Genomic DNA, 57,671 nt, shown 5'->3' with positions numbered 1-57,671 from the left:
ATAGAAACCTTTTTCTTTTTTATCGTATGCCCCTTCATGAATTACCAAAGTATCTGCGATAAAATCATGAATTGCTTGATTTCTCGGTGTAAAAGCAACTACGAGATATGGAATATTGAATGGAATGACAGAAATTATTCGACCAATCCACTCTCTAAATAGAACTGTACTCCATTTTAATTTTGCACCATCTTTTGAAATAACACGAATCCCAAATATCATTTTCCCAACTGTTTGATTACATAATTTTGTCATGACAATAAAATAACCGTAGAAAATAGTTGCAGTTATCACCGCAAATGGAGCATACCAAGATGGATTATTTATGTCTAATGAAAACAAACGAAATATTGGTTTGATCAAGAGCATACCAATGGAAGCTAAAACTAACAAATCTACTGTATATGCCCAAAAGCGTATCCAAAACCCTGCCGCCTTGGATACATATTGCTCTGTGTGATTTACAAGGATTTGTTGGGATTCAGATTGATTCGACAGCACATTATTTTCTGGCGATTGTACATATTCGCTCATCATATTCCCCTCCTTATTTATTTCCATATAAATACATCATACTTGGAGCACTATTATCTGCGATCAATTTCGCAATTAGCTTAGATTCCATATCAACACCTAAAAATGATTGTGCTTTCATCGCAAATAAGGAAGATATATTTTGTGAATATCCATACTCAAATACTTCTGCATCTTCCAAATTATAATCGGTCTTAATAGCTTGAACAACATCTTCTAAAAACCCGTAATCATCCGCGAGTCCTGCTTCAATTGCTTGTCGGCCATTTAAAATACGGCCATCAGCCACAGCTTTCACTTCAGCTTCTGTCATATCTCTGCCTTCTTCAATAATATCAACAAAATCTTCATAAGAATCATTTAACATTTCTTGTAACATATTACGCTCAACTTCTGTCATTTCTCTAGTCGGACTCATAATATCTTTATATGGACCTGATTTAATCGTTACAAACTCCACTCCATACTCTTCTGCTAATTTTCCGTAGTTAATAGACTGCATGATTACACCAATAGATCCTGTCATCGTCTCTTTATTTACAAAAATTTTCTCTGCCGGTGCAGAAATATAATATCCACCTGAAGCTGCCATACTACCCATTGATATATAAATAGGTTTAGATGTATCATTTTGAATTTCTTTGATTTCTTTATATATCTCTGCTGATTCTACGACACCACCACCAGGTGAGTTCACTTCAAGCACAATTGCCTTAACAGATTCATCCATTTTTGCTTGTTCTAATTGCTGTAAAAATAGCTGATGATTATATCCTTGTGTTCCAAAAAGTGTACTAGCACTACCTGTATCTTGGATAGTACCATCTACTTTTAAGAGCACCACACGTTCATTTAAACTACCTTCCTCTATAGTTGTTTCAAAAAGATTCGAACTCGATACAGAAGCAAATTCATCCATTAGCGCCGTCCAATCCGTTGAAAACACACTAGAAAGTGTATTCACAAAAATGGAAACTCCCAATAATATGCTTGCTCCTAAAATTGCAAACCAACGTTTCATATTCATATTTCTTTTCCTCCTTTGATGTCTACTTTACTTACGAAAAAAATTACTAAATGTTTCATTTTATGGTAAAATAAATATATTAAAGAAAAAGGAGCAACCCTATGACCTCCCGAAATAAAATTTATCTTCACACTAAGAATGACACAAATACTATACAAAAAAAAGGATTATTAAAAGAAGTAATTGAACAATATGATTTTGAAGTGGTAGAAGATCATCAAAATGCTTCCATCATTGTTAGTGTTGGAACTGATGGCTCTTTTTTACAGGCAGTTAGAAAAACTGGATTTAGGCAGGATTGCCTCTACGCCGGAATATCTACAACAGGCTCTTTGAGCATGTATTGTGATTTTCTGATAGATGATTTAGATGCAATGGCGGAAGCAGTTCTTCAAGACAATATTGCAGTACGTAAATATCCCGTCATGGAAATTTCAGTAAATCAAAATCCATCATTTTATTGTTTAAATGAATTTACGATTCGTTCGAATATCATTAAAGCGTTTGAGCTTGAGGTATTAATCGATCAATTGCATTTTGAAACTTTCCGTGGTGATGGAATGGTTATTTCCACACCAACAGGTAGTTCAGCCTATAACAAGTCTTTAAACGGCGCTGTAGTGGACCCATTTCTCCCTTGTATTCAAGTAGCCGAGATTGCATCAGTTAACAGCAATGACTTTAGAACATTAGGATCCTCGTTCATCTTGAGCGGTAGTAGAGAGCTTGAGCTTAAATTGCATAAAGACTGGAATGAATACCCATCGATGAGTACCGACAACGAGGCACTTAGTATTCAACATGTCCAAACGGTTAATATCACTTTAAGTGACAAAGTTGTCAAAACGGTTAAGTTAAAAAATAACAGCTACTGGGAAAAACTAAGACGTTTATTTTTATGAATTGAAACAGGTAATCTCTTGTTAAATAGAGATTACCTGTTTTTTTCTTACTTCTACTATTTTGGAACCAGTAAATAATAATAATGCTCCCCAAATGAATGAAAAAGAAATAAATTCCATTCTGCTAAATTGTTCATTGTAAATAAATATCCCAACAAGCAACATGATCGTAGGGGCTATGTATTGAATAAAACCTGACATATAAAGAGGCATTGTTTTAGTACCCTTTGCAAATAAAATAAGAGGGATAGCCGTTGCAACACCTGTCAAAGCAAGTAACACAATAGTAGAAATATCTGATTTGAAAAAGACTGCTTGATCAGAAACAACTAAATAACCAAAATATACGATAGCAATTGGTAAGACAAAAAATGTTTCAATCGCTAATCCTCTTATAGGATCAATTGTTAAGCTTTTCTTAATTAATCCATAAAAGGCGAATGAGAAAGCTAAAGTAAAAGCAATCCATGGAATCTCACCGTACGACAAGGTTAAGGTTAAAACTCCCATTGCTGCAATGAGGACTGATATTTTTTGAGCAACAGATAATTTTTCTTTTAAAAAAATGATGCCTAGAAGTACAGATATTAAAGGATTAATATAGTAACCTAAACTCGCTTGTACTATGTACCCTGCATTTACTGCATATATATATGTAAACCAATTCCCTGTGATTAAGTAGGAAGCTACTAAAAGACTCCAGAATGCTGTTTTATTTCTCCAAAGTTCCTTCACATCAGCCATTAGCAGTTTGAAATTTCTCCCAATTATAACTAACAACAATGTAAATACAAATGCCCAAATAATCCTACTTGATAGTATTTCATCACTTTCAACATGTTCTAATAACTTCCAATATATTGGCATAAATCCCCATAATATATACGCCACTGCTACAATAATAATTCCTTGCCTTTCTTCGGCTTGCATAACTACACCTCATGACATTATCTTCGTAAAACCTTACCATTATTCTATTGTTTTCACTTTTAACATGGATAAACACGAAGAAATAACATCCCCGTGTTTATTCAACTTATTTTTTTTGTTGTTCTAATTGTCTTAGTTCAATTCTACGTATTTTTCCAGAAGCTGTTTTTGGTAACTCCTGGATAAATTCTATTTCTCTAGGATACTTATATGGAGCTGTTATAGCTTTTACATAATCTTGTAATTCTTTAATTAATTCTTCTGTACCTTGTTGTGATTTATCACGCAAGATAACAAATGCTTTTACAATAGATCCTCGAAGCTCATGAGGACAACCTATAACTGCACATTCTTGTACTGCAGGATGCTTCGTTAGTGCGTCTTCTACTTCGAATGGTCCGATTGTATAGCCAGAACTAATAATAATATCGTCACTCCTACCTTCAAACCAGAAATAACCATCCTCATCTTTTTTCGCTTGGTCACCCGTAATATAGTAATCTCCTCTGAACTGCATAGAAGTTCTTTCTGGATCCTTCAAATATTCTTTGAATAGTGCAGGTGTATCAAGATGAACAGCAATATCCCCTAATTCTCCAGGTGCACAAATTTCTCCAAGTTCATTAATAATCTCCACGGTATTACCTGGAGTTGGTTTTCCCATAGAACCTGGACGAGCTAGCATACCTTTCATTGTACCGACTAATAGGGTATTTTCTGTTTGTCCATAGCCATCACGAACCTCTAATCCAAATAGTTTATCAAATGTTTCGATAACTTCACTATTTAGTGGCTCTCCTGCTGATACCGCACTATGCAAGGTAGATAGGTCATAGCTTGCTAGTTCTTCTACTTTCGCCATAATGCGATATTCAGTTGGTGTACAACAAAGAACATTTACTTTTTTCTCTTGAATATTTTTTAAATACGTATGAGGTTCAAACTTCCCATTGTAGACGTATCCTATTGCTCCACTCCCTAGCGTTGCGAGAAAAGGACTCCAAATCCATTTTTGCCAACCCGGGCTTGCAGTTGCCCAAACAACATCACCTTCTTGAATTCCAAGCCAGTTAGGAGCAGATGTACGTAAATGTGCATATGCCCACCCGTGCGTATGTACTGCTCCTTTTGGATTCCCAGTAGTTCCACTAGTATAAGATAAAAATGCCATATCATCTTTTTTTGTATTCACCATTTCAAATTGATCTGATTCCGCTTCTAATTCATTCGATAGTGATTGCCAGTTATCTCTACTATCTCCAATGACAAGCAATAATTGGTCTTCTAATTTTTTTACACCATCAAATTGACTTAAAAATGGTTCATAAGCAATAATTGCTTTTGCATCACTATGCACTAATCGATATTCAATATCTTTTGCACGTAACATTTCCGAACTTGGTATAACAACTAATCCAGCTTTCAATGCTGCGATATAAACTTCATACGCCTCTATCAAGCGAGGTACCATTACTAGTACTACATCTCCTTTTCGAAGACCTTTCTTTGTAAATACATTTGCAATTTTATTTGCTCGTTGAATTAGTTGCTTGTATGTGCTTGTTTTATGTTCACCTTGGTCCGATTCCCAAATGAGTGCTAACTTCTCTTCATCTTTACTATACTTCTCAAATTCAGTAACTAAATTATAATCAGTTGGTGCAATTAAGTCTTGTTTATTCATCTTAATTCCTCCTTCAGTCATATAAGTATATGACTATGAAAGTAGGTTTACAAATTATACTTGTCATTTTTTCTATTTTTTCTAATATTCTAATATATTATATAGATTATTACTATGGTTCATACAAAATTTATCACAAAAAGGCAACTCAAATATGAGCTGCCTTTTTGTTTAACTTGATTATTTCTTATTTATCCTGTAAATCTTCCACTGAATCAATATCTACATAAGCAGGTACAACTAGTCCATTTTTTGTTCCTTGAAGATTTGGTCCAAGGTCAACTAAATCATTCTTATACGTTTCATAGTATTCGACATGTGTCCCTGGTAGCCATGCACCAACCATAGCATCCGCACTATTGTTAGCGACACCGGCAAACATGGGTCCAACTTCAACCTGAACATATGACACATCGTAGCCATTTTGTTCAAGCACTTTACCAACAACATTTGTACTGGCAATCTCCGTGTCCCAAGCGACAAATACAAGGTCAATACTTTCTTCATTTCCTGCCCTTGCACCATTCGTCCACTCTGCCACTTTATCCGGATTAGCATCAATCCATTTTTCAGCAGCTTCAGCTGGACTAGATCCATTTGACACTTCAACCATGACACTTTCCATATCACTTGGTTCCCAGAAGAATTGGTCTAAGATCTTATATGCACCAGGGGCATCTTGTTCAAGCCCTTTTCTTACAAGTGTATTTATATCTTCAGCTCCACCAAATGAACCCTTAGGATCGTCTAGATATTTCAAATCGTATGCGGAGAACATCCAATGTGGTGTCCATCCTGTCACGATAATCGGCTCTTCCGCATCATAGGCTTTTTTCAATTCTGCAGCCATAGCTGCAGAAGAACCTTCCACTAGAGTCCAATTATTAAGTTCATAATCAGATATAGCAGTTTTCGCTAGCCCCATAAGTCCTGCACCAGGCTCAATCCCGATTACTTCATAATCGGTTTCGACACCAATCTTATTAGAATTCGCGTTTGTATTTATTTTTTCATTTAACTCTTCAATGGAATCAATATCTACATAAGCAGGTACAACTAATCCACTTTTTGTTCCTTGGAGGTTTGGTCCAAGGTCAACTAAATCATTCTTATATGTTTCATAATATTCCATATGTGTACTTGGTAACCAAGCACCGACCATAGCATCTGCACTATTGTTAGCAACACCAGCAAACATTGGTCCAACTTCAACCTGAACATATGACACATCGTAGCCATTTTGTTCAAGCACTTTACCAACAGTATTTGTACTGGCAATCTCTGAATCCCAAGCGACAAACACAAGATCTATACTTTCGCCATTTCCTGCAGCTGCACCCTTCGTCCATTCTGCCACTTTGTCCGGATTATTTTCAATCCACTGTTCAGCAGCTTCTGCTGCACTCGATCCATTTGATACTTCAACCATGACACTTTCCATATCACTTGGTTCCCAGATGAATTGGTCTAGGATCTTATATGCACCTGGGGCATCTTGTTCGAGTCCTTTTCTTACAAGTGTATTTATATCTTCAGCTCCCCCAAATGAACCCATAGGATCATCCAGATATTTCAAATCAAAAGCAGAGAACATCCAATGTGGAGTCCAACCTGTGACAATAATCGGCTCTTCTGCATTATAAGCTTTTTTCAATTCTGCAATCATAGCAGCTGAAGAACCTTCCACTAGTGTCCAATTTTCTAGACCGTAGTCAGTGATAGCAGTTTTAGCTTGTCCCATGAGTCCTGCACCAGGTTCAATGCCAATAATTTCATATTCAGTCTGAGTACCAATTACATTAACATTTTCATTTATTGCTTTATCTTCAGGAATTGCTAAAACAACCGCGGTTACTACTACTAGTAAAGCAAAAATTAATAAGACAATTTTTGGTTTAATAACTTGTTCATAAGCTGGCTTACGCAAGTTTTGTGTAATGCGATCGAGAATGATTGCGATAATAACAATTGACAACCCAGCTTCAAAGCCTTGTCCTACATTAATTTGACTCACAGCTCTGTATACGTCTGCTCCTAGTCCAGGTGCACCTACTAAAGAAGCTGTTACTACCATCGAAAGAGCAAGCATGATACTTTGATTTACTCCTGCCAAAATCGTTGGCATGGCTAATGGTAATTGAACTTTAAATAATTTCTGGTTAGTCGTTGATCCGAAAGCATTTGACGCTTCGATAAGATCTTCCGGTACTTCTCGAATACCAAGATTCGTCATACGGATAGTTGGCGCAATCGCGAAAATAAATGACGCAACTATCCCTGGTACTACTCCAATTCCAAAAAATAAAATAGATGGAATTAAGTAAACAAATGCAGGCATTGTTTGCATAAAGTCTAAAATAGGAGTAACGATTTTTTGAACCGTTTTATTTTGTGCACACCATATTCCGACAGGTATCCCTATTAGTATAGTGAGAAACCCTGATACTAAAACAATCGCAAGTGTTTGTATTGTCGACTCCCAATAACCTAGATTATCTATCAACAATAAGCTTATTATAGTAAATACCCCTAATGGCCATTTACTCGTATAGGTAACTAAAAGTGCTAAAACGATAATTAATACGATAGGTGGTCCTACACTTAAAACTTCAATTATTAAGTCTAAACCCCAATCAATTGTATCTGTAAAAATTTCAAAAAATCTAGCAAATGCAATGGTTACCCATGCAACTAGGGAATCAACCCATTCTCCAAGTGGTATTTTTGATATATTCATTTAATTAATCACTCTCCAAATCGTTCAAAGAATTTTTATTCCCAGCAAGAGCACCAATTAATGCACCACGAATAACAATTCCTTTAATTCTATTCTCTTCATCTAAAACTGATATTGGAAGATTTGATGTAGCCATCATTTCCATAATATCTACTAGTAAGGCACTCTCTTTTACAGTTGGGATGTCAGTAGTCATCATTTCAGCAATTTGTTTACCTTGATCAATTGCAAGTCGGGCATTCTCAGCAGAAAGTGCACCTAATAACTTTTGCTTACGATCCACAATGAATATACTGGAATAACCTTGTTTTCTCATGATTTCTAGCGCGACCCTTGGACCTCTGTCTATACTAATTTTCTCTGGACGTTTCATAATATGTGATGCAGTTAGTATTTTAGATAAATCGACATCTTCCACGAACTTCTCGACAAATTCATTTGCCGGCTCTATCATTATTTGTTCAGGTGTTCCAAGTTGAATAATACTTCCATCTTTCATTAAAGCTATTCGATCTCCGATACGTAGCGCTTCATCTAAATCATGTGTGATAAAAATAATAGTTTTCTTGAAATTCTCTTGAATTTCAATCAATTCATCTTGCATATCTTTTCGAATTAATGGATCAAGAGCACTAAATGCTTCATCCATCAAGATGATATCTGTATCACTAGCAAGTGCACGAGCAAGTCCAACCCTTTGTTGCATCCCACCACTTAATTGTGAAGGAAATTGGCTCTCGTACCCCTTCAATCCTACAACAGCTAACGCATTCATCGCTTTTTCATGGCGCTCCTTATCGGATATTTTTTGAATTTCAAGCCCAAATCCTGCATTTTCTAAAATTGTTTTATGTGGAAAAAGGGCGAAATTTTGAAATACCATGCTGATTTTTTTCTGTCTCATATTCCTTAAGCGTGTAGCATCCATTTTTACAATATCTTCATTATTGATCAAAATTTCCCCTAGTGTTGGCGTAATAAGACGATTGAACATGCGAATTAACGTAGACTTACCACTTCCTGATAATCCCATTATTACAAAAATCTCGCCTGGGTATATGCTAAAACTCACATCTTTGACACCGACAGTATGCCCAGTTTCTTTTAATATGTCTTTTTTTGAACTGCCTTTTTTTAATAACTCCACTGCAGCTTTTGGAGATTTACCAAAAATCTTCGTTACATTCTTTACTTCTACAATTGGTTCCATTTACACACCTCAGTCATCATTCTCTTCATAAAATTATACATACATTTCTTTTTCATGAAGGCAGATATTTGGATATTAATATTCAATTTTGGTCATCGTACTACATGAAAATGAAGAATTACTTTCTTGGTGTTTCTCCAATTACACTTGTTCATACCAACTTTAGATTTTAATTTGAGAGGAATTAATAAAATAAAAGGGGAGAACTGCATTCATTTCATATTTTAGGGAAATACTAGATGCTTACTATCTAACTATATCGTTATTTACTCTCCACTTCAAATTATCTAGGTATCACACAATTAAAAATATAGTTATTTTTACCTATATTTTAAGAATAGTTAGAACAATCCTTAAACCCTTATATCACTTACTTTAAAAGACTTTTTACAAGCTAATTTTAACCCAGAAATTGGTGTTTTAGACTGAATTCACAAATGATTAGTTTGACCTATTGAATATTATTTGAATTCACAACAAAACAAAAGAAATTTTAGACATTATTTATGTATGAAAATAATGATTACCATTTTTTAAAGATCATGCTTTTTTACTCGAAAGACTACTAACAACAGTACGTTCGCATTGTATTATAAAAACCGGTAGCTAAGCTACCGGTTTCACTCATTCTTTATTTACTATAACCATTCATTTGTGATTGAGCCTGCGCAACTAATCGCTTTGTAATTTCTCCGCCGACGGATCCGTTGGCACGCGATGATGCATCTGGTCCAAGCTGTACTCCAAACTCAGAAGCGATTTCATATTTCATTTGATCGATAGCTTGTTTTACACCTGGGACTAATAATTGATTTGATGAGTTATTATTATTTGTCATGTTCCTCACCTCCTTGTGAAATTAGAATGGTCTTTTTCATTCAAATCATGCACAAGAAGATAGTGGTATATTTTGTTATTTTTTTCTGTTTAGTTCTTCGCGGTCAAATGGGTAATTGCTGCCTTACGCAGAGATAGGTGCTTACGCTTTTCTTTACAATAAATTTTCAAATTCATTTGTCTTTTTAATTGGGAAAGACATGACTTCTCTATTTTCTACCGCTTCTTTTATGAGTTCATCAAAATCCTTAAAGCTTTCATAGAATTCCACTTTTTCAAGTTTTGGTTTTGTTTTCGGACAAGATGGCATGAATATCGTACAACAATCTTCATATGGTAGAATGGATGTTTCGTACGTATCAATTTCCTGCGCAATATCAATAATATCTAGCTTGTCCATTGAAATAAGTGGTCTAAAAATCGGTGTTGAGGTAACAGCATTAATAGCTGTTAAGCTTTCTAAAGTCTGACTAGCAACTTGACCTAAGCTTTCTCCGGTTACAATACCAAGTGCTCCAATTTCTTCTCTTACTAGGTCTGAAATTTTCATCATCATTCTTCTCGTAGTTGTCATCGAGACATTTTCAGGAATTTGCGCTTGTATACTTTGTTGAATATCAGTAAAAGGAATTACATGCAAACGAACTGTTGCTCCGAAATGGCTAAGTCTATTGGCTAAATCCATTACTTTTTCTTTTGAGCGTTCACTTGTAAATGGTGGACTATGAAAATGAATTGCGTCTATTCTAACACCACGTTTCATCAACATATAACCAGCGACAGGACTGTCAATTCCTCCTGAAAGCATCAACAATGAACGACCATTTGACCCTAGCGGCATTCCAGCTGCTCCTGGAATTACTTCTGCCATCATATAAACAGCATCATTTAATACTTCAATACGCAAATCAATTTCCGGCTTTTTCATTTGGACGATTAAGCCAGGACATTGTTGAAGAACATAACTCGCAATATAGGATTGCATTTCATAAGTGTCCATTGGAAATCTTTTGTCTGTTCGTTTTACGGTTACTCTAAATGTTTTTCCTTCATATTCTAGGCCATCCATTATTTTTAGAGCAGTTGCTTTAATATCATCTAAATCCTGCGAACAAGAAGCCACCGGGCTAAACGACTGGATACCAAAAATTTTCGGTAGACGTTTAACCAATTGTTGCATTTCCTCATCATTTGTTGTTGTAAGGAACATTCTATCTCTTTCAGCATTTACTTTCACATTGGGTATATCATTAAATGAAAACTTTATATTGTTTTTTAAATGTGTAATAAATTGCTTTTTATTTTTACCCTTTGTTGATAATTCACCATATCTTACTAATATTTTTTCCCATTTCATGCTATTTACTCTCCTTTTATCACATTCATCACGTGTCTAAATACTTTTTTAAATTGCTGAATTTCATCCAATGTATTCATGGTTGAAAGACTTAATCGAATAACACCTTTTATATAGTCATCTTCAATATGCATCGCTTTTAACACATGGCTAGTTTTAATTTGCCTTGAAGAACAAGCACTGCTTGTAGAGACTAACACACCTTCCTTTTGCAATGCATTAATTAACACTTCTCCTTTTAGTTTGCGAACAGAAAAAGTAAGAATATGTGGCGCTCTATTCTCAGGAGAAATTAGTTTAACTATCGAAAAAGTTTGCAAAAATGAAGCTAAATCATTCGTCATCTTTTGGAGCTTTTCTACATGATCCTCTATATTTTGACTAGCCATTCTAACTGCTTTTGCTGTACTTACAGCTAATGGAACAGGAGTTGTACCACTTCGTATTCCTAACTCTTGTCCTCCTCCGAAGAGAATTGGTTCTACTTCTATGAATTTTTTTAGCGCGAGTAATCCTGATCCCTTAAGACCATGAATTTTATGTGAGGAAATAGTAATTGCATCCACATCTAATTCATCAAAATTTACTTTCATCTTACCAAAGCTTTGCACAGCGTCTATATGGATGAGTGCTCTACTATTACCTCTAACTATGCTAGATAACTCCTTAATTGGTTGAATAGCCCCTGTTTCATTATTCACATGCATGACACTTACTAAAACAGTATCATCTCTCAATAGTTTTTCTACTTCTTCTAAAGAAATAACTCCATCTTTATTTACCGGAATATATTCTACCTTAAATCCTTGGGTACTTAATCTTTTGCCTGCTTCTAGTACAGAAGGATGTTCTATTGCGGAAATAAGAACATGATTTCCTCTATATTTGTATTTATTTGCTAAGCCAAAAATGGCTAAGTTATTAGATTCTGTTCCACCAGATGTGAAATAAACTTTATCACTTGGTGTTTGAAGAATTTCTGCTATTTGTTCTCTTGCAGTTTCTAATAATTCATTTGTATGATGTCCAAATTCATGAATGGAAGCAGGATTCGCCCAAAACTTTTCATTGACTGCTACAAATGTATTAATAATTTCTGAGTGCGCTTTTGTTGTGGCACTATTATCAAAATAAATCATTTTAATTGCCTCTCTTTCTCGGAAAAAAACCACCTTCACATTTATAGTGAGGTGGTTCACATTTATATGCAAAATGTTAGATTACAAAATCACCAAATTGTCTAGTTATGTACGCCTGGCATCTTCTTTTATAAGTATATCAATTTTCTTTAAAGCACCTGGTTCTACTTCTTCCACTGCAGTAGCAGCATCTTCTAAAGCTTTTGCATATCTTAGTTGTCTAAATGCTTCTTCTGCTTCAAGTAGTCGTAAATGAACATTTGGATGACTTCCACGATACCTATTTCCATACTGAATAATCTTTTCTGTTAATAATACACTTTCAAGCATTTCTTTCGCTTTTTTATGTACTTCTTCCATACACGCCTCGGCTTTTGCTAAATAGTTCTCTACTAACCCCATGTTTAACGGAACTTCTTCTAGACTTTGCATCGCAATATAAATATGTTCTTCTGCTTCTTCCAAACGAACATCCATTTCTTCTGGAATACCGGGAATATTGGCTTTTTGAAGCATACGATCTGTATCATGTAAAATATCTTTCAACTCTTCTAGTTTCTCACGGGCTTTGTTTTCATCTATGCGAAGATTTTCCAAGCGATTTGCAAAGCGATCTTGTTCTTCATATAGTCGATCTATTTCTTCTGAAATCTCGTTTAGTTCGTCTTGTAAGCTAGAGTAAGCTGATTTTTCCCCGTCTACTCGCATTGTAAGCAGTTCAAACTTTTTCTTTAATTCTTCTAACTCTTTTAAACAACTTTGAGGAATTTCTGCCTCTTTTTCAGGCAAACGATAGCTTTGTTGGACAAATGCTGCTTCTTCACTTGTAGCACGTGTCACTGAAGTAACTTCTATTAATCGAGATCCAGTTTCATCTTTGTATTGATCTACATACTTTTTGGCTAATACTTCTTTTTCTAACAAGTCATAAAACGTCTCAATTTCATCTTTTATTTCTTCCACTCTAATAATTGGATTTGCAACTTTCAAATCAACAATTTCTACTTTTAACTCTTTTAGTTCTTGCTCTATACTATCAAGATTTTTTGCCATTTCAAGATGTTGTAAGTAATAAGACTGTTCTTCCATTTCTCTTATTCCTCCACGTAATTCATGGATACTAGCAGGAATTTTATGTTGAATTTCCTGTAAAAGTGTAGGAATGTCTCGTAGTTTATGGAAAAAAGATTGTCCTTCGTTTTGTAATGAAATAACGATTTCTCTTGCTTTTAAATAATTTCCTGTTTCTGTTAATTGATCAAATTCCTCAAAATGTGGATTAAATGATTCTAGTTTCTCTTCAAGAGCAGGCAATGCTTCACCGAAAGAATATTGATGAGCAAGAACTGTTTTTCTAGCAGCGCGATGCTGTTCTATAAACTGTTCCATTTCAATTCGGTTCTTTTCTTCACTTCCAATTAACTCCTCAAGTTCCTTCAAGATTTTCGTCATTTTTTCATCACAAGAATCAATCAATACTTGAATATCTTTTTCAATTTTCGAAGCTTGGAAAAACAGTAACTTATCTAAATGCTCTTCAGCATCAAATAAAAGAACATCGACCTTTGGCATATGAACATCCATCACTTCTGTCCAAGTATTTCTCCAACTTTCAAACATTTCTTCTGTTTGACCATTCATGTTTAGTTGTTTAACTTTCGTCATTTCTTCTAAAATTGGTTTATTTTGAATTTGGTGTTTTTCACGTTCTAAGCGTGCAATTTCAGCATTATGTTTTCGTCTTATAATAAAAGCTATAACTGCTATAACCGCTATAACTAAAAGTATTATGACCGCTGGGATGATATACTTCATCGTAAGCCCCCTGTTCAAAATCAAAAAATTCTTCCTCTATATATTACCATGGTTTTTATGTTATTGTTTCATAAAACAATAGAAAAGTAATGAAATCTTTAAAAAAAAGTAATTAAATCATTAGGAGGCAAATTTATATGAAAAAAGATGGTCATATTCATACTCCATATTGTCCGCATGGAACACTTGATCCATTTCACGCTTATATTGAAAAGGCAATTCAAAACAATTTTCAAGAAATATCTTTTACAGAGCACGCCCCACTTCCTGAAAATTTTGTAGATCCTACACCTGATCAAGACAGCGGCATGGATATCAAGCAACTCGAACAATATATAAACGATATTCAGTTACTAAAAAAACAATATAAAAAAGATATCGTTATTTCAACAGGATTAGAAGTCGATTACATTGTTAATTTCGAACAAGAAACTGCCTCATTTTTAAATACATATGGTAATTTATTAGATGACTCTATCCTATCAGTCCATTTTTTGCTATATGAAAATAAATACACATGCATCGATTTTTCTAAAATAGTTTACTTAGATTTCATTAAACAAATAGGAAGTCCACAAGCCATGTATAAATTGTATTATAAAACGCTATTGGATTCAATAAGGAGTGACTTAGGTATTTTTAAACCTAAAAGAATTGGTCACATTACACTTATCCATAAATTCCAGCATGCATTATTAAATAAAGTAAATGACCATGAAAATATTATAGCAGTATTAAATGAATTAAAAATCCAACAGCTAGAATTAGATGTAAATAGCGCAGGTTTAGCTAAACTTTTTTGCAAAGAGAGTTATCCACCTCCTCGCTATATTCAATTGGCCAAAGATTTAAGTATACCCATTGTTTTTGGGTCAGATGCTCATCAAAAGGACGATTTGCTTCAATTTTATAACGAATTTAGTACATTTTTTGAGAAAGGAAAATAATTATGTTTACAAAATCAGCTTATTCAGAAGACTTATCAGCAAGTTACACGATGCTTTCTAAGCAACTAGATGCACTTTTAACCGGAGAAACAAATACTATTGCCAATTTAAGTAATGCATCTGCATTATTAAATCAATTTTACGATCAAATCAATTGGGTTGGCTTTTATTTAATAGATGAGGGTGAATTAGTTCTCGGTCCTTTCCAAGGCTTACCTGCTTGTGTCAGAATCCCATTGAGTAGAGGCGTTTGTGGAAAAGTCGCATCGTTGGAAGAAACGATTATTGTTCCAGATGTACATGCTTTCCCTGGTCATATCGCATGTGATGCGGCAACTCAATCAGAAATTGTTTTGCCAATACTAAAAGATGGTCAACTTCTAGGAGTGTTAGATATTGATAGCCCCATGATCAATAGGTTTACAGAACAAGATGGGAAAGGTTTAGAACTTTTTGTACAAGTTTTAGTTAAACATTTATAAGAAAACGCTAAAGTGTCCTTTTTTCACATGGACGTTGTTGGGTCACTTTGGACGGAACTTATGGTAAATGGTTAAACGAGAAAGACAATATATGAGCTACGTGACTGCGTCACGTAGCTCATATATTGTCTTCGGTCATCCTATTACGATTGTTTGTCCGTTCCTCCGCTAAAACATCAAAGAAAATAGGGCAATTGCTTTTGGGAATAAAAGAAGAGATTCTTTTCTACGTAATAAAATGCGCCTGAAGATACAATTTCAGGCGCCATCCTCTTTTCTACAATATAATTTTTGCTTATTTTTAAGAAAGTGCTACTTGTCTACATGATGAGATACTAGAAAAAATAGACCCGCTATTTTGAAGTGGCTCTAAAATAGAGAAGAAGTTTTAAGTCTTTCTTCTCTTTTATATTTTTGCTAGTGCTTGTTGTAAGTCATGAATAATATCATTCGCGTTCTCTAAGCCTACGGAAAGTCTTAGTAATCCATCTGAAATACCCATTTCAAGTCTTTCTTTTTCTGGCACACCAGAGTGAGTCATTGTTGAGGGATGCTGGATTAGTGTTTCAGCATCTCCCAAACTCACAGCAATTTTGATCAATTTTAATTCATTTAATAGCTTCTGTGCATTTTGCAATCCACCTTTAACCGTAAATGAAATAAGACCTCCTCCAGCACTCATCTGCTTTTTGGCAATTTCATATTGTGGATTCTCTTTATCAAACGGATAATATATATGCTCAATTATGGAAGAGGATTTTAAAAAGATTAATATCTGTTCTGCATTTTTTGAATGACGATCCATTCGAATATGCATCGTTTTTATTCCGCGAATAATGAGCCATGCATCAAAAGGAGAAATTATACCGCCATAATCCTTCTGCATCGTTTTCCGAATTTGATTTACCTCATCTTTATTTTTGCCAACAAGTAATCCCGCAATAACATCCCCATGCCCATTAATATACTTGGTTGCACTATGAACGACAAAGTCCACGCCCAGATCTAAAGGTGTCTGTAAATATGGAGATGAAAAAGTATTATCAACTACAACTTTGATGCCATGCTTTTTCGCTACTCTAACGACTAATTCAATATCCACTATTTCCATTGTCGGATTAATTGGAGTTTCAATATAAATACAAACTGTATTTGGTTTTATACTAGCTTCAATTTCTTCTTCTGTAGTTAGTTTTTTCAAGTCATGCTCTATCGCATATTTTTCCTTTAAGATAGTTAATAACCCAAATGTGCAGCCATATATTCCTCTTGTACAAAGGATATGATCTCCCGATTTAGTTAAGTGAACTAATATTGCGCTTACTGCAGCCATTCCAGAACCAAATGCAAGTGCACCGCCGCCGTGCTCAAGTACTGCAATTTGTTCTTCTAATACTGCTACAGTCGGATTTCCTAATCGTGAATAAATCCCGCCCTCTTCTTCTCCTGCAAATCGCCTTGCTCCCTGCTCCGCAGATTCAAATGTGAAAGTAGAAGTTTGATACAAAGGTACCGCTAAGCTATCTTTATGATCTACAGATTGATAGCTGCTATGAACACACATCGTTTCTTTTTGATAATCACCCTTATTCATATATTTGCCCCCTTTTATTGTAAACGCTTACATTTAGTTTATTCGTTCTAGAATAAAAAGAAAAGGCACTTCCTTATTAACTAGGAAATACCTCAAACACTTGTAATTGATTTTTACCATTATTTTTTGAACTATATAAAGCAGTATCTGCATAATGAAACAACTTTTTAAAATCTATGGTACATTTTTCACCCCACTCACACAATCCAACAGAGACAGTCACACTTGGATTCGTTTCCTTCGGTATAGAGTCAATTAATTCTTTTGCAAGATCTATCCCAATCAACTTTGTAGTATTAGGCAAATATAGGGCCATCTCTTCCCCACCCCATCTTGCTCCGATACCAATACCATCAACCATTCTCGTAATAATAGACGATATCTTTTTTAAAATCTCATCTCCAATTTGATGGCCATACGTATCATTTACATTTTTAAAATTATCAATATCTAATAATATAAAAACGCCACTTTGATCTTTCTCCATAGAATTTCCGACGTACTTATCCAAATATTTACGTGCAAATAAATTAGTTAAATGATCTCGATTGACCATTTCTTGTAACTTATTTCGCAAAGTCGAATTACTTATAGCAAGCGATGAATGCTGTATTAAAGACTGCATCAATTTAAAACTATCAAACGAAAAGAAATATGGCTCTTTATGTAACACAATGCTAAAACCAACTATTTCATTTTGCTCTTTCAATGGAATAGCAATCATAGAGCGATATTCTTTTTTTAATTCACTTAAGCGATTGAGATCTGCCATAAACAACGTGTCCTTCATTCTCTCAAAATAATTAGCCACATATTTAATGTAAACTTGGCCTTCATCAGTATGGAAAAACTCTGTACTTGCAGGTGCAATTTCATATTCATTCTTTATCTTCATAACAAAGCAAGTTTGTTCTGGTTGAAATGATTTTATCAGTTGATTTTTCAAAAATACTAACATATCGTCTAAACTTAAGTTGGAATTCAATTTATGAGAAGTTTCGTTAATCAATTGTAAATCGGTTACTAGACGATGAGATTGAATATATAATTTTGCATTTTCTAATGCATTTCCTGTCGCTGAAGTTAGTAATAAAGAGAATTCCTTCTGTCTAGCAGAAAATAAATAATCAATTGGTGCAGCAACTTGAACAATTCCATATATTCCTTGTTTCCCTTTAATCGGGATATTAAATAATTGAATATTCAAGTCTTTATCTATATCTATTGTAAATTCTCCAGAAACGTAAGCTTCGACTGTAGTCTGTCTTTCAGATGTATAATCGAATAACTTAAATGGAACAGAGGGTTTGCGATCTTGATCATTTGCTAAGATTAAGATTGTTTCAAAATCTGGCAACTCTTTTTGCATGGCTTCTAACGTGCCTTCGAGAATATGGTTTAAATCGAGCGATGAATTAAACATCTCCGTAACTTTAAATAAATTCCGATATTGTTTTTCCTGTTGAGTAAGAATAATCGATTTATTAATCGTTTGGATTAATTTACTCATCACGGAGTAAATTACAGATACATCATCAGTCTGAGAGAACTCCTTCCTTTTATCGGAAGATTCCATCTTTAACATACCTAAAGGTAAACCATCAGAATCTCTAAAAAGCAAAAAGACTTCACCATTTGCAAAATCGTTTTCTTGCAAATGAGGAATAACCGCATAATCTTTTTCATAAAAATAAGGCTCAATGTCCAACCATTTAATTGGTTTTTGTTTTTGCAAATTTGACTCATTCCACTCTGTTTTTAAAAATAGATTCGTATCAAAAACAAAATATGTAATTAAATCAACCTCAAAAAAGTCTGATAAAACAATCGACAATTCGTCAAACCACTTTCCACTAGAGTCAAACGTAAATATATTATCATTTAAAATTTCCAAAATTTCACTTTTGAAAATTATCATCTTTCTTTCGTGTATCATCGTTACACCTCTCAACTTTCTAACAGGACCCTCGTTACTTTTATCACAAATATTATATATATGTATATTTCACTATACTTCTAAGAGACTGTCAATCTTTTACTACTTAAAAGTAAAATGCAATATAGATGTAATCTACAAAGAATTTCAATAGAGAACTTTTCGTTTTCATTGACTTTCTATGGAAATAAAGTTACAATGGGATTTGTGTAAAATAAATGCAGCAGTTGTATGGATTAGATTGTTTATTTTGTTCCTCTATTTTTAATAATAGATGGTGTATCCCGTAACCCTTGGCTGCTAGGGCGATGCTACATGAAAACAAAATGTCTACTAGTCTGAATACATCTGGTCTTATTTTACAACAAAATAAAACCAATAAGAGGAGGAGACTTATATGTCTCGTTATACAGGTCCAGCATGGAAATTATCACGTCGTCTAGGTATTTCACTAAGCGGTACTGGTAAAGAATTAGAAAAACGCCCTTACGCACCAGGACAACACGGTCCTAACCAACGTAAAAAATTAACTGAATACGGTCTTCAATTACAAGAAAAACAAAAACTTCGTCACACTTATGGTGTTAACGAACGTCAATTCCGTAATTTATTCGATAAAGCTGGAAAATTACCTGGTAAATCTGGTGAAAACTTCATGATTCTTCTTGAAACTCGCCTTGATAATATTGTTTACCGTTTAGGTCTTGCTCGCACTCGTCGTGGAGCTCGTCAGTTAGTAAACCATGGCCATGTTATGGTTGATGGAAAACGCGTTGATATTCCTTCATACAGCCTAAAAGCTGGTCAAGTAATCTCACTTCGTGAAAAATCTCAAAACTTAGATGTTGTAAATGAATCAATGGAAGTTAATAACTTCGTTCCTGAATACTTAACTTTTGATACAGACAACAAAGTTGGTACTTTCGTACGCGTTCCAGAACGTAGCGAATTATCTGCTGAAATTAACGAAGCTCTAATTGTAGAATACTACTCTCGTTAATTGAATAAAAAAAACCCTAGAAGTTGAATTTTTCAATCTTCTAGGGATTTTTTTATTTTCTATTCATTTCATTAATTAATTGTAGTACTCTTTCTCTTGCATCATCTGTTACTTCATTCAAAATTTTAAAGTCATAACCCGACTTTTCTTTATTAATATTAACTTCTAGTAAATCTCCTTCTTTTGCATCTATTGTAAACTTGTCTTTTAATATGACCAATTTGTTTGCTTTATTGTTTTTTTCAAAAAACACAACAAAAAAGTCATCAAAATGATCTAATACATATTTAGTTGAATCCATGCTAACAACCCCTCGAACAAAATAATTATTTAAAAATTAATACTAGAATTTAATTCAAACCCCGTACTTAATATTCTTTACTATTATACACTTAATTTTCATATAGTTTTAGTAAATTTTATATTTTTTATTATTTAACTGACTAAATTTTCTGGGAACTGTAAAAAATAAGGAATAAGTAGGACTAATTGGAGTGTATACAATGAATTTAATATGAAAAAGAAATATGCTAGTTATAAACAAAAGGGGAAGAATTTAGTCGGCTATAATTTATTTATTTGTCACGGGACTGTCCAGAAAGTCAGGAAACCTGATTTTTTGCGGCAGTCTTGTTTTAGTTTTTCAAGTCTTGTTTTATATATATATTTGAGACTTGTATTTCCTATATTTCCTTACTGATTTTCGTTCCGAGCGGCGACTCCAGTGGGATTAGCGTGACAGGTGAGACCCCACAGGAGCGCGGTTTTCGCGACGAGGAGGCTCACCGCACGCCCCACGGAAAGCGCCCGCTCGGAACGAAAATCAGCGCGGATCAGGATTTTCTTATTTCACCAACGTCATATATTGTACAAACGAAATAGCTTAAGAAAGTGACATAGTCGCTTTCTTAAGCTATTGTTTTCCTTTTAAGTTAAAGTGAATCGCTTACATACTGCATTCCATTTGGATGAAATTATTATACTCTCTTATAGAAACTTAATCATTTTATAATTTTTCTTACCACGACGAATGATCATAAACTCGTCTTCTAAGCGATCAGCTTCCCCTACTTCATACGCTACGTCTGTCACTTTTTCACCATTTATCGAAATAGCACCATTTGTCACATCTTCACGAGCTTGTCTTTTAGATGCCGATATCCCAGATTCAACAATAAAATCAACAATATTTTTTGTTTCTTTTGTCATCTCTACTGATGGAACATCTTTAAAGGCATCTTTCATTTCTCCTGCAGTTAACTCTTTCAAATTCCCACTAAATAACGCTTGCGAAATTCGAACTGCTTGTTCCAAAGCATCTTGACCATGAATAAGACGCGTCATTTCTTCTCCAAGTGCAATTTGTGCTTTTCTCAAATGTGGTTCATTTTCTACTGATACTTGGAAATCTTCAATTACAACACGGTCTAAGAATGTGAAGATTTTCATGTATTTAATCACATCGGCATCTGCTGTATTAATCCAGAATTGGTAGAACTCGTAAGGAGATGTCTTTTTCGCATCTAACCATACAGCACCAGTAGATGATTTACCAAACTTGGTTCCATCTGCTTTCGTTACTAATGGAATAGTTATCCCGAATGCTTTTGTTTCTTCCTCATGCGTTTTTCGAATCATTTCAAGACCCGTTGTAATATTTCCCCACTGATCAGAGCCACCTATTTGTATACGGCAATTATAGTGATTAAATAAGTGATTGAAATCGATTCCTTGAATCAGGGTGTATGTAAATTCAGTAAAGGATAGACCGGAATCTAAACGAGAATTTATAGAGTCCTTTCCTAACATATAATTTATGTTAATCAATTTACCAAAATCTCTTAAAAATTCAATTACATTCATAGCACCAATCCACTCACTATTATTCACCATTTGTGCGCCATTTTCAGATTGGAAATCAAATATTTGTTCCATTTGCTTTTTAATACCTAATACATTTTTATCAATTTGTTCTGTTGTTTGAAGTTGGCGCTCCTCTGATCTACCAGATGGATCCCCTATCATTCCTGTTGCTCCACCTACTAATAATATTGGACGATGACCATGAAGTTGGAAACGTCTTAATGTTAATAGTGGCACGATATGCCCGATATGCATGCTGTCCGCTGTTGGATCAACACCACAGTATAAAGAAATTTTCTCATCTGTTATTAATTTCTCTATTCCCTCTGCATCCGTTTGTTGATATAAAAGCCCTCTCCAAGCTAAATCTTCTAATAATGAATTTGTCATATGAATTCCTCCTTAATAATAAAAGCGCAAGAGCAAAGCTTGTCGAGACAAATACGAACAAGAAATCTTTGTACTTTCTTATCCGTAAAAAAAAATCCCTACATGAAATAAATCATGCAGGGACGCTTTGTCAATTAGCGCGGTACCACCCAGCTTGAAGGAAAAACCCTTCCGCTTCAGTCACAATATCGCTGTGAAAACGTTTAACTCCAAGCCTGTAATTCGCTCACTGAGCACTGACTAACTTTCACCAACCGCTAGCTCTCTAAACAGTAGACTCAATAACTACTTCGGACTCTTCTTTGTTAAAATATATATTCATTTTACCCAATATAAAACGTATGTCAATAACTATCGTACTCTGATAATCGATTATGGTATAATAACAGTTGATTTGGAGGTCGAATTATATATGAAGAAATGGTTGGAAAAAATCCAATTGTATAAAGAAAAATTTAAAGCTTGGCAAACTACTAAATGGGCTGAAAAACTACGTATATCATCTAGTGTTCTATGGAATTTATCATTAATATTCATAGTATTAGGCCTCACTTCGGGAATATTTGCAGCTTCTGTTGGTGCAGGATATTTCGCTGCTCTAGTAAAAGACGAGCCTCTTCGAAAACAAGAAGAAATGAGATCTGCCATATTTAACTATGAGGAAACTTCAGAAGTTTACTTTAGTGGAGATGTATACATTGGAAAGCTAAGAACCGACTTAGAACGAACAGAAACAAAATTAGACTCTGTTTCGCCTTATGTACTGAATGCAGTTTTTGCAACGGAAGATGAATATTTTAAAGTACATGATGGGATTGTTCCAAAAGCAATATTTCGTGGATTACTTCAAGATATATCTAACTCCGATAGTCAAACTGGCGGATCTACCCTTACTCAACAGTTAATAAAAAATCAAATATTAACAAACGAAGTATCTTATGAACGTAAAGCAAAAGAAATTCTTTTAGCGATGCGACTAGAGCACTTTATGAATAAGGAAGAGATATTAGAAGCCTACTTAAATATTATTCCATATGGTCGGAATGCTAATGGTCGGAATATCGCAGGAATTGAAACTGCAGCTGAAGGAATATTTAATATAACCGCAAATGAATTGACCTTGCCACAAGCAGCATATATTGCCGGGATTCCACAAGCTCCTTTTTCCTACACACCGTTCAAACAAGGTGGAGGAATTAAAGAAATTGAAGGATTACAACCAGGAATCGATCGGATGAAAACTGTTTTATTCCGCATGAAAGAAACTGGCTATATTACAGATGCAGAATATAACACTTCCATCAATTACGATATTACACAAGATTTTAGAGAGAAAGAACAAATGCCAGAAGAAAAATATCCCTGGCTTACTCATGAAATTGAAAATAGAGCGAAAGACATATTACGTGAACAGTTTGCAGTAAAAGATGGAATTGATCCAGAACGATTAGAAATTGAAGAAGAACTTTTTAATAAGTATGACATCTTAGCAGCACGTGCTGTCAGTACAGGCGGCTATCGAATTCATACTACCATTGATAAAGGAATGTACGAAGGCATGCTAAAAGTTGAAGAAGAATTTAAAAATTATGGGTTAACTCTAAGCAAAAATGTTACCGACCCCGAAACTGGGCAGACAATCGAACAAGATTATCCAGTTCAAGCAGCTAGTATGCTTATTGAAAATAAAACCGGAAAGATCTTATCCTTCTTAGGTGGACGTGATTTTGAATTAGAACAATTAAATCATGCTACTCAAGCTAAAAGACCAATTGGTTCTACAATAAAACCACTAGTTGTATATGCACCAGCAATTGAATACGGTGTAATAGGTGCGGGTAGCCCTGTTGTTGATGTCAAATTACAAAATTTACGAGGAACTTCATGGAAGAAATCACCAACGAACTATACTTCAGCTCAGGAAAAAGGGATTATTTCAGCCCGTGAAGCGCTTATGACATCTCAAAACTTAGCTACTGTTCGATTATATGATTTAATCATGGATAAAAAACCAACTGAATTCTTAACTAAAATGGGATTTGAGAATATAGAAGACGGTGAATATGCCCATCACGCATTATCTTTAGGTGGTATGACAAATGGAGCCACTGTAGAAGAAAATACAAATGCATTTGGAACTTTTGCAAACAACGGTCAATTTATAGATGCATACATGATTGACAAAATTATGGATAGCGATGGAAATATTATTTTTGAACATAAAGTGGAACCTGTAGAAGTTTTTAGTCCTGCAACTGCTTATATTATTACAGACATGCTTCGTGATGTAATGTCTAACGGAACAGCAACATTAGCAAAATCAAGGTTAAAATTCCAATCCGACTTTGCTGCAAAAACAGGAACAACTCAAGATCATAATGACTCTTGGTTGGTTGGCTACAATCCAAATGTTTCCCTTGGCGTATGGCTAGGATACGATTATAATGAGTCACTTTACTCTTCAGTAGCCAATAGTCGATATGGGCACCCAAGTGCGCGTATAAATCAATTTTGGTCAACTATGATGAATGCTATGTACGATGTAAATCCTGAAGTTGTGGATGCACCAAATCCATTTAAAGCTCCAGAAGGCGTTGTAACACGTTCTTTCTGCGGTATTTCAGGTCTTGCCTCATCCGCTGCTTGTTCACAAGCAGGACTAGTAAAATCAGACTTATTTAATGCGGCAGCAATGCTTCCATCCAAAGCAGACGATAGTTTAACCTCTTCCTCTTATGTTGTTATAAACGGCAATAGATACAGAGCTTTAGATTCTACTCCAAGTGAGTTTATTATAAGAGGTGGAGTAGGGGTTAACCAAGAATTCATCAACCGAATGCTTGGTCGATTTGGAGGAAACGCAAGTAAACTATTACCTAAAAACTCTGCATTTTCTGGAAATGTAGTGTCCGAGGATACTTTTAATGCTGACGGTAATTCTCCTGCTCCCGTAACTGCATCGGTATCTGGAAATACACTTTCATGGTCTAATTCGAGTTCGAATGACGTAGTTGGTTATTTCATCTATAAAGGAGGGACTAGAATTGGATCTAAATCCGGAGCTTCTAGTAATAGTTATTCCATCAGTAGTCCTGGTCAATATACGGTAGTCGCAGTAGATATTACCGGTAGACAATCCGGAGCTTCAAATGCTGCTGCCATTAAGGCAGAAAAGCCAGTTGAACCGGTTACTACGCCTAAACCTATTGAGACTGTAACACCTTCTGTAGAAGAAGAACCGGCTCCTCCTGCAAAAGCGGAACCAACAGCACCACCTGTCGCTCCTCCAGTAGAAGTAGAGCCAACTCCTTCTACCGAAGCAGTACCAACAGCTCCACCTGCTCCGTAAAGTACAAGTTAAAGCCGTAGCACCTGTTTTTCAGGTGCTACGGCTTTTTAAGGTTGTACAAACTACATAAAAAAGACTGGCGCAAAAAATCAGGTTTCCTGACTTTCTGGACAGTCCCGCGACAAATAAATTAATTATAGCCGACTAAAATTCTTCCACAACGTCATTTGACAAAGAACCCTTTTTTATTACTAACATTTAGTCTTCCATCGTCGATAGATCACCCGGAGGCAACTTTAACTCCCAAGCTTTTAATACACGACGCATTATTTTACCACTGCGCGTTTTTGGAAGCTTTTCTTTAAATTCAATTTCCCTTGGAGCAGCATGTGCCGATAATCCTTTTTTAATAAATTGTTGAATTTCAACTTTTAGTTCATCTGAAGGTGCATACCCTTCATTCAACGCTATAAACGCCTTAATAATTTCTCCACGAATTGGATCAGGTTTACCTATTACCCCAGCTTCTAAAATAGCCGGATGCTCAAGTAATTTACTTTCTACCTCGAATGGTCCAACTCGCTCCCCACTCGTCATAATAACGTCATCTACACGACCTTGGAACCAAAAGTACCCGTCTTCATCCATAGAAGCCGAATCTCCTGAAAAGTACCAATCGTCATTCATAAAGCTCGCCTCATACTTTTCCTTATTATTCCAAATTTGACGCATCATAGATGGCCAACCCTTTTTAATCACTAAGTTCCCCATTGTATAAGGTGCTACAACATTCCCTTGATTGTCGATAATAGCTGCAGTTATTCCAGGAAGTGGTTTTCCCATAGAACCTGGTTTAATAGGCATACATCCATAATTACAAATCATCTGAGCACCAGTTTCAGTCATCCACCAAGTGTCATGAATTCGTTTGTTGAATACTTGCATTCCCCATTTAATAACTTCTGGATTTAGTGGTTCCCCTACGGATAATACATGACGAAGCGAAGATAAATCATGCTGATTTACAATTGAATCTCCCGCTCCCATTAACATTCTATATGCAGTTGGTGCACTATACCAAACACTTACTTTATATTCCTCAATTGCACTATACCAAGCATCTGGTGAAAATCTCCCTCCTAAAACTAGGGAAGTTGCTCCGGCCAACAATGGGCCAAATATCCCGTACGATGTACCTGTAACCCATCCAGGATCCGCCGTACACCAGTAGATGTCCTCATCTCGAATATCCATTACCCATTTCATCGATTGATAATGTTGTACCATTGCATAATGGACATGAAGAATTCCTTTTGGTTTACCAGTAGAACCGGAAGTATAGTGTAAAATTAGCCCGTCTTCTTTATCCACCCATTCGATATCAAAAGAAGTAGATGCGCTTTCTAGTGCCTTTTTAAAATCAATATATTTATCCGTTTCTTCAACGCTATCTCCAACTAAAAATACAGTTTCTAAGTTAGGTAATTTATCTATTGGTATTCTATTAAGTAATTCTGGTGTCGTGACAATCGCTTTTGCTTCACTATCTAGAAGACGATCGTAAACTGCTCCCTCCATAAATGCTTCAAAAAGAGGACCTACAATTACCCCCATTTTCACGGCTCCTAGTAATCCGAAATATAATTCAGGTGATTTAGGCATAAATATGAATAGACGGTCTCCTTTTAAAAGGTTAGAATATTGCTTGAATACATTAGCCGCTTTGTTACTTTGGTTTTTCATATCCGTGTAACTATACGATTCTTTTCGAACTGCATCTTGATAGAATAAAGCTACTTTATCCTTTCTATCCGTTTCAACATGCCTATCAATTGCTTCATATGCCATGTTAACCTTTCCAGTTTCAAACCAAGAAAAATTCTTTTCAGCATCTTTCCATTGAAACGTTTTTGCTGTTTCAGCATAATCCTTTAGCATATAATCCCCTTGAATAACTTCTAATGTTTCAACTTTCATCCCAATCACCCCTTCATAAACAATACTCTTATATTCTACCATTATTTTTTGGTAACCCCTCCAATATTTCGATTTTTTTGAATGTTCCATTTTATATATTTTTTGAGTATTGTATTTCCTCACAAATAATGATGTATAATATTTTTAATAAATGATTTATTTTAAAGGCGGTGAAGTTATGATACATAGGAAAGAATACAATTCGGTGGATTTAGAAACGAAGTATGGCACCGTGATCATCGAAGGTCCAGTACCTTCTGAAGTAATTGCTAATTTAGCATTTCATGAAGATTTAATTGCTTTCCGCGCTCCAAAGCAACAGCATAAGGCGATTACAGAAATTGCGGATTTACCTGAAGGAAGAATAATAATTGTACGAGATGATCAGACGATTGTTGGCTATAGTACAATTCTGTATCCGGATCCAATGGAAAGATGGTCTGAAGGTAAAATGAAAAATTTAATCGAACTCGGTGCTATTGAAGTTATTCCAAAGTTTCGTGGAACAGGAGCAGGAAAGTCTTTACTCAGAGTTTCTATGATGGATGATGCAATGAATGATTATATTATCATTACAACGGAATATTATTGGCACTGGGATTTAAAAGGAACTGGTTTGAATGTTTGGGAATATCGCAAAATGATGGAAAAAATGATGCAGGCTGGTGGTCTCGAATATTATGCTACTGACGATCCTGAGATTAGCTCTCATCCTGCAAATTGTCTGATGGCCAAAATCGGATCTAGAGTAGATGCTAAATCAATTCAACAATTTGATCAGCTACGTTTTATGAATCGATTTATGTATTAATTTTTCATAAAGGAGCCCATATAAATGATAATAGAATCAATTATGAATACGTCCGTTCCAACATTAACACCTACTAATTCGATTAAAGATGCTCTGCAATTATTAAAAGAAAAAAGAATTCGCCATATTCCGATTGTGAATTCCGAACAAGAAGTGTTAGGAGTAGTCACAGACCGCGATTTAAAAGAAGCCACTCCTTCCTCTCTAGCAAGTATAGAAAATCTTGAAGTATTAGATCTACCATTAGAACAAATTATGACTAAAAATCCAATGACAGGTCATCCGCTAGATTTCGTTGAAGAAGCAGCTAGTATTTTTTATGATAACCGAATTGGGTGTCTTCCAATTGTTAGTCAAGGAAAACTAGTTGGCATGATAACGGAATCAGATTTACTCTATAAATTCATCGAATTAACTGGCGTACATCAACCTGGCTCTCATATAGAAATTCGTGTTCCAAATAGAACTGGAATATTATATGAAGTGGCAAAAGTTTTTTATGAGCAAAATATAAATGTTCTAAGCGTACTCGTTTATCCAGATAAAGTAGATAGTAATTCTAAAATATTAGTACTTCGCGTAGAAACGATAAATCCTCTAAAGTTAATAGAAGCTATTAGAGCAGCTGGATTTGAAGTTCTATGGCCAAGTCTTCCAGGAACCCGCCTATGAAAAAGAACGCTGTATTTGTTTTTTCAGAAAATCAGCTGGGTTATAAATTTTCTGATACTCATCCTTTTAATCAGAAACGCCTAAGCTTGACTGTAGATTTGTTAAAAGAAATGAAGGCGCTTTCTTTATCGGATATTGTGGAACCAAGAATTGCCACAGATGAAGAACTAAGCTTAGTACATGATTCTAGTTATATTGAAATAGTCAAAAAGGCAAGTATAGATTCAGGTGATTCTAGTATTTATGAACCTTACGGAATTGGAACCGAAGACACCCCTACTTTCCCAAACATGCATGAAGCAAGTGCTAGTCTTGTAGGTGGAACTTTAACTGCAGTTGATTATGTAATGGAGGGTAAAGCCACACACGCGATTAATCTCGGTGGTGGTCTTCATCATGGATTTAGAGGACGGGCTTCCGGATTCTGTATTTATAATGATAGCTCCGTTGCGATTAAATACATGCAAGAAAAATATAATGCACGCGTACTTTATATTGATACAGACGCTCACCATGGGGATGGTGTTCAGTGGAGCTTTTATGATGATCCAAATGTATGCACAATTTCTATTCATGAAACTGGAAGATATTTATTCCCAGGGACTGGTAATATAACAGAGAGAGGAACGGGCGAAGGATTTGGTACATCTTTTAACTTTCCAGTTGATGCATTTACTGAGGATGAATCTTTTTTAGAAATCTATCGAACTGCTTTTAGAGAAATAGTCGAACATTTTAAACCAGATGTCATTTTAAGTCAAAATGGTGCAGATGCTCATTATTTTGATCCTTTAACTCATCTTTATGGCACGATGAACATTTACAAAGAAATACCGAAACTTGCACATGAGCTGGCACATGAGTTCTGTGATGGAAAGTGGATTGCAGTTGGTGGAGGTGGATATGACATTTGGAGGGTAGTTCCACGCGCTTGGTCATTACTCTGGATGGAAATGAATGATTTCAAAACTCCAGAAGGCAGATTACCAAAAGCATGGCTCGATCGATGGTCAAAAGAGTCACCTGTTCCATTTATTCCGACATGGATGGATCCAAATCCGTTATATGAAACAATACCCAGAAAATTGGAAATAACCGAAAAGAACAAACAAATGCTAGATAAAGCTTTATATATGATAAGAAATCACCAGTAACCTTTGGCTACTGGTGATTTCTTATTTTACTGAGTCTCTTTCCTCAATTCGATAAGGTAAATTAACATTTTCTTCTTCTATCTTTTCGTTATTCATGAACTTTGTTAGTAATCGCATAGCGACAGCACCGATATCATATAATGGTAAGACAATACTAGTAAGTTGCGGGCGAACCATTCGAGCAAGTTTTGAATTTTCAAATCCAATTACTTCCAAATCCTCCGGTACTTTAAAACCATTATCTTGAGCTCCATGAATAATGCCTATTGAAAGTTCATCATTTCCACCGAAATATGCTGTTGGTGGATCATCTAGTTTATGAAGCACATTCCAGGCTTCTATACCATCATCATACTTATTGTCTACGCCGTATACTAAAGCAATGTCAAATTTGATACCAGCTCCCTCTAGAGCGCGCTCATATCCCTTTAACTTTTGTTGTTGAATAACTGGAGCAGCTAATGAACCTGACACGAACGCTATACGTTTATGACCGTTTTGAAGCAAACGTTCTACAGCCTCTTTAGCAGCTTCTTCATATTTAATATTAACGGAAGGAATAGTATGTGAGTTATCAATGCTACCAGCTAATACAATAGGCACATCAGTTCTGTCTATTTCATGCTTGATTTCCTTCGTTACTTGGTCACTCATCATGACAATACCATCTACTTGTTTACTTAATAATGTTGAAAGTAACTGCACTTCTTTATTTTCTTGTTGGTCAGAATTCGTTAAAATAATATTATACCGATACATTGTTGCTATATCCTCTATACCACGTGCAAGTTCTGCGTAGAACACATTCGAGATATCCGGAATAATAACGCCAACTGTTTTTGTTTTTTTACTTGCTAGCCCTCTTGCTACTGCATTCGGCCTGTAATCTAATCGTTCTATTACCGCTAAAACCTTTTGACGAGTTGCAGGTTTAACATTTTGGTTACCATTTACAACTCGTGAAACGGTTGCCATCGATACATTTGCTTCTCTAGCAACGTCATAAATCGTAATAGTCAATGGAAATTCCCCCTTCACTTTTATGTATATTTACCCTATAAATAAATAATACTTTAAATGTACTATAACTTTCAATTGAAATAGCAAAACCGACCCTTTAATAAGGGTCGGTTTTGTGAATATTCATTACTTATGCATGAACTTCATGTGTTTTCAAGAAATTTTGTAATGATTCATAGAATTCATCAAACTGTTGTAAATTCATTTGTTGAGCTGCATCTGAAAGTGCTACAGCTGGATCTGGATGTACTTCAGCCATTACACCGTCTGCTCCAATTGCAAGTGCTGCCTTCGCAGCTGGCAATAAGATATCACGACGTCCTGTTGAATGTGTTACATCTACGAATACTGGTAAATGCGTTTCTTGTTTTAAAATCGGAACAGCTGAAATATCTAATGTATTTCTAGTCGCTCTTTCATACGTACGGATACCACGTTCACATAGAATGATTTGATCATTCCCTTGTGACATAATGTATTCTGCAGCATGAATAAATTCATCCAAAGTAGCTGCCATTCCACGTTTTAACAGGACAGGCTTATTAATAGACCCTACTGCTTTTAATAATTCAAAGTTTTGCATATTACGAGCACCAATTTGTACAACATCTATATATTCAAGTGCTTCATCTAAATGACCAGGAGTTACAATTTCAGAAATTGTAGACAAACCAAATTCTTTTGAAATTTGTTTTAATATTTTTAGACCTTCTAATCCAAGACCTTGGAAATCATATGGAGATGTACGCGGCTTGTATGCCCCACCTCTTATTAGTTTTAAGCCTTTTGACTGGATAGCTGCTGCTACCTCTGCTACTTGCGTATATGATTCAACTGAACAAGGACCATATATAAAAGTTGGTGTTCCTGTTCCAATTTTTTGACCATTAATATCTACAATAGTATCTTCTGCTTTTCTTTTACGAGAAACAAGAAGTGCTTTCTTTTGATCGTCCACTTGTAATTCTAATGCAGTTTTGAATATTTCTTTAAAAATATGCTCAACTGTTGATTGTGGAAGAGGTCCAGCATTATTTTCTTTTAAGTGATCTAACATATGTCTTTCGCGAAGAGGATCATATCTATTAACACCTTGTTTTTCTTTTACTTTACCAATCTCTTGAATAACACCAGTTCTTTCGTTGATTAAGCGTAAAATTTCTACATTAATCTCATCGACACGTACGCGTAAAGCGTCTAAATCTACATGACTCATAGATATTTCTCCTCTCTTCTCTTCATCGATACTTTATATCGACTGAAAATTGTGATACATTTTTAGATACAAACATATTATAATCAATTTTTGTATAAATGTCACGCATTTTAGTTTTAGTGATTCAACTCGCTAAAGTATTTGCCTATTTTAGAAGGATGTGAGAAATTGACTAATAGGTTATTTGCTCTTGATATTGGTACAAGATCTGTCGTAGGAATCATATTAGAAGAGCACGATCATACGTTTCATGTTTTAGATATATTAGTTGAAGAGCATAAAGAACGTGCAATGGTTGATGGTCAAATACACAATGTACTGAAAGTGGCAGAAGTGATTTTGTCTATTAAAAACCAATTGGAACAAAAGTATGGACCTCTAGAAAAAGTAAGTGTTGCTGCTGCTGGCCGCGCACTAAAAACCGAACAAGCAGAAATAAAATTAGATATTAAAAATAGACCGATTTTCTCTGATGAAGATATTAGTAGATTAGAGTTAACAGCTGTACAAAAAGCACAGTCTAATTTGGTTTCTACTGAGGCAGAAAGACACTCCAACCACTATTATTGTGTAGGTTATAGTGTTTTATACTACAGATTAGATGGAGAGGAAATTGGGAGCTTAGTTGACCAACAAGGAAACGAAGCGTCTATTGAGGTTATCGCCACTTTTTTGCCAAGAGTAGTGGTTGAATCATTATTATCTGCTCTAAAACGCGCCAACTTAGAAATGGAAGCTTTAACATTAGAACCGATTGCAGCGATCAATGTATTAATCCCACCAACAATGAGACGCCTCAATGTTGCATTAGTCGATATCGGCGCAGGAACGTCTGATATAGCGATTACAAACTATGGGACGGTTGTAGCATACGGAATGGTCCCAAACGCCGGAGACGAAATAACAGAGGCATTAAGTGACCTTTACTTACTTGACTTTCATCAAGCAGAAAAAGCAAAAAGAGCTATTAATACGGAGGATCTTATCCATATACAAGACATCTTAGGTTTTGATCACGAAATTCCTAAAGAAGAAATGATTGCGGCAATACACCCTGTCTCATTAGAATTAGCACTATCAATTTCAAGTGAAATACTTCGATTGAATAATAATAAAGCTCCGAAAGCAGTCATGTTAGTGGGTGGAGGTAGTCTAACCCCTTCTATAACAAATATTTTAGCTGAACAGTTACATTTACCTGAGAACCGAGTAGCCGTGCGTGGAATTGATGCTATTCAAAACTTAACAAAAGAAGCGCATATACCGGTAACACCTGAACTTGTAACGCCTATAGGAATTGCCATTGCGGCAAAGCGTGCACCAATTCAATATATGTCGGTGAAAGTAAATAACCAAATTGTACGCTTATTTGAACTGAAAGAAATGACAGTTGGGGATGCATTATTAGCAGCTAATATTTCTACTAAAAAGTTGTATGGCAGACCTGGTGCTGCGCTTTCCGTACAAGTAAACGGTCAATTAATACATATTCCTGGTCAACATGGACAACCTGCAGGTATTCTGTTAAACGGTTTAAAATCGAATACACAAGCAAAAATTAAACACAACGATATAATTGAACTACTGGAAGGACAAGATGGTCTTCCTGCACAAGCAACAATAAAGGATTTATTGGATGAGGTTACTACTAGGTCTATTACATTCCAAAATATTACATATAGAATTGAACCGATTGTCAAAGTCAACAATGAACAAATTCCACTCGATTCACCATTAAAAGAAAGAGATCATATTACTGTAGAAACATCGAACTCAATAGAAAAAGTACTATTATATATTCAGCAAGAAAGCTATATAAAACAGTTGAAACCCTATACAATTGAAATAAACAAAAAAAATCATTTCTTGCCTGATTTTACCCCGCAGCTATTATTAAATGAGACTTTGGTCAACTTGCAATATCCTATTCAACATAAAGATATATTATGTATAAAGGATATAAAGTTTCCAACTTTGCAACAATTGGCCGATTTTTTAGAGAAAAAGTTAAGTGATCGAATAAAAGTAAAATTTCAGCATCAGGAAGTTGAGCTTATTAGGGAAAATTCATTGGTACGTCTTGAGGATAAAGTACTTTCACCAAATGATGAAATCCCAAATGGGTCTTCCTTAGTATGGGACGAGACAAATAATAATTCATGGATTTTCCAAGATGTGTTCCGATTTGTCGATTGGACTTATCCTAATAACGTAAGTTCTTTTAAAATATTGAAAAATGGTAATGTTTCTGGATTTGATGATGAGATTTTTGGTGGAGATGAATTAGAGATAATATTTCAGTAATATGCAAAGTGAAAAAAAACCGAGTTGGAAAAATCCAACTCGGTTTTTTAATGAATAAGAAGTATAAAATTTTACTTTGTATCTGTCTAGCCCAAGTTGTGTAACTTCTGCTCCAAACTTAGGCTACCAATGCTTTTTATTTATTTGTATTCGTTTCTGCTATTGCTTCTTTTATTGCTTCTGCGACTGCAGTTGCATTGTTTTCTTGTTCTGCTAATAGCTCTTCTGAAGTATGTGAAATAGTTTCCATAAACTCCATTGGTTCTTCACCTTCAGATGAAACAGTTCCATCATCTAGAGGTGAAGTTTGTTTTGGTTTTATACTTTTAACTTTATCTACTAGTTGACCAGATTGCTCTTGTAACTGTTTAGATAAGTGAGATGTTTTATCTATTGCTGTAGAAGACAAATCTTTTGTTTTATCCTTAATTTGAACAGCTTGTGAAGAAATGTTGCCACGTAATTCCGTTCCGGTTTTTGGTGCCAATAATAATGCAGTTGCTGCGCCAATAATACCTCCAATAAGAACTCCAACGATGAAATCTTTTCCACTTACTTCTTCGTCACGGTAGATAGAGTCTCTTGCCTCATTATAGTAAGGAACTGGTGGATACATTGCTTGTTTATCATGTATTGCTTGGTTTGCATAGTAATCTTGGTTGTAAGTTGCTTCACTGTAATTTGGTTTATTATTTTCATTATTTGTCATTTAAATTCCTCCAATAGTTGTTTTGTTATTTTTTAGTATCTTCTTCGTATGAATAGTATCCCGCTTGTTCTAAAGCTTTTCGTTCTTTCCATTTATCACGAACACCTAAAAAAACATTGCTCCATTGAACTACTTGAGCTATTTTCTCTTCATTTTTTTCTACCTCAGTAGAAACAGAAGATGTGATTCGCTGAATAGAATGGTTAAATCCATTTACAGATGTCCCAACATTCTTCACAGCATCTACTACAGTATTTAGTTTTTCTGATTTTTGTTGAATATCTTCAGCTAAACCATTTGTTTTATGCAAAAGTTCTGCAGTTTCCTTTGTAACGTTTTGTAAATTGGTATCAAGCCCTTCCAATGTATGTGCTACATTGTTTAATGTCTTTTTAACGGAAAACAAAGTAACTGCTAAACTAATACAAAGTACTAAAAATGCAACAGCAGCTATTATGGCAGCTATGTATAACAAATTTTCCATCTTCCATCCTCCTCAGAGTTTTTATAAATAAACTATATAGTAATTTTACCCTAATCAAATGAAAATAAACTTCCTACTTACTACTATACTACTTTTCTTTTAAATATCCTTTAAAAAAAATGCTTAATCCAAAAATGGATTAAGCATTTTTTCAAAAACAACTTGGAATTTCTGGACATCTCCTGCACCCATAAACAAGAAAATTGCATGATCATGTACAAGTAATTGATCAACTGTATTTTCTTGTATTGCCAAACTGCCTTCGATAATATCAGCTAGTGTATCTATCTTAAAATCACTAGCACTTTCTCTTGCAGAACCGAATATATCGCATAAATAAACTTGATCTGAAAGACTCAAAGTTTCAGCAAATTCGTTTAAAAACTTTTTAGTTCGTGTAAATGTATGCGGTTGGAAAACCGCAATAATTTTTCGAGTAGGATATTTTTGACGTGCCGATTGGATCGTTGCTTTAATTTCAGTTGGGTGATGAGCATAATCATCAATAATGATGCGCTCCCCAATAACAGTCTCTGTAAAGCGTCTTTTAACGCCCTCAAATGATTCTAATCCTTTTTGTATAATATCCGAAGGCACACCTTCATAATGGCATAAGGATATGACTGCTAAAGAATTTAGTACAGTGTGATCTCCAAACAACGGAATTGTAAAGCGCTCATAATATTCATTTCGAACAAATACATCAAACGAAGTGCCTTCTGTTGTTTTTTCTAAATTCCTTGCTTCAAAATCATTGTTTTCACCAAAACCATAAAAAACAACTGGAACAGATGCTTGGATTTTTTGTAAATACTTATCGTCTCCACAAGCTATGATGCCTTTATTGACTTTTTTTGCCATCGATTGAAAAGCATCAACAACATCATCTATGTCGTGGAAGTAATCAGGGTGATCAAAATCAATATTAGTCATTATTGCGTAGTCAGGATTGTATGCTAAAAAGTGACGACGGTACTCACACGCTTCAAATACAAAGTTTGACGCATCTTCCACTCCCTTACCTGTCCCATCCCCTATAAGAAATGAGGTTGGTTCATATCCAGAAAGTACATGCGAAAGTAAACCAGTAGTCGACGTTTTCCCATGAGCTCCAGTTACAGCGATTGAAGTAAATTTACTCATGTAGTCACCTAGAAAATCATGATATCTAATAACAGCTAATCCAAGTTCTTTTGCTTTTACAATTTCTGGATGACTATCCGGAAAAGCATTTCCAGCGATAATCGTCATGCCTTCTTTAATATTAGCTTCATCAAATAATAGAATTTTTATATTACGCTCATGCAGTGGTTTTTCAGTAAAGAAATACTTTTCGATATCAGAGCCTTGTACTTCATTTCCAACATCATGAAGAATTTGTGCTAATGAACTCATTCCAGACCCTTTAATGCCTGTAAAATGATAATTTGTCATACGATGAAACCTCCTGGGATTATCCCCGCTTATATACATATAAAATGTGAATATTTTTCGCCTTAATTGACGTATTACTAATTATATCATTATTTACACGTTCATATTAATAATTTTTATTAACTAAAAATTTCATCTAATGTTTCACTAGTAAGTAATACACCTCTTGCTTTACTACCATTTTGCTCCGTAATGTACCCATTTCCTTGCATCGCATCAATTAATCTTGCTGCTCTGTTATATCCTAAATGGAATTTGCGTTGTAACAATGAAGTCGATGCAGAACCCTGCTCCACTATAAAACGACAGGCTTCTTCAAATAGCTCGTCTTGCTCCGATATATTATCTGCTTTTTGAAGTAAATCTTCTTGTTCAAACATATATTCAGGAGTTCCTTGGCTTCTTGCATAATCGATTACTTGCTCAATTTCATCATCGCTTACATACGTCCCTTGGATACGAACTGGGCTAGACATGCCATTCCCTTGGTAAAGCATATCCCCTCTCCCCAATAATCGTTCTGCACCTTGTTGATCTAAAATTGTACGAGAATCGATTTGCGAGGAAACAGAAAATGCAATTCGAGTTGGTATATTAGCTTTAATCAGACCAGTTATGACATCTACAGAAGGTCGTTGCGTCGCTAAAACTAAGTGAATTCCACAAGCTCTTGCTTTTTGGGCTATTCGACAAATCGCATCCTCTACTTCTGAAGGAGCCATCATCATTAAATCCGCTAACTCATCAATTACAATTACAATATAAGGTAGCTTCTGTGCAAACTGACGTTTCTGTGTAGCAAGTGTATTATATCTTGTAATATCTCTTACGCCAATATGAGCAAATAGCTGATAACGACGTTCCATTTCTTCAACAGCCCACTTCAGTGCAGCAGTTGCTGCTTTCACATCGGTAATTACTGGACTCACTAAATGTGGAATATGATTAAAAGGAGCTAATTCAACCATCTTAGGATCAATTAAAAGTAATTTCACTTCTTCAGGTGTCGCTTTGTATAGCAAACTTACAAGTAATGAATTGATGAAAACGGATTTACCTGACCCAGTTGCTCCTGCTATTAATCCATGAGGCATTTTACGTAAATCAAGTGTTACTGGTTTCCCATTCAAATCTAGGCCTAGCGCCGCTTCTAATGGTGATTCTGATTGACGGAAAATGTCCGTATTAATGACCTCAGATAATCGCACTGCGCGGGATTTTCTATTTGGAATTTCAATACCAATCGAACTCTTACCAGGAATAGGTGCTTGAATACGAATATCTTTTGCAGCAAGGGCTAATTTCAAATCATCTGCTAAATTACGAATTTTACTTACTTTCGTTCCATTTCCAACTGTTATCTCAAATTGTGTAACTGCAGGACCTTGAACAACTTGAACAATCTCAGCCGTTACTTGGAAGTAGGACAACGATTCAATTAATCTAAATGCTTGTTCATCCATCCATTCATTATCTTCATCTTTCATTTCAGGAGGTAGTAAATAACTTAAAGATGGATGTGAATAGTTAGAAATAGGCTCTAGCATGTCATCTGTTGTAATGATCTCTTCTTTAATAACGCTTACTTGTTGAACCGATTCTTTGACAGGAGTAACATGAGCTGTTGGTTTTGCTATTTCTATATTATTCAATTTTTGTTTATCTGATTTAAGCATTAATACATTGAATGGTCGAATATTTTCTTTTTTAGGTTGAGTCACTTCAACTTTTTGTTCGATTACTGGTAATGCTTCAATACTTTCAAGTATCGGTTCTTTTTCTTCAACAGGTGCTGAAATTACCTGTGCCAGCTGTTTTTTCTTATCTGATTGTAACATCAACACATTAAAAGGTCGGATATTTTCTTTTCTAGTTACTTTGGTCTCTTGTTGTACTTCTTTTATTTCTTCTACTTCTTCTTCTACTGCTTCTACTTCTTCTACTTCTTCTTCTACTTCTTCTACTGCTTCTACTTCTTCTACTTCTTCTACTTCTTCTACTTCTTCTACTTCTTCTACTTCTTCTACTTCTTCTACTTCTTCTACTTCTTCTACTTCTTCTACTGCTTCTACTGCTTCTATCTCTTCTATCATAGTAAATCCAGCTATGTTTTGAACATTTTCAACAGTTGGCTCTTTTTTAATTACTAGTTCTGTGGATACTTCAATTACTTCAGGCTCTGCTTCTTTTACGGGAACAATTGGAACAAGTATTTCTGTTTCTGTAACGGCTATTTCATCCATTTGCTCGTTCTTTAGCTTTTGTTCTTCTTTTCTTCTCTTTTCTTCTCTTGAAAAACCATAAACAGGAGAAGGTACCTGAGTTGGAGTAAAAGCTTTTTTCACCTTAATAACTGCAGTTTTCTCAACGATATCCTTTATAGGTGTCATTGGATGAACAATTTTCTGTTGCTTTCTTTGAAGCCACAATTCCTGTTTATGCAAAGGCTTAATAGGTGGCTCTTCTTTTGATTTTTTTTCAATGTACGGAACTTTATATGTTTCATCAAATGATTCTCTTGGATCTCTTATTGATCTAGGTTCTCTAAGTTCCCTCGTCTTTCCCTTATATAAATCTCTAGCTGGTTTTCTATCTGGCAATTTGTAGCTTTCAATAATAGGCTCTTCCGTAAAAATGTCTTCTTTTTTTATAATTTTTTCTTCATCTGATATCAGCGGAAAACGAAATGGAGATTTGGATTTCCGCGAAAATACAGATTTATCTTCCATTTTAATTTCTTCTTCTGTATCTTCATCTTCATTATTTGTAAATAACTTTTTAAACCAATTCAATTTAATCACTCTCTCTAATAGATAACTTCTATTTTACCAATAAAAAGGTAACTTTACCTATTATATAATAGAATACAATAAAAAAAAGCACACCATTTAGGTATGCTTCGTTTTTTAGTTAAAATAAGGATTTCCTACTACTTCAGAATCATCTAAAACTAGAATTCCTTTTACATCTGGAGCATCCGGTATAGCTAATTCTCTAGCTGAACAAATCATTCCACTTGATGCAATTCCACGAAGTTCTGCATCTTTAATAACCATACCAGATGGCATTACAGCTCCAACTTTTGCTATAACTACTTTTTGCCCGGCTTCCACATTGGGTGCTCCACAAACAATTTGTAGTGAGTGCTCCCCAGTATTTACCTGACACACTTTTAATTTATCTGCATTAGGATGTTGTTCTAATGAATCAATATACCCAATAACGAATTTTGGAGATAAATCTACTTTTAAAGCATATTCAACTCCATTAGTTACAAGTGCCGCTTGTACTTTAGCAACTAGTTCTTCCGTTAAAGTAACAAATCCACTTTCTTCAATAGAAACATACTTACTAGCAGTAAAGATGTTAATCGCACAAACTTCATCAGTTTGTTCATCTATAACTAGCGTCACATCACCTTTTGTCTCAGTTATTACTTTATCCAATTTCTCTGATGTTAATTGAATTAGTAATACATCTCCAACTCCTGCACGATTGTAAAAAATATTCATTTTTCTTCGTTCTCCTTCACTATTCGATTCTTCGCCATTATAAAGATTGGTTCTAATTCTCCATTTTCATAGATAAAAGATAGAGACGTGATTGGTACAGTTCCGATACTAAAGAAATGCATCGTCATCTGCGCTAAAACATCATACCCTACTTCATTTCTTATATCACCAATTATCATAACATCTTGATGGGGTACAGAAATAGTCATATCTCCAGTAATTTTCCTTTTCATGTCTTTTAAGAAAGATTCATTTAATATACGACTAGCATCATAACCATCATTATTATTTAAGAAATAAAAAATATTTCCAGCTACTTCATCTTTTTTATAGTTATTTACAAGATTTCTAACTTGAAAAAGAGCTCTTTCTCGTATTTCTGTTTCTCTAATATTCCATCCAGCAAGCATTTTATCATCTAATAATCTATACGTGGTACCTAAATCTAATGCATAGTATATTCGGGTCTCGGCAGTATGATCTTTGATAATAAATTTATTTCCTTCTTTTGATTGCATAGGAAACGATGTCGAGCGAATGATTGGATATACAGAAGAACTAGGATCGATTTCTCCAGCAAATTCTTTTTCCATCGCACTAAATGTATGTTGTATTGTATAAACAACTTCTTCTATCGCCTGTTCTTTTTTCGTTTCATACTTTGCTAATATAGGAGGTAGAGAAATATCAATTCCTTTACCAACAATTTTATGTGTTAAACGTAGCGAATTTTTTTCTCTATTAAAATCATATGTGAATGTATCTTCTAATAATTTCGTTTTTAATAGCTGAATTAACTCTTGGGGTTTCATTTAATGACTTCCTTTCCATACACAAAACGAAACGGTTCACAATGTGTGAACCGTTAACTTTTTTAAAAAGTTTGGAGAAATGATTCGATTTCATCTTTTGTTTTACGATCTTTACTAACAAAACGTCCTTTTTCTTCTCCGTTTTCAAAGACAATAAAACTTGGAATCCCAAAAATATCTAATTGACCACAAAGTTCAATAAATTGATCACGATCAACAGAAACAAATTGGAACTCAGAGAACTTTTCTTCTACTTCTTCCATAAATGGATCAATAAAATGGCAATCTGGACACCAACTAGCAGTAAATTTAAATACTATTTTCACCTCTTGTTTAAGTTGTTCAAACTCTTCAATGGAAGTTAAATTTTCCATCCATATTCCTCCCTCAGTCAATCGGAATTGACCTTACAATCATCATCATTTTTTCCATGTTCGAAGCAATGTCACTTTCCTTCGAAATAGTCGTAAGTTTCATTCCACCGATACTTGTTATAAGTTCATATTTTTCTTCACTATTTTCAATTACTGCAGCAAATCCAAATCTTTCATTTTGCTCAAATGTGCTCTTTTCCACTATTTTTAAATTTGGATCTGCCAACATTAATTCATAATATAGTTGACTTGTTGGCAACTCATTTGGATTGATAAATAATACATAGGAATCTTTTCCTTTTGTAAGAAGGATATTAGACTCATCTGCATCCTCTATAGAAAAACCACTTGGCAAAAAGATTTTTGTATCATTCACTTTATCATTTGGCATTTGGGCATCATCTTGGAAAATGACTTTCGCATTCTCAAGGCCCTCTGCTATCCGGTCTTCTTTTGAAGAACAGCCTACCAATAAAATGACAACTAGTGACGCAAGTAATAAACGCATCCATTTTAGAGGCATTTCTATTTCCCCCATTCAAAGCATAACTGCTATATATTTTAACGATGATTCACCTTACATGCAACTACAAGAGCTTTTTAGATAATTCATATTGACCGATCAATAAAAGCATAATATGCTCAAACATTACACTTCTAGTAACTAAATTATTAGTAAAGACGCCAATTGCTCCTTCCTCATGTCGAATACCACTCTTATTAGTAAAGACATCCATTACCGGACCGAGCTCCGCACCTGACCGAAGCTGAACTGCAATTTCTTCTGGTAATGGTATACCCGCTCCCGTTGCAGTAAATAACTTTCCATCATTTGCAACAAGTGCCCCCCAGTTACAAATATACATTACCCCTTCTATTTCATTAACTCCGCCTTCTAACCCAATGCCAAAAGTTGCTTCGTTATGTTCCATTAAACTCATGGCACGATTTATCGCGCCTTTTCTTGTTTCTTTGTCACTCATTGGTTGGTCTGAAACGAGAGATGCCACTTCTCTATTTTCAAATTGAGCTTCTGGATAATACATACTTGAAACAGCTTTTACTGCTTTTATTTTAGCTATATTGTTCGTTCCTATTAATATTTTCAAAAATTACGTCCTCCGTTTTAAAAAAAGATGCCATTAAAGGCATCTTTTATCTTATACATTCGCTTTTATTGTCTCTAACGTTGTTCGGTCACATGCTTTTACCAACTGAACAATCATTTCTTTTGCCGCTGCATAATCATCCGTATGAATAATCGAAGCAGATGTATGGATATATCGAGAACAGATCCCAATTACCGCACTTGGAATACCTTCATTTGATGTATGCACACGCCCTGCATCTGTTCCACCTTGTGAAATGAAATATTGATATGGAATATTATGCGTTGCCGCTGTATCCAATAAGAATTCTCTCATCCCGCGGTGTGTTACCATTGTGCGGTCAAAAATACGCAATAATGTACCTTTTCCTAATTGACCAAACTCATTTTTATTGCCAGATGCATCATTAGCAGGACTAGCATCTAATGCGAAAAACAGATCTGGCTTGATCATATTCGCTGATGCTTGAGCTCCGCGAAGGCCAACTTCTTCCATTACATTTGCACCTGAGAACAACATATTTGGTAATTTTTCATGTTGAACTTCTTTCATTAATTCGATCGCAAGTCCACAACCATAACGATTATCCCAGGCTTTAGCCATAATCTTTTTATCATTTGCCATCGGTGTAAATGGACAAACTGGAACAATTTGATCACCAGGTTTAATACCCATGCGCAGTACATCTTCTTTATCGTCTGCACCTACATCAATTAGCATATTCTTAACATCCATTGGTTTATTACGCATTTCGTCACTCAATAAATGTGGCGGAATAGATCCTATTACTCCAGGAATTGTTCTTTCTTTTGTTATAATCTCAATGCGTTGGGCAAGTAATACTTGGCTCCACCATCCACCTAACGTTTGGAAACGAATCATGCCATTATCAGTAACCCCAGAAACCATGAATCCAACTTCATCCATATGCCCTGCTACTAAAATTCTCGGTCCGTTTTCGTCCCCTTTTTTCACGCCAAATATTCCTCCTAAATTATCTTGCACAATTTCATCGGAATATTTGGATAGCTCACTACGCATATACGCTCTTACAGCATGCTCATTACCAGGTGCTCCTGGCAGTTCTGTTAATGTTTTAAATAACGAACGTGTTTCTTCATTCATTCGAAAAGCCTCCTACAGCTATATTGAAATTATGATACACCTTAATATTGCTTCCAGTTCTATTGTAATAAAAGATTGTATTGTTTACTACTTTGAAATGACATAACTCAAAATATTTCTTCCAATTTAAATCTATGGTAAACTTAAGTACAAAGAAATCGGGAGGGTTACTATTGAAAATTCGTGATTACATGTTAGGACTTGGAACAGGAATCGTGATAGGTGTATTTGCCAGTCAAGTAACAGGTAAAATGGACATTAGTCGGTCAGCAGAACTTGTACTGAAGGACATAAAAAATTCCTTTAAAGAGGAAGGTCCTATTGATGGGTCTTGGATATACATGACACCAGAACCTTTTGAAAAAGAAGCCATTCATATGAAAGTGTATAAGGGTGGAATCTCTCGTATAAAAAATGGTCAATTTGAACAATTTGAATTTGCAGCAGATTCAAAAACAGGCACAGTTGTCGAATTAGTTAAACTGTAGACTAATAAAAGCGTAAGCGCCTATTACTGCCCCGACAGGCGCTGTAGTTAGATTTAAAAAACAATGGCCGAGAAAGTGATTGCTTTACTTTCTCGGCCATTGTTTTCTTTTAAGTAAAAGTGACTTTGTTATATGTAGTTACTAACTACCGAGTTCTCTTAACTGCATCCACTATTTCTTTGCCATCCTGTGACCATTTCACCAAACGGTAAAAAGCGTCATGGTAAAAACTGAACCAATAATTATTTTGTAGTCCCTCATTTAACCATTTTTCTTTTGCAAAAACAGATGTCATTGGATAATCATCATAAGCTAGTACCCAGAGTGGATTCTGATGAGCATGTGTAGGCATAATATCTGCTAAATGAATGATTGTATCGCCATTTTGTTTAAACAAAACAATGCTATGTCCATCACTATGACCACCTGTATGAATCATGTCAATACCTTCCACCACTTCGATCGTATCCGTAAAAGTTACTACCTGAGATTGAATTGGCTCCCAATTTTCTTTCCAGTAAGTATTACTAGAACGAAAATTAGGATTTCTCATTTCATTCCACTCTACTTCTGAAACATAAATGGTAGCATTCGGGAAAGTTGAAACTAGTTCTTCCCCTTGCCATTTTGTCAGCCCACAAGCGTGATCAAAATGCATATGAGTCATAATAACAATATCAATTTCCTCTGTTAATACTCCGTGAGAAGTCAAATCATCTTCCACTTGAGATTGGTAAGTAATCCCGAAATTTCGAAGTTGCTTTTCTGTCATTTTACCAAAACCTACACCAGACTCCATCAGTATATTTTTTCCCTTATACTGAATAAACATTGGATCTGTCGGTAATTCAATTTGGTTTTTTTCATTTGCCGGATACTTCTTTTCCCATAAAGGCTTTGGTACAACTCCAAACATGGCACCCCCGTCCATATAAGTCATACCGCCCTTTAACCAAGTAAATGACATATCATGAAATTGAAACTTGTCCATTCTCGCATCCCCCTTAAATGAATTTGGCTTCTACTCTGTAAATCGGTTGCCCTTTTGCAGAAAATTTTTCTTCATATTCTGTCATTATATTATCTTCTGGCATATTTACATGAAGATCGAGTGAAACATCTTTTATTAACATACCATAACTAGACATGCTCACTAAAGAATATTCAAATAAACTACGATTATCTGTTTTAAAATGAATTTCCGCATGATCTACTAAGACTGACTCGTATAATTCCAAGAATACTTCATGGGTTAGCCTTCTTTTCGCATGTCTAATTTTTGGCCATGGATCAGAGAAGTTCAAATACACTCGATCCACATCATTTTTCTGAAAATATTTTGCTAAGTAAGCCCCATTTACTTTTAATAATCGTAAGTTTTGAAGAGGTTGTGCAGCAATCGCATTTTCAAGTGCAGATACGATTACGCTATCATATAATTCGATTCCAATATAATTGATATCCGGATTTTGCTTGGCCATTCCAGTGATAAATTGACCTTTCCCTGTTCCCACTTCAATATGCAGTGGATTGTTATTTTTAAACTCTTTGTCCCATTTCCCTATTAACTCTTCTGGATTTGGGATGATAATCTCTGGGTGTGCATTGATAAAATCTTCTGCCCACGGTTTATGTCGTAATCTCATATTTATGAACTCCTTTTATTCTTTGGTTTTGCTTTTGGTGAAATTTCCATGCCGCCTCCAAAATAAGGTTTATTGCAGACAACAAAAAACCAAACATTTTCATACTTTACCGTACCTTCTTCACTATGTAAAGAAAACGAAAATGTTTGAAATGTTAACAGTTCTTTTATTACATAAAATATGTATGTTCGTTTATCAATCCCAAATGAATTCAAGCCTTTTTTCCATTTCGTGCAATTTCAGTTGCATGACCAGCATACTCATTTATAATAAAAATAACTTTAGTCGTCAACTTCCTCACTCTCAATCTCCCATCCACTTCTAGAATAAGATGTTGTTTGAACTAAATTTAAAATTGCTTGCGCAGCTTTAAATTGCATATGCTTCATTGGAGAGGTAGAGGACTTTAATGCTATAAACCACTCAGTAAACTTCCTAGAATCGATGAATTGTACATTGAAAGATGAACCAGGATAATCTATATAACCATTTCTAGAAAGGACCACTTTTCTTATTGGTAAGTCAATTTCTTCCTTCTTAATAATTTGTAATAAAATAGATTCCATTCGGTTAAGACCAATCATTGGACTTAACACTTTCACCTCTTCTTTCCCACTTTTCTTCAGCCAAAAACGGTCACTACTTCCTATAAAAGCATCTGAGTCCTTATCTTCTAATGCAGCGATACATATAATCTCTGTAGGTAGGATTAGGATAATATCAAGCTCTACAGGGGCTTTTATTAACTTTAATATAGGATAGTAAAGTACAAAATAATTGTCCGGTAATCGCTGAGCAAACATCCGTAATAATGTATCTCTCATATATTTTGGGTCGACATAGGATTTTTCTCGTAATGTGGAGCTTGCCCACTTTAATTGAAAGTGAAATAGTTGATCCATATACATTCTGTTAAGTTCTTCAATAGATTTTGGATTATACACGAGATTTGGTTGAAAATGAAGAGTAGAAGATTCTTCTGGTATTACATCTTCCTCTTGCAACTCCCCTTCATTCCCTTCCAATTCACTCGACTTATTGTCTACTTTACTTCGATGAAAAAGTTTGGAAAAGAAAGATTGTTTTACTGTTTCTTCCATCGGTTCTAATTCATCCACCCAATTTGAATCAAAGTGTCCACGCTCCCAATCGTCTTTCATACGTTCCCATTGTTGCTTCTTCAATCGAACGAATTGAGTTGGGTATCTTTTTAAATCTAATTGATAGCGAGAGATGTAATCTTGTATTTTTATAAGTTGGGCCATTAGTTTACCTTCCTAGTTGAAATCGAACTAATTTCTTCATAACGCGGGGTCCTATTTGGATTTATTTGAAAAACCGAAAAATGATTTACTTCAAAAGACTGCTTTGGCAAAGAAAACTTTTCAGTTGACATTGGGCAGTTAGAAGCCCATTTTTTAGCAATCGTTATATGCGCATTAAATTCTTTTGATTGATTGACATCCAAATAATTTGATATTACTTCCACTATTTTTTTCTGTAACTGTTTGATTTTTTCACTTTCCTCTAAAGAAACGTAAACTACTCTAGGGGTTAGATCATTACCAAAATGACTCAGCTCATTAGTTGACAGATCAAATGAATCCCAGTCACTTTTTTCAAATGATCGGGACATTTGGTCTATTAGATTTTTCTCCACATGTCCTAAATAGAACAACGTAATATGCAAATCATCTACCACTGGTAATGTTTTATGTGTTTGATGTAAATTTGTTTTTCCTCTAGCATCAATAATTTCCCTACTTATAGGCTTTGGAACCTTGATACCTATGAAGTAATGGGTATTCATAAGCTAACTAAACTAGAGATTTTACTTTCAAATACTTGTTGAATTTTTTTAGTCCATTGTCCAGGTTTTCCATTACCTATTGTTTGTCCATCTATAGAAACAACCGGCATTACTTCTGTTGTTGTGGAAGACATGATGAATTCATCCATTTCAAGCGCTTGTGTTGTAGTAAAAGCACTTTCTACAACAGGTAAACCAATCTCTTCACAGCAAGATAAAATAACATTTCGAGTGATCCCATTTAATATTAAATTGCTTACTGGATGTGTATATAAAACACCGTCTTTAATGCCATACACATTAGATGAAGAACCTTCTGTGATTAATTCATCTCTGTGTAGAATCGCTTCATAATAACCATTACTAGATGCTTTTTCTTTCGATAAAATATTTCCCAGTAAATTTAAAGATTTAATATCACAACGAAGCCATCTAATATCATTGTCAAAACAAGCATTCACACCATTTTTTTGTTGGTCAAGCGGACGTGCAGCTTCTTTCGTATAGGCAGTTAGCACAGGCTCTACTGGAGGATTTGGAAGATTATGCTGTCTTGGACTAATACCACGTGTAATTTGTAAATAGATGTGGCCTACGTTTACTTCATTAGTTTCAATTAAATCATAAAGCATTTTGTGCAGTACATCTTTTGTATAAGGGATAACAATTTGAATTTTATCAGCGCTCGCGTATAAACGATTAATATGTTCAGTAGCCGTGAATAAATTACCATTGTAAATTTTAATGACTTCATAAATACCGTCACCAAATTGGTATCCTCTATCTTCAAAACCAATTCGAACTTCATCCTCATTTACAATACGATCATTCCATAATACTTTTACCAAACTCATACACCCTCTCTAGTTAATTTTGTTGCCAATTCAACAATTGCATCTGCATAAATTGCTGTTGCTTTAACAAGGTCATCAATATCTACATATTCATCTACTTGATGTGCTAAATCTTTTCTTCCCGGGAATAGCATGCCAAATGCAACCCCTTTTTTAAGTACTCTTGCATAAGTTCCTCCACCAATTGACAGGAGTTTTGCTTCTTCACCAGTTTGTCTTTCATACACTTTTTGCAATGTTTTAATCAGTTCATCTTCTTTATCGACATAATGTGGCTGAGAATTAGTACCAAGGTCAAGTGTAATTCCTGTTTCTTTTAGAATCTCTCTGCAAGCAGCAAGTTTCTCTTCAAAAGGATATGTAACAGAGTAACGCATACTAACTTGTGTACAAGATCCTTGCGCTGGTGCATAGTGAATAACACCCGGATTTAATGTAGTATCTCCAGAAACTTCATCTGTAAACTGAAGAGCTAGTGCATGCCCTCTACTATCTTCTCCAAAACTTTGGACTAGGAAATGTACAAACGCTTTGGAATGAGCCGTTAGGGGAACCGTTTGTAAGAACTTCGCAAGTAATATGGCCGCATTTACACCATCATTTGGTTCCATCGCGTGTGCTGATTTTCCGTGAGTTAAAATTTTTACCATGGGGCCTTCTTGTGTAACTTCCCCAGTAAAGCCATGTTCATTTGAAAATGCATTAAACTTTTGCTTGATCGAATGAAGTCCACCAAAAATAAGGGCAAATGCTTCTTCTGGTACCATATTTGTACGTTTACCTGATTGGAAAAATTGGATAGTTTCCGTATCAGTTGATCCTGTTTGAGTAAATATTAAACTAGCAATCCCTTTTTCTGCATTAATAATCGGAAAATCTGCATCTGGTGCAAATCCTATTTCAGGCATTGCTTCTTTTTCAAAGTAACGAGTTACACAGCGAAATCCACTTTCTTCATCTGTACCGATAATCATGCGCACTTTTTTATTTAACTCAATTCCTGATTCTTTCACTAGTTTCATGGCCATCCAGGCTGCAATTGTTGGCCCTTTATCATCGATTGCTCCTCGACCATACACTTTACCATCTGCTTCTATTCCTTCAAAAGGAGGATACGTCCAACCATTTCCTTCTGGAACAACATCTACATGACATAAAATCCCGAGTGTTTCGTCCCCTTCGCCCATTTCAATATGACCAGCCATATTATCAATGTTCTTCGTTAGAAATCCAGCTTTTTGTCCTTCGTTTAACATGAAATTCAAAGCTTCTAATGGTTTTGGTCCAAAAGGCATTTCTGCTGTTACAGCTTTTTCATCCAGCACACTAGGAATTTGAATCAATTTTTGCAAGTCTGCCACAATTTCAGTTCTTTTTTGTTCTGCTAATTCTAACCAATTCATATCCATTTCCCCCCAACAATACTTATATTATTATTTTACACTTTTTTTCTTACAAAACATAAGAAAACAGCTAAAGCGCCCTTTTTCTAAATGGACGTTGCCAGTTCGCTTTGGACAAACTTATAGTAAGAGCATATATGAAGAATTTGTAAATTAACTGATTTCTTATAGAAATTTCCTAGAAAGTCTTTTATAATGAAAGTGTCAGATAATTACTTCTGACCACCATTTTAGTAAAGGGGCTGCAAATTGCAATTACTTAGTTGCTTTTCACCCATATCGTCCGCTGGTCTAGTCACGAGAAATGATGAAGGAGTGGTTACTTATGAAACCTACTACTGATCGGATGCTTAATCGAATTAAAGACGTGTATATGTTCATCCGAGATAACGGAACTGTTACAACACAAGATTTAGTTGAAGAATTTGGCATCACTCCTCGCACGATTCAACGAGATTTGAATGTTCTTGCTTTTAATGACCTAGTCATTAGCCCAACGAGAGGCAAATGGACTACGACGAGCAAAAGAGTTAGAATGACATCTTAGATTTATTCAATATGAAAAGAATGACCCCGCTTATGCGAGGTCATTCTTTTGCTGTAATTGCATGAATTCTACTTCAGTTAACTCTCTATAATCCCCTTCTTGAATGGACTCATCTAGCATCAATGCTCCCATAGACAACCTCTTCAAGTAAATGACTTTTTTCTCAACAGCTTCAAACATCCTTTTAACTTGATGAAACTTCCCTTCCGTAATCGATAATTCAATTTCAGAAACAGGTCCACTGCTTAGTATTGAAAGTAAACCTGGCTTTGTATGATATCCATCATCCAGTGTGACACCTTCTTTAAATAATTGAATATCTGATTCTGTTACGATTCCCTCAATCTTTGCATAATAGACTTTTGGCACATCTTTATTTGGAGAAAGTAAGCGATGTGTTAATGCGCCGTCATTCGTTAATACAAGTAGTCCTACCGTATCTTTATCCAATCTTCCTACTGGGTACGGTGCAAAATGACGAACATCCTCATCCAATAAATCGATGACGGTTTGATCTCTTGAATCTTCCGTCGCAGACACTACCCCAGCCGGCTTATTCATCATTAAATAAATGAATTCCCTATACTCAACAACTTCTCCATATACAGATACTTGATCAGAAAGCTCATTCACGTGCATAGAGCTATCTTTTACGACAACCTCATTTATTTGTATTGCTTTTGATTTGACTAATATTTTTACTTCTTTTCTTGTTCCAAAACCCATATGAGCTAGAAATTTATCTAATCGCATGTTTTTCTCCTAAAAACCAAATTTTTTCGTAAAGCGAGTAATTTTATCACCTAAAAGTTTCTGAGCCAAACCAAGTTTTAATGTAGTGTAACCATAAAAAGCTCCTCCGATTGAAGCACATATCAAAATGACAAGCAAAGCTTCTATTTTTCCATCAATCGTAAATACTTGTTCAATCCCCCATTTTAAGATGAAAACTAATGCAATCATGATTATATTAATAACGAAAATAAGAAAAATCCGTCTGTATACCATCGATGACTTGTAGTGCAACGATTTTCGAATAGCGAACATATTTAATACGATCGCAATCATATATCCACATGCTGTAGCTAAAATAGCTCCATCCGTTTCAAATACTTTGATAAAAGGAGTATTTAAAACAAGTTTCGTCAAAATCCCTATTAATAAGTTAAGGATAATGATCTTTTGCCGATCTATCCCTTGCAAAATAGAAGTCGTTACAGGGTAAAGTGCAAATAATATTGCAACAGGCGCATAATGTGCTAACACCGTTGCTCCTACATCACTTTGTTCGTAAAAGACAAGATAAAATTCGTTTGATAATACTGCTATTCCAAGTGCTGCAGGTATTGTTAAAAACAATAATATTTGGAATGCTTGATCGAGCGACTTTCTCACTTGCACAAAATCATTTTTTGCGTAATAACTTGTAATATAAGGAACTAATGCCATCGAAAAACCAGTCGCTAACATTACTGGAATCATCACAAGCTTATGCGTCGTAAGATTTAACATCCCTAAATATTCATCCGATAAAGTACCGGATACTCCGATCATATCCATTGCACGATTAAATGTAATCATATCGATAAACTGAAAAAGTGGATTAATCACACCTACTAAAGCAAATGGTACTGTATATATCAAAATTTCTTTATAAATATTTTTTAAAGAAACCTCTGAAGTCATTTTTCCACTATCATCTAGTAAAGCACTAAATTCAGGATTCAACTTTTTCCAATACCAGTACAACACAAAAAGACTTGCAATAGCTCCTAAAAATGCTGCAAAAACGGCAAAGGAAACTGCTGTTTTCTCTGAACCTTTAAACACGTTCATCACCAAAAATGCACCAGCAACTACAAATAATACGCGTACAATTTGTTCAAATAGCTGTGATACTGCAGTAGGTGTCATATGCTGGTAACCTTGGAAAAATCCTCTGATTAAGCTCATTACCGGCACTACAATGACCGCAAAACTTACATATTTAATTACTTTTTCTACATCTTGCACCTTAATCAGTGCATCTGTATCTGCAATAACCAAATGAGCTATCGGTTCTGCCAAGAAAAATAACACTAGAAAGCCCAAAATACCCGTTGCTGACATGAGCACTATGCTTGATTTCATCAGTTTTCTACCTGTCGCATAATCACCAAGCGCGTTATGCTTCGCGACAAACTTCGAAACTGCAACCGGTACTCCTGATACTGCAATTGCAAGCATGATGGAATATGGAACATATGCATATTGATAAAGACCAATATACTCCTTTCCAATGAGTTGATAAAAAGGAATGATATAGAGAATACCTAATACTCTGGATAATAAAAGACCAATCGTTAAAATCATAGTCCCTTTTAATAAATTCGATGCCATAAAGCCCGCCCAACCTTCTAAAATGTCTATCTTATAGTTTACATCTGTCTAAACAAAACCACAATGATGTATAATAAAGAAAAAAGTGAAAGTGTGGATTTATTATGTATGACGTAATTATAGTAGGCGGGGGTCCCTCAGGACTAATGGCCGCAGCTGCTGCTGGAGCAGAGAATAAAAAAGTAGTATTAATTGAAAAAGGAACGAAACTTGGAAAAAAGCTAGCTATATCAGGTGGAGGACGTTGTAACGTTACAAATCGACTCCCACAAGAAGAAATCGTTAAAAATATACCTGGGAATGGTCGATTTTTATTTAGTCCATTTGCTGTTTTTAATAACGAAGATATCATAACATTTTTTGAGAATCTTGGTGTTCCTTTAAAAGAAGAAGACCACGGACGAATGTTCCCAGTTTCCAATAAAGCAGCGGATGTAGTAAATGCTTTACTAGATGAATTAAAAAGGCTCCATGTAGAGATCAAACTAAACTCTCCGGTTGCCAAGTTATTGATGAATGATGAAAAAGTGATCGGCATTCAACTTGCTACTGGAGAAGAGATTACTGCAGGCGCAGTCGTTGTCGCAGTTGGTGGAAAAGCAGTTCCTCAAACTGGATCTACAGGTGATGGTTATCCCTGGGCCCAAAAAGCTGGGCACACAGTGACTGACCTATATCCTACAGAGGTTCCTTTACTTTCAAATGAAAATTTCATCAAATCAAAAGAACTTCAAGGACTTGCTCTTCGTGACGCAGGAGTTTCCGTGTTAAATAAAAAAGGAAAACCCATTATTACGCATCAAATGGACATGCTCTTTACCCATTTTGGATTAAGTGGTCCTGCTATCCTACGTTGTAGCCAGTTCGTTGTGAAAGAACAGAAGAAAAATGGTGGACAACTTGTACAAATTCGCATAGATAGTTTGCCTAACCTAAACCAGGAGGAAACATTCCAAAAACTTCTTTCTTCTATTAAAGAAGAACCAAAAAAAGCAGTGAAAAACGTATGGAAAGGTATTGTTCCTGAAAGATGGCTTTTGTTTTTATTGCCAAAAGCAGACATCCAAGAAAGTGAAGATGGACAAAATTTATCTCATGAAAAGATTAGAGCCCTCGCTCATTTACTAAAGCAGTTTATAGTGAACGTACATGGAACGCAGCCACTTGAAAAAGCCTTTGTAACAGGTGGTGGTGTGTCTATTAAAGAAATTGAACCAAAAACAATGGCCTCGAAACAAAAAGCAGGATTGTATTTCTGTGGCGAAATATTAGACATCCACGGCTATACGGGTGGATATAATATTACTTCCGCACTTGTTACTGGAAAAGTAGCTGGTATGAGTGCTGCTAAATCAATATAACTTTAATCAGCAGAGGCGTAATTGATTTAAAACAAAAAATTGAATTTTTTAATTATTTATAATACAATGGACTATAACAAGCGATGAAGAAGAATAGTAGCTTTATGGAATGCTATAGAGAGCTGACGGTTGGTGCAAGTCAGTAGCTGACATATAGTGAATGGACTTCTGAGCTCCAAGGCTGAAAATTTCAGTAGGCTTTGGCGTCCGTCTACGTTACAAGACTTGCAATGTTATTTTCTGCATAAAGATTTGCATAGAAAGACATAATTTTGCGATTAAGAGGATTACAATAGTAATCAAAAAAAGGTGGCACCACGGCTCTCCGTCCTTTAAGACGAAGGGCCTTTTTGTGTTCAGTTGAGAAAAGGAGAGCAGAGCTATGACAGTTGAGATGAGTAGTTACAAAATGAAAGAAATTCAAGGGGATATGATGACCCCTATCTCCATTTATCGTTCATTAAACGGAAAGAAAAAAATGCTATTTGAGTCCTCCGCTAAACATCAAGAAAATGGACGTTACTCATTTATCGCATTAGATCCTATCGCCGAATTAACCGGGGATCAATCTGGGTATTCATTAACTTATGTAGATGGAGAACAAGAAAAAGGTACCGAACCCATTATTGAAAAATTGAAAACCATGATGCCTATTCATCCAGAAAGCTATCCTTTTTCATTTTTTGGTGGTGCCATTGGATATTTTGGCTATGAAACTGCTTTTTATAGTGAGAAAATTGGGGAGCTATTACAAGACCCATTAGAAATGCCAGATATCCACTTAATGTTTTATGATACATTTCTTATATATGACCATTTAAAACAAACCGTAACAATAGCAGCGATTGATTTATTCAAAAATGGGCGTACACAGGAAGATATGTCCAACGCAATTGACTCGATTTGTACTGATTTACAAAATGGTCCAACCCATCTAGATGAGACGGAAGCTACACTCGATTTTAAACCTATGATCGATGAGTCAACCTTCATTCAAATGGTGGAAACTGCAAAAGAACATATTGTAAAAGGTGATATATTCCAAGTAGTATTATCACAACGCTTCTCTTCACCTTTTGAAGGGAATCCTTTCACTTTGTATCGCGGGTTACGTACATCTAATCCATCACCATATATGTTTTATATGGACTTTGAAACGTATACAATTCTCGGTACTTCACCGGAAAGCTTAGTAAAAGTAAATAATGGAATAGTAACTACTAATCCAATTGCTGGAACAAAGCCTCGAGGAAAAACACCTGAAGAAGATGAACAAACTGCAAAGGATCTTTTAAATGATCCAAAAGAGATTGCAGAACATCGTATGCTTGTCGACCTTGGACGCAATGATATTGGCCGTATTTCAGAAATTGGCTCTGTGAAAATAGAAAAATATATGAAGATTGAATACTATAAATTCGTCATGCACATCGTATCCGAAGTAACAGGACGTTTGAATAAAGATGCTCATGTTTTAGATGTGTTAACGGCTTGCTTACCTGCTGGAACCGTTTCAGGGGCACCAAAAATCCGTGCAATGCAAATTATTAATCAATTAGAGACTACTAGACGTGGAGTTTACGCAGGGGCAGTTGGCTATATTTCTGTTACTGGTAATATGGATTTAGCACTAGCAATACGTACAATGGTTGTGAAAGATCAGCAGGCACATGTTCAAGCTGGAGCTGGAATTGTATATGATTCGATTCCTAAAAGTGAATACGAAGAAACGCTAAATAAAGCAAGAGCACTTTTGGAGGTACAACGATGATATTATTAATCGATAATTATGATTCCTTTACGTATAATTTATACCAACAAGTAAGTGCCCTAGGAAAAGAAGTCAAAGTTATTCGAAATGATGCAGTTACAATTGCAGAAATCGAAGAGATTCATCCCGAGGCAATTATTATTTCTCCAGGGCCTGGAAATCCCTCTGAAGCTGGAATTTCCATTGAAGTAATTCGTCAACTTCATGACAAATATCCAATACTCGGGATTTGTTTAGGACATCAATCCATAGGGGCTGCATTTGGCGCAGATATCGTACAAGCAAAAAATATTATGCATGGTAAATTGTCTACCATTGCTCATAATGGTTCATCTTTGTTCCAACCATTTGACGAACCAATTTCCGTCATGCGTTATCATTCGCTTGTGATTGATGAACAAACATTGAGTGATGAACTAGAAATACTTGCTCGTGCAACCGATGACAATGAAATTATGGCTATTAAGCATCGGGATTATCCGTTGTTTGGACTTCAGTTTCATCCAGAATCCATTGGAACAGAACAAGGAGATCAACTAATTCAAGGATTTTTAGATGTAATTAAATGATATAAGAAAAATCCTGATCCACGCTGATTTCGTTCCAAGCGGACGCTTTCCGTGGGGCGTGCGGTGAGCCCACTGGAGTCGCCGCTCGGAACGAAATCAGCTAAGAGAAGATAGGAAACAAAAGTCTCAAATAGTAATAGAAAACAAGACTTGAAAAACTACCAAAGAAGACTGCCTAAGAAAATCTCTAACCCGTTCAGTTCAATGGTACAAACATTCAAAATAACATTCGAATTAGCAGTATATTTATATCTAAATTATCATCGAAATTAACATATCAATTAGCTTTATTTTTGACGCACAAAATGGCTTAGTTCTCCTTGAGTGAGAACTAAGCCATAACTATTTCGATATCCGAATATTATAGTGATAGGTAAGCCTTTGAAGTTATCTCCAGCTTTTCCCCCACTTCACACCGTACGTGAGACTTTCACCTCATACGGCGTTCCAACTAATC

General features: G+C 35.2%; 50 protein-coding genes and 2 other annotated features (1 of these 52 running past the window's edge). Of the genes, 14 read left to right on the top strand and 36 right to left on the bottom strand.

What is annotated here, in order from left to right:
• A protein-coding gene (locus C7437_RS00250; RefSeq protein ID WP_111437651.1) for an RDD family protein crosses the window boundary here: on the bottom strand, positions 1–534 show its 5' portion. 48 nt of this gene lie to the left of the window's left edge; 534 of the gene's 582 nt are visible here — the first part of the coding sequence; its start codon is at positions 532–534; its stop codon lies beyond the left edge, outside the window.
• Positions 535–547: 13 nt separating this feature from the next.
• On the bottom strand, positions 548–1,561 hold the full coding sequence (gene sppA / locus C7437_RS00245; RefSeq protein ID WP_111437650.1) for a signal peptide peptidase SppA: 1,014 nt from the start codon (positions 1,559–1,561) through the stop codon (positions 548–550).
• A 101-nt stretch (positions 1,562–1,662) separates the two neighbouring features.
• Between sppA and C7437_RS00240 the strand changes: the two genes are divergently transcribed.
• Positions 1,663–2,463 (top strand): NAD kinase, encoded by an 801-nt coding sequence (locus tag C7437_RS00240; RefSeq protein ID WP_111437649.1) that lies wholly within the window; start codon positions 1,663–1,665, stop codon positions 2,461–2,463.
• 21 nt (positions 2,464–2,484) lie between these two features.
• On the opposite strand, the gene rarD is transcribed toward C7437_RS00240, so the two are convergent.
• The 8 genes from rarD to ezrA all read right to left on the bottom strand — a co-directional run bounded on the left by rarD (position 2,485) and on the right by ezrA (position 14,172).
• On the bottom strand, positions 2,485–3,393 hold the full coding sequence (rarD, locus tag C7437_RS00235; protein ID WP_111437648.1) for an EamA family transporter RarD: 909 nt from the start codon (positions 3,391–3,393) through the stop codon (positions 2,485–2,487).
• 106 nt (positions 3,394–3,499) lie between these two features.
• Complete coding sequence (gene mbcS / locus C7437_RS00230) at positions 3,500–5,077, bottom strand: acyl-CoA synthetase MbcS (RefSeq protein WP_111437647.1); 1,578 nt, start codon at positions 5,075–5,077, stop codon at positions 3,500–3,502.
• Positions 5,078–5,264: 187 nt separating this feature from the next.
• A complete protein-coding gene (locus tag C7437_RS00225; RefSeq protein WP_111437646.1) occupies positions 5,265–7,814 on the bottom strand; it encodes a glycine betaine ABC transporter substrate-binding protein in 2,550 nt (849 codons plus the stop codon).
• A gap of 4 nt (positions 7,815–7,818) precedes the next feature.
• Positions 7,819–9,024: a quaternary amine ABC transporter ATP-binding protein gene (locus tag C7437_RS00220; RefSeq protein WP_111437645.1), complete on the bottom strand. Its 1,206-nt coding sequence runs from the start codon at positions 9,022–9,024 to the stop codon at positions 7,819–7,821.
• Positions 9,025–9,655: 631 nt separating this feature from the next.
• Entirely contained in the window at positions 9,656–9,862 is a 207-nt protein-coding gene (locus C7437_RS00215) for an alpha/beta-type small acid-soluble spore protein (RefSeq protein WP_111437644.1), read from the bottom strand.
• Between the two features lie 153 nt (positions 9,863–10,015).
• Positions 10,016–11,218 (bottom strand): tRNA uracil 4-sulfurtransferase ThiI, encoded by a 1,203-nt coding sequence (gene thiI / locus C7437_RS00210; RefSeq protein ID WP_111437643.1) that lies wholly within the window; start codon positions 11,216–11,218, stop codon positions 10,016–10,018.
• Positions 11,219–11,223: 5 nt separating this feature from the next.
• On the bottom strand, positions 11,224–12,357 hold the full coding sequence (locus C7437_RS00205) for a cysteine desulfurase family protein (RefSeq protein ID WP_111437642.1): 1,134 nt from the start codon (positions 12,355–12,357) through the stop codon (positions 11,224–11,226).
• Between the two features lie 105 nt (positions 12,358–12,462).
• Positions 12,463–14,172, bottom strand: coding sequence for a septation ring formation regulator EzrA (ezrA, locus tag C7437_RS00200; RefSeq protein WP_111437641.1), 1,710 nt, complete (start codon positions 14,170–14,172; stop codon positions 12,463–12,465).
• Positions 14,173–14,309: 137 nt separating this feature from the next.
• Between ezrA and hisJ the strand changes: the two genes are divergently transcribed.
• Positions 14,310–15,119 (top strand): histidinol-phosphatase HisJ, encoded by an 810-nt coding sequence (hisJ, locus tag C7437_RS00195; protein ID WP_111437640.1) that lies wholly within the window; start codon positions 14,310–14,312, stop codon positions 15,117–15,119.
• A 2-nt stretch (positions 15,120–15,121) separates the two neighbouring features.
• Positions 15,122–15,601, top strand: a complete 480-nt coding sequence (locus C7437_RS00190; protein ID WP_111437639.1) for a GAF domain-containing protein — start codon at positions 15,122–15,124, stop codon at positions 15,599–15,601.
• Positions 15,602–16,007: 406 nt separating this feature from the next.
• Here C7437_RS00190 and megL read toward each other — a convergent pair whose 3' ends face one another.
• Both megL and C7437_RS00180 read right to left on the bottom strand, forming a co-directional pair.
• A complete protein-coding gene (gene megL, locus C7437_RS00185) occupies positions 16,008–17,195 on the bottom strand; it encodes a methionine gamma-lyase (protein ID WP_111437638.1) in 1,188 nt (395 codons plus the stop codon).
• 76 nt (positions 17,196–17,271) lie between these two features.
• On the bottom strand, positions 17,272–19,131 hold the full coding sequence (locus C7437_RS00180; RefSeq protein WP_111437637.1) for a sensor domain-containing diguanylate cyclase: 1,860 nt from the start codon (positions 19,129–19,131) through the stop codon (positions 17,272–17,274).
• A 397-nt stretch (positions 19,132–19,528) separates the two neighbouring features.
• Between C7437_RS00180 and rpsD the strand changes: the two genes are divergently transcribed.
• Entirely contained in the window at positions 19,529–20,131 is a 603-nt protein-coding gene (gene rpsD, locus C7437_RS00175; protein WP_111437636.1) for a 30S ribosomal protein S4, read from the top strand.
• A 52-nt stretch (positions 20,132–20,183) separates the two neighbouring features.
• On the opposite strand, the gene C7437_RS00170 is transcribed toward rpsD, so the two are convergent.
• Together C7437_RS00170 and tyrS are read right to left on the bottom strand one after the other, a co-directional pair.
• Positions 20,184–20,432, bottom strand: coding sequence for a DUF3006 family protein (locus C7437_RS00170; protein ID WP_111437635.1), 249 nt, complete (start codon positions 20,430–20,432; stop codon positions 20,184–20,186).
• 686 nt (positions 20,433–21,118) lie between these two features.
• Positions 21,119–22,384: a tyrosine--tRNA ligase gene (gene tyrS / locus C7437_RS00165; RefSeq protein ID WP_111437634.1), complete on the bottom strand. Its 1,266-nt coding sequence runs from the start codon at positions 22,382–22,384 to the stop codon at positions 21,119–21,121.
• 115 nt (positions 22,385–22,499) lie between these two features.
• Positions 22,500–22,696, bottom strand: a binding site (T-box leader).
• Between the two features lie 100 nt (positions 22,697–22,796).
• Between tyrS and C7437_RS00160 the strand changes: the two genes are divergently transcribed.
• Positions 22,797–25,733 carry a transglycosylase domain-containing protein gene (locus C7437_RS00160; RefSeq protein ID WP_111437633.1) on the top strand — a complete coding sequence of 979 codons (2,937 nt, stop codon included), beginning with the start codon at positions 22,797–22,799 and terminating at the stop codon, positions 25,731–25,733.
• A 198-nt stretch (positions 25,734–25,931) separates the two neighbouring features.
• Here C7437_RS00160 and acsA read toward each other — a convergent pair whose 3' ends face one another.
• The gene (acsA, locus tag C7437_RS00155) at positions 25,932–27,650 is read right to left on the bottom strand and encodes an acetate--CoA ligase (RefSeq protein ID WP_111438941.1); all 1,719 of its coding nucleotides are present in this window, start codon (positions 27,648–27,650) and stop codon (positions 25,932–25,934) included.
• Positions 27,651–27,828: 178 nt separating this feature from the next.
• Here acsA and C7437_RS00150 point away from each other — a divergent pair, with 178 nt between their 5' ends.
• The 3 genes from C7437_RS00150 to C7437_RS00140 are packed head-to-tail and all read left to right on the top strand — an operon-like array spanning position 27,829 to position 30,287.
• A complete protein-coding gene (locus C7437_RS00150; RefSeq protein WP_111437632.1) occupies positions 27,829–28,461 on the top strand; it encodes a GNAT family N-acetyltransferase in 633 nt (210 codons plus the stop codon).
• Positions 28,462–28,485: 24 nt separating this feature from the next.
• A complete protein-coding gene (locus tag C7437_RS00145; protein WP_111437631.1) occupies positions 28,486–29,133 on the top strand; it encodes an acetoin utilization AcuB family protein in 648 nt (215 codons plus the stop codon).
• Entirely contained in the window at positions 29,130–30,287 is a 1,158-nt protein-coding gene (locus tag C7437_RS00140; RefSeq protein WP_425450544.1) for an acetoin utilization protein AcuC, read from the top strand. The genes C7437_RS00145 and C7437_RS00140 overlap by 4 nt, the downstream gene beginning before the upstream one ends.
• A 21-nt stretch (positions 30,288–30,308) precedes the next feature.
• Here C7437_RS00140 and ccpA read toward each other — a convergent pair whose 3' ends face one another.
• A complete protein-coding gene (gene ccpA / locus C7437_RS00135) occupies positions 30,309–31,307 on the bottom strand; it encodes a catabolite control protein A (RefSeq protein WP_111437629.1) in 999 nt (332 codons plus the stop codon).
• Positions 31,308–31,437: 130 nt separating this feature from the next.
• The gene (locus tag C7437_RS00130; RefSeq protein WP_111437628.1) at positions 31,438–32,523 is read right to left on the bottom strand and encodes a bifunctional 3-deoxy-7-phosphoheptulonate synthase/chorismate mutase; all 1,086 of its coding nucleotides are present in this window, start codon (positions 32,521–32,523) and stop codon (positions 31,438–31,440) included.
• 168 nt (positions 32,524–32,691) lie between these two features.
• On the opposite strand from C7437_RS00130, the gene pilM reads away from it, so the two are divergent.
• The gene (pilM, locus tag C7437_RS00125) at positions 32,692–34,827 is read left to right on the top strand and encodes a pilus assembly protein PilM (protein WP_111437627.1); all 2,136 of its coding nucleotides are present in this window, start codon (positions 32,692–32,694) and stop codon (positions 34,825–34,827) included.
• Between the two features lie 136 nt (positions 34,828–34,963).
• On the opposite strand, the gene C7437_RS00120 is transcribed toward pilM, so the two are convergent.
• The 10 genes from C7437_RS00120 to C7437_RS00075 form a co-directional block, all read right to left on the bottom strand.
• Entirely contained in the window at positions 34,964–35,536 is a 573-nt protein-coding gene (locus C7437_RS00120) for a YtxH domain-containing protein (protein ID WP_245909172.1), read from the bottom strand.
• Between the two features lie 25 nt (positions 35,537–35,561).
• Positions 35,562–36,020, bottom strand: coding sequence for a DUF948 domain-containing protein (locus tag C7437_RS00115; RefSeq protein WP_111437626.1), 459 nt, complete (start codon positions 36,018–36,020; stop codon positions 35,562–35,564).
• Between the two features lie 123 nt (positions 36,021–36,143).
• Positions 36,144–37,454 carry a UDP-N-acetylmuramate--L-alanine ligase gene (gene murC / locus C7437_RS00110; protein ID WP_111437625.1) on the bottom strand — a complete coding sequence of 437 codons (1,311 nt, stop codon included), beginning with the start codon at positions 37,452–37,454 and terminating at the stop codon, positions 36,144–36,146.
• A gap of 119 nt (positions 37,455–37,573) precedes the next feature.
• Entirely contained in the window at positions 37,574–40,246 is a 2,673-nt protein-coding gene (locus tag C7437_RS00105; protein WP_245909171.1) for a DNA translocase FtsK, read from the bottom strand.
• Between the two features lie 114 nt (positions 40,247–40,360).
• Complete coding sequence (gene ytpR / locus C7437_RS00100; protein WP_111437624.1) at positions 40,361–40,966, bottom strand: YtpR family tRNA-binding protein; 606 nt, start codon at positions 40,964–40,966, stop codon at positions 40,361–40,363.
• On the bottom strand, positions 40,963–41,778 hold the full coding sequence (locus C7437_RS00095; protein ID WP_111437623.1) for a DUF1444 family protein: 816 nt from the start codon (positions 41,776–41,778) through the stop codon (positions 40,963–40,965). Before C7437_RS00095 ends, ytpR begins: the two co-directional genes overlap by 4 nt.
• 62 nt (positions 41,779–41,840) lie before the next feature.
• Entirely contained in the window at positions 41,841–42,152 is a 312-nt protein-coding gene (locus tag C7437_RS00090) for a thioredoxin family protein (RefSeq protein ID WP_111437622.1), read from the bottom strand.
• A gap of 13 nt (positions 42,153–42,165) precedes the next feature.
• Complete coding sequence (locus tag C7437_RS00085; protein ID WP_111437621.1) at positions 42,166–42,675, bottom strand: hypothetical protein; 510 nt, start codon at positions 42,673–42,675, stop codon at positions 42,166–42,168.
• A 64-nt stretch (positions 42,676–42,739) separates the two neighbouring features.
• Entirely contained in the window at positions 42,740–43,261 is a 522-nt protein-coding gene (locus C7437_RS00080; RefSeq protein WP_111437620.1) for a DUF84 family protein, read from the bottom strand.
• A 51-nt stretch (positions 43,262–43,312) separates the two neighbouring features.
• Positions 43,313–44,386, bottom strand: a complete 1,074-nt coding sequence (locus C7437_RS00075; protein ID WP_111437619.1) for a M42 family metallopeptidase — start codon at positions 44,384–44,386, stop codon at positions 43,313–43,315.
• Positions 44,387–44,559: 173 nt separating this feature from the next.
• Here C7437_RS00075 and C7437_RS00070 point away from each other — a divergent pair, with 173 nt between their 5' ends.
• The gene (locus tag C7437_RS00070) at positions 44,560–44,874 is read left to right on the top strand and encodes a hypothetical protein (protein WP_111437618.1); all 315 of its coding nucleotides are present in this window, start codon (positions 44,560–44,562) and stop codon (positions 44,872–44,874) included.
• A gap of 145 nt (positions 44,875–45,019) precedes the next feature.
• Here C7437_RS00070 and C7437_RS00065 read toward each other — a convergent pair whose 3' ends face one another.
• The 7 genes from C7437_RS00065 to pepV all read right to left on the bottom strand — a co-directional run bounded on the left by C7437_RS00065 (position 45,020) and on the right by pepV (position 50,587).
• The gene (locus C7437_RS00065; protein ID WP_111437617.1) at positions 45,020–45,865 is read right to left on the bottom strand and encodes a YtnP family quorum-quenching lactonase; all 846 of its coding nucleotides are present in this window, start codon (positions 45,863–45,865) and stop codon (positions 45,020–45,022) included.
• 13 nt (positions 45,866–45,878) lie between these two features.
• A complete protein-coding gene (trmB, locus tag C7437_RS00060; RefSeq protein WP_111437616.1) occupies positions 45,879–46,520 on the bottom strand; it encodes a tRNA (guanosine(46)-N7)-methyltransferase TrmB in 642 nt (213 codons plus the stop codon).
• Positions 46,521–46,522: 2 nt separating this feature from the next.
• The gene (locus C7437_RS17415) at positions 46,523–46,735 is read right to left on the bottom strand and encodes a hypothetical protein (RefSeq protein WP_111437615.1); all 213 of its coding nucleotides are present in this window, start codon (positions 46,733–46,735) and stop codon (positions 46,523–46,525) included.
• 66 nt (positions 46,736–46,801) lie between these two features.
• On the bottom strand, positions 46,802–47,785 hold the full coding sequence (locus tag C7437_RS00050; protein WP_111437614.1) for a nuclease-related domain-containing protein: 984 nt from the start codon (positions 47,783–47,785) through the stop codon (positions 46,802–46,804).
• Positions 47,785–48,330 carry an RNA 2',3'-cyclic phosphodiesterase gene (thpR, locus tag C7437_RS00045; RefSeq protein ID WP_111437613.1) on the bottom strand — a complete coding sequence of 182 codons (546 nt, stop codon included), beginning with the start codon at positions 48,328–48,330 and terminating at the stop codon, positions 47,785–47,787. Before thpR ends, C7437_RS00050 begins: the two co-directional genes overlap by 1 nt.
• Positions 48,327–49,184 carry a D-amino-acid transaminase gene (dat, locus tag C7437_RS00040; protein ID WP_111437612.1) on the bottom strand — a complete coding sequence of 286 codons (858 nt, stop codon included), beginning with the start codon at positions 49,182–49,184 and terminating at the stop codon, positions 48,327–48,329. The genes thpR and dat overlap by 4 nt, the downstream gene beginning before the upstream one ends.
• On the bottom strand, positions 49,181–50,587 hold the full coding sequence (gene pepV / locus C7437_RS00035; RefSeq protein ID WP_111437611.1) for a dipeptidase PepV: 1,407 nt from the start codon (positions 50,585–50,587) through the stop codon (positions 49,181–49,183). Before pepV ends, dat begins: the two co-directional genes overlap by 4 nt.
• 325 nt (positions 50,588–50,912) lie before the next feature.
• Between pepV and C7437_RS00030 the strand changes: the two genes are divergently transcribed.
• Positions 50,913–51,134 carry a DeoR family transcriptional regulator gene (locus C7437_RS00030; RefSeq protein WP_111437610.1) on the top strand — a complete coding sequence of 74 codons (222 nt, stop codon included), beginning with the start codon at positions 50,913–50,915 and terminating at the stop codon, positions 51,132–51,134.
• A 30-nt stretch (positions 51,135–51,164) separates the two neighbouring features.
• On the opposite strand, the gene C7437_RS00025 is transcribed toward C7437_RS00030, so the two are convergent.
• Both C7437_RS00025 and C7437_RS00020 read right to left on the bottom strand, forming a co-directional pair.
• Positions 51,165–51,887 (bottom strand): pseudouridine synthase, encoded by a 723-nt coding sequence (locus C7437_RS00025; protein ID WP_111437609.1) that lies wholly within the window; start codon positions 51,885–51,887, stop codon positions 51,165–51,167.
• 9 nt (positions 51,888–51,896) lie between these two features.
• Positions 51,897–53,513, bottom strand: a complete 1,617-nt coding sequence (locus C7437_RS00020; protein WP_111437608.1) for a putative polysaccharide biosynthesis protein — start codon at positions 53,511–53,513, stop codon at positions 51,897–51,899.
• A gap of 104 nt (positions 53,514–53,617) precedes the next feature.
• On the opposite strand from C7437_RS00020, the gene C7437_RS00015 reads away from it, so the two are divergent.
• The 3 genes from C7437_RS00015 to C7437_RS00005 all read left to right on the top strand — a co-directional run bounded on the left by C7437_RS00015 (position 53,618) and on the right by C7437_RS00005 (position 57,214).
• Positions 53,618–54,874 (top strand): BaiN/RdsA family NAD(P)/FAD-dependent oxidoreductase, encoded by a 1,257-nt coding sequence (locus tag C7437_RS00015; protein WP_111437607.1) that lies wholly within the window; start codon positions 53,618–53,620, stop codon positions 54,872–54,874.
• Between the two features lie 74 nt (positions 54,875–54,948).
• Positions 54,949–55,210: a binding site (T-box leader), on the top strand.
• Positions 55,211–55,256: 46 nt separating this feature from the next.
• Positions 55,257–56,645 (top strand): anthranilate synthase component I, encoded by a 1,389-nt coding sequence (gene trpE, locus C7437_RS00010; protein ID WP_111437606.1) that lies wholly within the window; start codon positions 55,257–55,259, stop codon positions 56,643–56,645.
• Positions 56,642–57,214 carry an anthranilate synthase component II gene (locus C7437_RS00005; protein ID WP_111437605.1) on the top strand — a complete coding sequence of 191 codons (573 nt, stop codon included), beginning with the start codon at positions 56,642–56,644 and terminating at the stop codon, positions 57,212–57,214. Before trpE ends, C7437_RS00005 begins: the two co-directional genes overlap by 4 nt.
• The last annotated feature ends 457 nt before the right edge of the window (positions 57,215–57,671 follow it).

The organism is Psychrobacillus insolitus, assembly GCF_003254155.1.
In the GTDB taxonomy this organism is placed as follows: Bacteria; Bacillota; Bacilli; order Bacillales_A; family Planococcaceae; genus Psychrobacillus; species Psychrobacillus insolitus.
This window is presented reverse-complemented; position numbering and strand designations above follow the sequence as displayed.

Coding starts and splice junctions, on each gene's coding strand:
- sppA (WP_111437650.1), bottom strand. CDS start 1,561: ATGAATATGAAACGTTGGTTTGCAATTTTAGGAGCAAGCATATTATTG.
- C7437_RS00240 (WP_111437649.1), top strand. CDS start 1,663: ATGACCTCCCGAAATAAAATTTATCTTCACACTAAGAATGACACAAAT.
- rarD (WP_111437648.1), bottom strand. CDS start 3,393: ATGCAAGCCGAAGAAAGGCAAGGAATTATTATTGTAGCAGTGGCGTAT.
- mbcS (WP_111437647.1), bottom strand. CDS start 5,077: ATGAATAAACAAGACTTAATTGCACCAACTGATTATAATTTAGTTACT.
- C7437_RS00225 (WP_111437646.1), bottom strand. CDS start 7,814: ATGAATATATCAAAAATACCACTTGGAGAATGGGTTGATTCCCTAGTT.
- C7437_RS00220 (WP_111437645.1), bottom strand. CDS start 9,024: ATGGAACCAATTGTAGAAGTAAAGAATGTAACGAAGATTTTTGGTAAA.
- C7437_RS00215 (WP_111437644.1), bottom strand. CDS start 9,862: ATGACAAATAATAATAACTCATCAAATCAATTATTAGTCCCAGGTGTA.
- thiI (WP_111437643.1), bottom strand. CDS start 11,218: ATGAAATGGGAAAAAATATTAGTAAGATATGGTGAATTATCAACAAAG.
- C7437_RS00205 (WP_111437642.1), bottom strand. CDS start 12,357: ATGATTTATTTTGATAATAGTGCCACAACAAAAGCGCACTCAGAAATT.
- ezrA (WP_111437641.1), bottom strand. CDS start 14,172: ATGAAGTATATCATCCCAGCGGTCATAATACTTTTAGTTATAGCGGTT.
- hisJ (WP_111437640.1), top strand. CDS start 14,310: ATGAAAAAAGATGGTCATATTCATACTCCATATTGTCCGCATGGAACA.
- C7437_RS00190 (WP_111437639.1), top strand. CDS start 15,122: ATGTTTACAAAATCAGCTTATTCAGAAGACTTATCAGCAAGTTACACG.
- megL (WP_111437638.1), bottom strand. CDS start 17,195: ATGAATAAGGGTGATTATCAAAAAGAAACGATGTGTGTTCATAGCAGC.
- C7437_RS00180 (WP_111437637.1), bottom strand. CDS start 19,131: ATGATACACGAAAGAAAGATGATAATTTTCAAAAGTGAAATTTTGGAA.
- rpsD (WP_111437636.1), top strand. CDS start 19,529: ATGTCTCGTTATACAGGTCCAGCATGGAAATTATCACGTCGTCTAGGT.
- C7437_RS00170 (WP_111437635.1), bottom strand. CDS start 20,432: ATGGATTCAACTAAATATGTATTAGATCATTTTGATGACTTTTTTGTT.
- tyrS (WP_111437634.1), bottom strand. CDS start 22,384: ATGACAAATTCATTATTAGAAGATTTAGCTTGGAGAGGGCTTTTATAT.
- C7437_RS00160 (WP_111437633.1), top strand. CDS start 22,797: ATGAAGAAATGGTTGGAAAAAATCCAATTGTATAAAGAAAAATTTAAA.
- acsA (WP_111438941.1), bottom strand. CDS start 27,650: ATGAAAGTTGAAACATTAGAAGTTATTCAAGGGGATTATATGCTAAAG.
- C7437_RS00150 (WP_111437632.1), top strand. CDS start 27,829: ATGATACATAGGAAAGAATACAATTCGGTGGATTTAGAAACGAAGTAT.
- C7437_RS00145 (WP_111437631.1), top strand. CDS start 28,486: ATGATAATAGAATCAATTATGAATACGTCCGTTCCAACATTAACACCT.
- C7437_RS00140 (WP_425450544.1), top strand. CDS start 29,130: ATGAAAAAGAACGCTGTATTTGTTTTTTCAGAAAATCAGCTGGGTTAT.
- C7437_RS00130 (WP_111437628.1), bottom strand. CDS start 32,523: ATGAGTCATGTAGATTTAGACGCTTTACGCGTACGTGTCGATGAGATT.
- C7437_RS00120 (WP_245909172.1), bottom strand. CDS start 35,536: ATGACAAATAATGAAAATAATAAACCAAATTACAGTGAAGCAACTTAC.
- C7437_RS00115 (WP_111437626.1), bottom strand. CDS start 36,020: ATGGAAAATTTGTTATACATAGCTGCCATAATAGCTGCTGTTGCATTT.
- murC (WP_111437625.1), bottom strand. CDS start 37,454: ATGACAAATTATCATTTTACAGGCATTAAAGGGTCTGGAATGAGTTCA.
- ytpR (WP_111437624.1), bottom strand. CDS start 40,966: ATGAATATTTTTTACAATCGTGCAGGAGTTGGAGATGTATTACTAATT.
- C7437_RS00095 (WP_111437623.1), bottom strand. CDS start 41,778: ATGAAACCCCAAGAGTTAATTCAGCTATTAAAAACGAAATTATTAGAA.
- C7437_RS00090 (WP_111437622.1), bottom strand. CDS start 42,152: ATGGAAAATTTAACTTCCATTGAAGAGTTTGAACAACTTAAACAAGAG.
- C7437_RS00085 (WP_111437621.1), bottom strand. CDS start 42,675: ATGCCTCTAAAATGGATGCGTTTATTACTTGCGTCACTAGTTGTCATT.
- C7437_RS00075 (WP_111437619.1), bottom strand. CDS start 44,386: ATGAATGAAGAAACACGTTCGTTATTTAAAACATTAACAGAACTGCCA.
- C7437_RS00065 (WP_111437617.1), bottom strand. CDS start 45,865: ATGGACAAGTTTCAATTTCATGATATGTCATTTACTTGGTTAAAGGGC.
- trmB (WP_111437616.1), bottom strand. CDS start 46,520: ATGAGATTACGACATAAACCGTGGGCAGAAGATTTTATCAATGCACAC.
- C7437_RS00050 (WP_111437614.1), bottom strand. CDS start 47,785: ATGGCCCAACTTATAAAAATACAAGATTACATCTCTCGCTATCAATTA.
- thpR (WP_111437613.1), bottom strand. CDS start 48,330: ATGAATACCCATTACTTCATAGGTATCAAGGTTCCAAAGCCTATAAGT.
- dat (WP_111437612.1), bottom strand. CDS start 49,184: ATGAGTTTGGTAAAAGTATTATGGAATGATCGTATTGTAAATGAGGAT.
- pepV (WP_111437611.1), bottom strand. CDS start 50,587: ATGAATTGGTTAGAATTAGCAGAACAAAAAAGAACTGAAATTGTGGCA.
- C7437_RS00030 (WP_111437610.1), top strand. CDS start 50,913: ATGAAACCTACTACTGATCGGATGCTTAATCGAATTAAAGACGTGTAT.
- C7437_RS00025 (WP_111437609.1), bottom strand. CDS start 51,887: ATGCGATTAGATAAATTTCTAGCTCATATGGGTTTTGGAACAAGAAAA.
- C7437_RS00020 (WP_111437608.1), bottom strand. CDS start 53,513: ATGGCATCGAATTTATTAAAAGGGACTATGATTTTAACGATTGGTCTT.
- C7437_RS00015 (WP_111437607.1), top strand. CDS start 53,618: ATGTATGACGTAATTATAGTAGGCGGGGGTCCCTCAGGACTAATGGCC.
- trpE (WP_111437606.1), top strand. CDS start 55,257: ATGACAGTTGAGATGAGTAGTTACAAAATGAAAGAAATTCAAGGGGAT.
- C7437_RS00005 (WP_111437605.1), top strand. CDS start 56,642: ATGATATTATTAATCGATAATTATGATTCCTTTACGTATAATTTATAC.